The sequence below is a fragment of the Paenibacillus plantiphilus genome, from assembly GCF_927798095.1.
GTDB lineage: Bacteria > Bacillota > Bacilli > Paenibacillales > Paenibacillaceae > Paenibacillus_Z > Paenibacillus_Z plantiphilus.
In genome coordinates this window covers 1-51,439 of record NZ_CAKMMF010000035.1, presented here as the reverse complement: position 1 = coordinate 51,439, position 51,439 = coordinate 1, and the positions used below count along the sequence as shown (strand labels likewise).

Below are 51,439 nucleotides of genomic sequence, written 5' to 3'. Positions count from 1 at the left end.
CCCCTAAACCAGGGGTTCTTCGACATGCTAAGCAACTCACGAAGCCAGCCACATAAGGTAAAAAAGCAGCAGTCAGCTCTCGAAAACACATCACCATGTGCTCCACCTCGCCAAATTACCCGTATTTACCCATTTCCCATCGCCTCTTTCACAAAGGAAGTAGAATCTCCCTCATTTGTAAACAGTTAATCGACAGTCTCTATTTCAATCTTACAGCGATTACCGATGAGGAGTTTACGACGTTTTGTTAACTTTAAGAGGATTTTTCAGCCTTACAGCGCGCCACGCTCCACTTTTTCGTGCTGTAAAACGATATTTTAATCTTACAGCGATTGCCGATGAGGAGTTTACGATGTTTTGTTAACTTTAAGAGGATTTTTCAGCCTTACAGCGCGCCACGCTCCACTTTTTCGTGCTGTAAAACGATATTTCAATCTTACAGCGATTACCGATGAGGAGTTTACGACGTTTTGTTAACTTTAAGAGGATTTTTCAGCCTTACAGCGCGCCTCGCTCCATTTTTTCGTGCTGTAAAACGATATTTCAATCTTACAGCGATTACCGATGAGGAGTTTACGACGTTTTGTTAACTTTAAGAGGATTTTTCAGCCTTACAGTGTGCCTCGCTCCACTTTTTCATGCTGTAACGCGGTATTCTATCTTACAGGGAATGTCTAGATAAACTTATTAAACAGCCTGATTTTATAGGTGTTTGAGCAGGCTTCCTCTTGACCTTACCCGCACGAGCTTTAATTGAGGAAGATGGGTAATGATAAGATAATGCATAGGCTGTTGGGGTTTTTGTTTACCACCTTTGTGTAACAAATCCCATTTTCCAATCGTTTATAGTATTGTGAAATCATTTTAATTGTTTCGAGGTTACTCTATACATTTTCTCGTTACAAAAATTTGCACGTATTATGCAAAGGGGCAGCTAAAAAATATGAAAAAATTCGCGTGTGTAATGAGTGTGGTGCTCTTATTTGCTTTTATGTTAACTGCATGCACTAATGAGGCTCAAACCGTAAATCATGACTTGGATTTAAAAAACAACGATGAGTCAAAGCAGGCTGCTGCTCCTTATTTCATCGATGTGGAAATGGCTAAAGAACAGTTAAAAAGCGCTATATGGGGTTCTCACGGCTGGCAAATATGGCATCCAAATCAATCAGATTATATTTACGCATCATTTGGTCGTCACTTGTTAAGATACAATATTTCTAATAATGATATTGATAGGGCAATAACCTTGCAATTTGAAGTGCAAGATTTCATTGATCAAAAATTGCAGCTTTCATTGGATGGCAAGCATGGCCTTGTTGCTGACACGTACTATATTGATTTTGAAAACAAGGATGTATCACTGTTATCAGAAGCTGACACCATGGCAAAAAAAGAAAATATAACATTTGATGGCGACAATCACAATCTGGACGTACTAGCTTATTCAATCGAGTATAAGGCTGTAGAAAACCAATTTATTGCGTCCAAAGATCAGGAAACTCCGGGTCATGAAATGACGTCATTGCGTGGCGCTGATCTGAATGGGGAACGTTCCTTTGTCGGCATTGATTCAAAAATAGTCGGATCTCTTATTCCAAATAGTGAGGACGGTTTTGAATTAGGTTATTATAAGTTCGTGATAATTGATGTGGAAAAGGATGAGATCTTACAAGAGTATCCTATAAATATTAAATTAAATAGTGATTAGTGTAGGCGGCTCAATCTCATATTGCAGAACGGTAAGCCACGTAAACGTGGCGGAAAAGCCAAATATCGTGGCATTAGTAATGCCCAAGTATGTGTACTCGTTGCCCGTAACCGTCAGAAAATGACTCTGCGTACTTTGGCGTGGACGTATTCGGACCGCAAAATTGGATGAAGCGGTTGGTGGTCATTTGGGTTGGACCGCTTTAATGGTGTTATTCACTGAATTAGGAGGTTGTGAAATGGCGTTTCCAACACATATTGTATCAGCAGGCGGAATTGTAGAAGATGGAAATGGAAATATTCTATTAGTAAAAGCCCATGACGATGGTTGGGTATATCCTGGTGGGATAACTGAAGTTGGAGAGAACCTGATTGATGGCGTGATTCGTGAAATCAAAGAGGAAAGTGGAATAGACGCTACTGTTAGCCAATTAATTAGTGTTGTTTCGAATACAGCCGCACATAAGTGGTATGACGGTGTGACTGATGTACCTACGAAGGTCATGTTTGATTTCATGTGCAAAGCTGTGGGTGGAGAGTTAGCTGCTTCTGATGAAACGAGCGAGTGTAGGTGGGTTCCAAAGGAAAATGTTTTGGATTTTATTACTTTACCCGCAATCCGCATGCGATATGAAGCTTATTTGAACTTTAACGGCTCTGTGAATTATGTTGAATATATCACTGCGACAACGTTAGAATGTAATGTCAAGATTCACAGGTTTGTTTAGTTGTACAAGGGGTGAAAACTGCTAAAGGCGAACCCGTTTATATTAACCGCGTTGATCCAGCTTTTTCTGGCCCAGCTCTAGATGTGAATAAATAAAATAGTAGCTATACCATTTTGTTAACGGCCTCCAAATGAGAACAAAAAGAACGCAGCAGGGCAATTTACCCAAGCATGCGTTCTTTTTATTGTTTATCTGCTCAATTTAGAACAGATTAATTTCTTTCGCATTGTTCAAGTCAGGAAGGCTGGCGAGCTCGGTGAGCACTTCTTTTGGCGTTCCTTTATCGACGGAAAGCACCATAATCGCAGCACCGCCAATAATTTTACGTCCAACCTGCATGGTCGCGATATTCACGTCATTGTTGCCGAGAAGTGTTCCGACACGGCCAATGATACCTGGCTTGTCATTATGCGAGACAAGGATCAGATTGCCCTCAGGAGAAACATCGACCGGGAACTTGTCGATTTGCACGACACGCGGACCATAACCGGACAGCAGCGTACCCGCTACCAAACGCTCTTCCTTCTTGGAACGAAGCGTTACTGTCACGAGGTTCGTAAAGTCGCGCGAAACTTGTGACTTTTGAATGACAATGTTCACATTGCGTTCCTTGGCAAGATGGAGCGAGTTCACGACATTGACCTGCTCGGAGCCGAGATGATGGGACAGCACGCCGCGCACAACATAACGAGTAAGCGGTTGAGTGTCTACATCGGCCAATTCACCGGAGTAGCTAACCGTTATCTCTTCTACAGCACCTTCTGCCAATTGCGCTGCAAAGTTGCCGAGCTTCTCTCCAAGAGGGAAGTAAGGCTGCAGAATGTTCAACAGGTTAGCAGGGATTGGCGGCATGTTAACCGCATTGATGAACGGTTTGCCACGCAGGATGTTCAACACCTGCTCCGATACGTCAATCGCAACATTCTCTTGTGCTTCAACAGTGGAAGCGCCAAGGTGAGGCGTTACGATGACCTGCGGAAGCTTCAGGAAAGGATGATCGGCTGCCGGTGGCTCCACTTCGAATACGTCGAAAGCAGCGCCGGCTACGATTCCTTGCTCGATTGCTTCGACAAGTGCGAGCTCATCGATAATGCCGCCGCGCGCACAGTTGACGATCCGCATGCCTTTCTTCATCACTTCGAACTGCTTGCTGGAAATCATATGGCGAGTCTCAGGCGTAAGCGGTGTATGAACCGTCATAAAGTCCGCATTGCGAACGATATCATCGACGGAGGATAGACGAATGCCCAGCGCTTCCGCACGATCTTCGGTCAAGAATGGGTCATAGCCCCAAATTTCCATACCGAACGCTTTGGCACGCTTGGCTACCTCGCTGCCGATCCGGCCCATGCCCATAACGCCGAGCACTTTATTGCGAAGCTCTACGCCAAGGAACGATTTGCGATCCCACACGCCGCTTACAGTCTTCTGATAGGCTTGGGGAATGTGGCGGGCTACTGCCATAATCATGGCGAAGGTGTGCTCGCAGGTCGTAATCGTGTTGCCGTCAGGCGCATTGATAACAATAATACCACGCTGTGTTGCTGCGTTCAGGTCGATGTTGTCGACACCTACGCCAGCACGTCCAACAACTTTCAGTTGCTTGCCTGCTTCCATAATGCGCGGAGTTACGCGCGTCTGGCTGCGAACGAGAAGAGCGTCATAATCGCCGATAATGGCGACAAGCTCGTCCTCGCTAAGTCCAGGCTTCTTGTCGATGGTTACATCCTCAGCGTCTGCAAGCTTCTGAATGCCGAGATCGCTGATTGGATCTGAGACTAGTACTTTAAACATGTCGAATTGCCTCCTACAAGCATATGTAAAAAAAGTAGAAACGCACATCATGTCACGTCTCCAAGTAGAAACTCAATTTCAAAGCATGCATCCCCTCACAACTGAGACACATTAGACTTTACTATTTTATAGCAAGGATGCAGACAAAAGCAATGCCGAAACTTGCTCATTTGTGAAAATTTCGTTATGATCAACCGCAAGAAGTTAAGGTATTAGCAGATGTATGGGGGGAGATTGCTTGAATAATTGGAGCGATTTGGAGCCGGAATTATTCGTCGAGCTGTTGCGTTCAGGCCAGCTGGATGCTGAACAGATCATCGATGTGCGCGAAGAAGCGGAATGGGAATATTACCATCTGGAGCAATCGTCGCTCATACCGATGAATACGATTCCTGACCGACTTCATGAGCTGGCAGCGGATAAAACGCTGTATATTGTTTGCGCTCACGGCGTGCGCAGTGCGGCGGTCTGCCATTTTTTGCAGCAAAAAGGCTATGACAGCCTCCGCAACGTTGCAGGTGGAATGGCCGCCATAGCCTCTCTTTATGATGGTTTCCAGTACGATTAGTACTGGAAACTATTATTCTTTCTCGGGGAAGAAGAACGGCAGCTGCGGCAATAGGTCTTTCGTATACAGCTGAGCCTTGCTTCCGCTGAAATCGCCGGAGCGAACAGCCTCCGTATTAATAAGCAGATCGACGATTGCATCGACCGTTTTCATTTTCATTTTGCTGGCTTGGCCTGATAAAATAAATTCATCCACGCGAGTTGTCAGATCCTGCGGATAGAAGGATGCAAGCTGCTTGCGGACATTCAACTGCTCAGCCATCAGCTTGTTCTTGATAACAAGCGGCAGTGCCTTCCAAGCAGCGATCTCAAGCACATCAGGATTGGCGTAATTGCTCGGAATGTTAGGATTGACGCTCGAAGCCCATTTCAACATGGCATCATAATAGTTTTGCTGGCCGGCCATCGTGTGCTTTACGCCTTCTAGATAATAAGCATCCTGCTTCAAGGCAGCGAGCAGTTCTGCAGCAGACAGCTCTTTGGCGGATACTGCGCCGCGGTCTGCCGCTTCCTGGAACATCTTGAGACCTTTCAGGAATTGCAGCTGAGCCTCTTCAAGCAGCGGCGATGTTTTGGGAACGGAGGCATGCTCCGCTTCCTTATACTTCTGCTTGGCCAGACTGGATAATTCCTTCAGAGCAGAGGAAGAATCGACAAGCTGCTGCGAGGACATTTTATGTAAGCTTGCAAACCATTCGTTTTGAAATTCACGATAAGGCAAAAATACGGTATGATAGAAAGAAACGAGGTCTTGCTGCTGATAAGCGGTTACAACGCCTTCCTTAGTAGAGCTCAGATGCTTCGTTTGCTCGATGAATTTCGATTCCGTTTTGTCTGAACCGATTTGAACGCCGTAGAAAAAGGCTCCGACAGCAACAACAAGCATGAATAGAAAGCCAAAGCTAAAGAGCAATTCAGTACGTGTCAGTCGTTTCTCCATGTTAAATCTCCTCGTTCCATTTGTCGTCATTATAATAAGGACGGATGTCGCATAAAGCAGAATTGCGTCATCTTGTTCATCGATATGAATCAATTGTCCTATTAGTATAGGGTAAAATTCTCAAAAATGAAATATGAACCTTCATGATAGGCGGTAAACTATGAAAAAATTCGACATACGCAAAATTCGGTTCAAAAAAGTAACAATTGACCAAATCGATGACCGTCTATTACTCATTAATTTGTATGCCACGCAAGCCATTACATTTATTATCGGCTTCATCTGGATTTTATTTCAGCACAGAAACCCATTTTTATTATTCAAGCTTCCTGAGGGGGCTTCCTTCATTCTATGGGGAGCCGGATTGGCGGCGCTTGTCATTGTTGTGGATTTGCTAATATCCCGCTTCGTGCCTGATGAAGTCAGCGATGACGGGGGTGTGAACGACCGTATTTTCCGCAGCCGTCCTGTCTGGCATATCGTTGTCATGTCCTTTGTTATAGCGGTGTGCGAGGAGACCTTGTTTCGTGGAGCGATCCAGCATAATATTGGGCCATATTGGACCAGCATCTTGTTTGCGACCATCCATGTCCGCTACTTGAGGCACTGGATACCGACAGGCCTTGTGTTCTCGATCAGCTATGCGCTTGGGTGGATCTATACAGAGACAGGTACGCTATGGGCACCGATAATCGCCCACTTTCTAATCGATATGATCATGGGATTGTTGATTCGTTTTCGGAGGGAACAATGAGTAGAATGGATAAATTTGGCAGTCGATCCAGAACGCTGAGGCGCGATTCCAAACGTGAGGCTGCTGCCGAGATGCAGGCTGAGGAGGGGGCAATCCCTTCAAGAAGGAAGACTCATCCTTCTAATAAAGGAAAGATGACGGCATGGTTCTATCGTGTGTTGACTGTCTTGTTCATCCTGCTCCTGGGCGGCTTGCTGCTGTGGGGCAGGCATAACTCAGGGGAATTGCAAATGCCTTAAAACAATTACGGAGTCATGCTGCTCAATGCGGCATAGCGGGGAGCTGAGAGCTGATCATGATTGTTGTTGCTGTAGGTATTACGATAATAACGGCCGCTGTTGCCATTCTGATTCTGCACATGATTCGCCATTCCTATCATTATCAATTGGATCGGCAAGAAATTGTTTTGCATCGTCTGCCGCCTGCATTCGACGGAACGAAGCTGCTGTTCATCTCGGATATACATAGACGGACGATTCCAGACACTATTATCCAGCAATGCAGGGAAGAAGGAAGAGTAGACCTTGTTCTGATCGGTGGAGATCTTCGTGAGCGGAAGGTTCCTCTCTCGCGTTGCAGAGACAATATTCGCAAGCTGGCATCGATAGCTCCCGTGTATATGGTATACGGCAATCATGATTATGATGAGGACATTAGGCCATTCGAAGTGCTGCTTCAGGAGGAAAGAGTGCGAGTGCTAGTCAACGAGGCCGTTGTAATGGAACAGCGGGACGGCAGCCGATTCAGGCTAGCAGGCGTTGATGATCCGCGAACAGGCCGGGCACAGCTGGAGCAAGCGCTAAGCGAGCATGAGGCAGAAGAGGAGCTGTTCACGCTGCTGCTGGCACATGACCCCATCATTCTCAGAAAGTTCAAGCCGGATACAGCGGTTGATCTTATTCTGACAGGCCATACGCACGGCGGACAGATCGTGCTGCCGATGTACGGGCCGCTGCTCAAGACCGCTTCGGTCAGGTCATTCAGCAGAGGCTGGTATATCGATACGAATGAAAGAACAACCGGAGCAGCGTCGCCCCGGTTGTTCGTCAGCTGCGGATTCGGCACCTCCAAAATTCCAATGCGCTTGAAGGTTCCGGCCGAGCTTCATCTCTTTACTTTGCGTTCCGAGCCTCATCAAGGCCAAGGTCAATCGTCGCCGGGTCAATAAAGGAATAGCCTTTCTCCTCCAGCTTGGCAAGCAGGGTGTCCAGCGCTTTATCTGTCCATGGAAGCTCATGCATCAGAATGTTGGCCCCTGGATGCAACTGCTCCATCACATTGCTAATGACCTTGTCAGGCTTATCCTTCGTGCTCTTGTCCCAATCCAGCGAGCCGTTCGACCAGGTCATGAACAGCATGCCGTGTTCTCGCGCAATCTGCTTCACCTTATCGCCTCCTGAGCCGAAGGGTGGACGGAAAAACACAGGCGAGTTGCCGATTGTTTCCTTGACAATGGTTTGAACGTCTCCAAGCTGCTTCTCAATTTCCTCTTTCGTTTGTTTCTTCAAGTCAATATGATCCCAGGAATGATTGCCGATTGTTTGACCGCGATCAGCAATTTTTTTGAGCAGCTCGGGATGCTGCTTCACCCGATATCCGTTCACAAAGAAAATTGCCTTGGCTTTATGCTTATCCAGCGTATCCAGCATGGAGTCGATCATTTCAGCCTCCTTGGGCCCATCGTCGAAGGTAAGCAGAACAACCTTATCCGAAGTCTCCTTGTCAATTGGCTCGAATCGGTAAGCGGCATTCATGCGGTACAGCTTTTCCTTCGCTTCTGTTTGAGCTGGCTCGTCATCCTTTGCTGGCGGGTCTTCTTCCGGCTGTGCAGTTGGCTCATCCTCGCTGCCTGCTGCTTCAGTTGGCGGCGTCTCGGGTGATGTCTGCCCATCGGGCTGCGACGATTCCTGTGACGGATCAGGGGTATTCCCAGTCCCGGAATTGCTTGTTTCCTTCTGAGTTGTACTGCAGCCGACCATTAAGAGAAGTGCGAGGAGAAGGGTTGTAATCGTTCTGGCAGTCCGTGTGGCAAGCATCATTGTCCTCCTGCTGAAATCGAATAGTCTACATCTGAAATTGTCTTTATTGTATCATATTTCGGAAGGGCACATGCCATGCATGGCAGCTGCTTTCCTTATTTTATAGTGGGATGACGCGTAGCAGCAAGGGCAAAACTAATCGCGGAACCCATTAGAAATAAGGAGGATGGCATATGAGATGGACGGGTTTTTTGCTGGGCAGTCTGGCTGGCGCTATGGCTGCGGCCTATGTCGCTAAGAAGCGGCCGGGAATGTTCGCCTGGGCGACAGCAGCTTGCGCCAACATGGCATCAGGCTTGAAGGGTCGTACTATTGAAGCGGTAATCAACACGACAGCAGGAAAAAATAATTCAAAGCATTCCGCACCGAAAACCAATGGAACCGCTCCTGAGAATTCGGCTGCGGCTTGGGGACAGATTGAAATGCTGATGAATAGCGATCCGGCAGTCAAGAAGGAAGCGGAGCGCATTGCAGCAGAAGGCAGTAAAACGCATTAATAAAATGAATCGTTTGACCGTTTCGTTGCGTATTGAAGCAAACGGCTCAAACGATTCTTTTTTTCACTCCACACTAGTGCATTCAAAGGACAGACATGATAACATAGTTACATAGCACGATTTAATCACCATTTTGCTGCTGCTTCATACACTGTAATAACAGAAACTGCCAGGATGGTGCGCTTTCAGAACAGTGCTTTGCTCCATATCAACGAAGCAGATGCCCTCGAAAAGGAGGATCCTATCATGAAAATCGAACGACTCAATCAAGACAAAATACGAATATTTCTGACGTTCGACGACCTGCTGGAGCGTGGGATCCAGAAGGACGATATGTGGCGCGAAATTCCGAAAGTGCATGAGCTATTCAGCGAGATGATGGATCAGGCCTATAATGAACTGGGCTTCGATGCGAGCGGTCCGCTTGCAGTTGAGGTGTTTGCCCTTCCTGCTCAAGGTATGGTTGTCATTGTCACAAGAGGCAAGGTGAATGGAAAGCACGAGGAACGGGCTTTAGAGGATGAAGACAACGATGAAGACGTCTATGAGCTTGAGGTGACTCTTGAACAAAGCGATGTCGTATTATATGCGTTTCGCGATATTGAGGATGTCATTTCCGTCAGCAAGATGCTGCAGGCAGCTGAGCTGACAGACGATGGACGCTTATATGCCTACAACGGCAAATATATGCTGGCATTTGAACCGGTTGGATTGGAGCTGCCGCGGTATCATGCTATTATCGCCCTTCTCGCTGAGTTTGGAGAGGCGACGTCAGTAACGACCGCTATTCTTGAAGAATACGGCAAGGTCATCGTTCCAGCCAAAGCTGTTCAGGAAATTTGCACTCATTTTTAAAATAAACATTTATAAGGGAGCGTCAGCTGCGGTATCATAGCCGTATGCAGATGCTCTTTGTTTGTCTTGCTTATGGCAATTGGGGGAGCTTTCGCATAGTTGGACAGCATCACGTTCATATTAGTACAAAAAAAGGTGGGGACGAGCTCAGTGACGGAGACCAACAATAACGATGTGCTGATATCGACACAAATTGTAATAGAGGAAGCGCTCAGAAAGCTGGGCTACGGCGATGATATGATTGAGCTGCTGAAGGAGCCCATTCGTATTCTGACGGTAAGAATACCGGTTCGAATGGATGATGGGAAGACCCGCGTGTTTGTTGGCTATCGCGCACAGCACAATGATGCGGTAGGTCCAACCAAGGGCGGGGTCCGATTCCATCCCGGGGTGAATTTGGATGAGGTCAAAGCATTGTCCATCTGGATGACATTGAAATGCGGAATAGCAGATTTGCCGTACGGCGGAGGCAAAGGCGGCATTATCTGCGATCCCCGTCAAATGTCGTTCTACGAACTGGAACGGCTAAGCCGGGGCTATGTAAGGGCAATTAGCCAGCTTGTAGGTCCGGCCAAAGATATCCCTGCTCCCGATGTGATGACGAACTCCCAGATTATGGCTTGGATGATGGATGAGTACAGCCGTATTCGCGAGTTTGACTCTCCAGGATTTATTACAGGAAAGCCTATTGTGCTTGGCGGTTCATTAGGCCGCGAGAGCGCGACAGCGCGCGGTGTTGCGCTCATGATCGATGAAGCGCTCAAGATGAAGAACATCCCGCTGGCAAGCGCCCGCGTCGTCATTCAGGGCTTCGGAAATGCAGGCAGCTACCTCGCCAAGTTCATGCATGAGGCAGGGGCTAAAGTTATTGCTATTTCCGATGTGAACGGCGCGTTGTATAATGAGAATGGGCTGGATATTGAATATTTGCTTGACCGCAGAGATTCATTCGGTACTGTTACCAACTTGTTCAAGAATACAATCTCCAATGATGAGCTACTGACGCTCGATTGCGATATACTAGTACCAGCAGCTATTGAGAATCAGATCACGATTGACAATGCTGACCGGATCCGCGCCAAAATCGTCGTTGAGGCCGCTAATGGTCCCACAACGCTGGAAGCGACACGCATATTGACAGATCGCGGCATCCTGCTGGTGCCGGATGTTCTGGCAAGCAGCGGGGGCGTTATCGTCTCCTACTTTGAGTGGGTGCAGAACAATCAGGGCTATTATTGGTCGGAAGAGGAAGTAGATACGAAGCTTAAGGATATGATGGTCCGCGGCTTCAAACAGGTCTACGAGCTGCACACTACGCGCAAGGTGAACATGCGGCTTGCCGCCTATATGGTTGGTGTAAGGAAGGTAGCGGAAGCATCGCGGCTGCGCGGCTGGGTGTAGCTTCCGGTACAGGTATAGGTTCGCCCTTTAGGATCAAGGGCAGTTGAATCAGAGGAGGTGGCGAGAGAAACGATGCTGATTCTTTCCATTTTAACCGCAGCGATTGCTCCTGGAGTAGCACTGCTTACTTATTTTTATCTCAAAGACAGATACGACACGGAGCCGGTTCATATGGTTGTGCGTGTGTTTCTGCTCGGCGTGCTGATCGTTCTGCCTATTATGGTCATACAACGCGGTCTCCTCCTCTGGTGGGGAGATCAGCCCATCGTATTCGCCTTTGTCATTTCTTCCGGTGTAGAGGAAATCATAAAGTGGTTCGTTCTTTATCATATCATCTATAATCATACGGAGTTCGACGAGCCCTATGATGGCATTGTATATGCGGTTGCGATCTCGCTTGGTTTTGCGACAGTTGAGAATGTTCTGTATGCCATATATCAGCCGGCTTCATTCGGTTCGCTGCTTGGCCGGGCGCTGCTTCCGGTGTCTGGACATGCATTGTTTGGCGTCACCATGGGCTATTATTTGGGCAAAGCCAAATTCGCTTCGGCTGCATCGCGAACCCGCTTGTTCCTGTTGATGTCATTGTCCATTCCGCTGCTGGAGCATGGCGTTTATGACTGGATTATCGGGTCGGGCACGACGTACTGGATATGGTTCATGATCCCGCTCATGATTTATTTATGGGTCAAAGGATTGAGGAAGATGAACCGCGCCAACGCAAGATCTCCGTTTCGTATGCTGCTGCGCGAGGAAGAGGTTAATCTCTAACGCTTCTGCCTATAATAGAGGTAAAGCAAGTTTTGCTACGCAAAACTTTTAGGAGGAACCATGAGTTTGTCGCGTGTAAAGGTAGCTATACGATGCAACATCTGCGGTGAGAAATTCGTTCTTCGCGGTCGTCGGGAGAAGGGTAAGATTGATACGGGCTTCAAGCAGTGTCTCTGCAACAATACGCTGGATTTCGAAATTCAGGAGGTTGCGCTTTAGCGGAGATTCACAATTACAAACAAAACATGCATAAAGCTCCTTTCGGCAAACCAAACTAACACCAGGTTTTGCACACGAAAGGAGCTTTTGCCTTATGTACCGTCGATTAAGTGCCGTATTGTTTCCAGTCATGACACTGTTTTTTATCGGATCGATCTATTGGGGCTATCAAGAGCATCAGGATAAAAACTCCATATTGATCAAAGCCGAGAATCAATACCAGCGCGCATTCCATGATCTGAGCTATCATGTCGAGCAGCTTCATCGCGAGCTGGGTAATACGTTGGCTGTTAATTCAACCTCGCAGGGCTTCCATCGCAAAGGTTTGGTCAATGTATGGCGATTGACCAGCGAGGCGCAGAATGAGATTAACCAGCTGCCGCTTACGCTTCTGCCATTCAGCAAAACCGAGGAGTTTCTATCGCGGATCGCCAACTTCTCGTATAAGACTTCCGTTCGTGATCTGACGAAGAATCCGTTATCTCCAGACGAATACAAGACGCTCAAAACACTATATGCCAGCTCCAAGGAAATTGCGAAGGATCTATATGCTGTTCAGGATAAGGTGCTCGCCAAAAACCTGCGCTGGATGGACGTGGAGATTGCGCTGGCATCGGAGAATTCTACGCTGGACAACTCAATCATCGACGGCTTCAAGACTGTAGACAAGAAGGTGGGCGAATATCCAGAGATCAACTGGGGACCTTCGGTCAGCAGCATGTATCAGAAGCGAACAATCAAGATGCTTGGCGGCGGCAAAAAGACAGCCGAAGAGATTAAGAAGACTGCGGCACATTTTCTCAGCTTGAAGGATACGAGTGGAATTAAAGTGGTGGAGAACGGAAAGGGAACAGAGTACGCTTCCTTCTCCGTAACGGCGAAGGGTCCAAATACGGACAAACCGGTCCAAATGGACTTTACGCAGCAGGGCGGCCAATTAATTTCGTTCATGAATCCGCGTGACGTCGGTAAAGCGACACTGAAGGTGGGCGAAGCGGAGCGCAAAGGGATCGAGTTTCTAGAGCGTCACGGCTATAAAGGAATGGAAGCAGTCAATTACAGTGAATTCTCCAATATTGCCGTCTTCACTTGTGTGGCATCGCAGAATGGGGTGCTCATCTACCCAGAGAAGCTCATTGTCAAGGTAGCGCTGGATAATGGCGAAGCTGTGGGACTGCAGGCCAACGATTATGTGTATGAGCACCATAAGCGCAATATCCCGAAGCCTAAGCTTGATGCCGCACAGGCGCGCAAGTCGTTGAATCCTGATTTCAAGACATTCTCTCAGAGGATGGCTCTGATCAAGAGTGACGCTGGCAATGAAGTGCTGTGCCATGAATTTACAGGCCGAATCAATGGCGGCAAGTATCGCATATATATTAATGCCGAAACCGGACTTGAAGAGTCCATCGAACAACTGTCGGCATAATAATGGGATGAAGGACGAGCTGCTGTTGGCTCGTCCTTTTCTCATAGAACCTCTCCCCAAATTTCGACATGCTGTGCTATAATCTAGAAAATGGGAGGGACTAAAGACTATGTTGCCGAAAGTGAAGCATTTCTTATTCTTGCAGGTGGCCTCATCCGATGAGGAAGAAGCGGCAATGGAATATAAATCAAGAGTGGAAGATGAGCATGAGGACGAGCTGCTGATCGATGTTCCCATAATCGAAGGAACTGGGAAATACAAACGACTGTTTCTCGGTGACGAGCTTTCCATTTATTTCGTATCCGGAGATGGCGTCAAGCATTATTTCAACTCCCATGTGCTTGGATTTAAGGATGATGTTGTGAAGCTGATTCGCATCCGCAAGCCCCAGCTTGACGCAATTACGAGTGTGCAGCGCCGTTCCTTTCTTCGTGTGGCGGCAGAGCTTGAAATAGCGATTAGAATGTCGTCGCATGTCCGTTTCATCGGGATGACTGATGATGTAGGGGGCGGGGGGATTTCGTTCCTGTGCGACAAACGTTGGCCGCTAAAAACGAGTCAAGAGCTGGATTGCTGGCTGCTGATTCCTTATCGAAATGGCACAGTAGAGCATGCGCAGTTCAAAGCCGAGATTGTGCGTGTCAAAGATATGGAAACCGGCCGCAATCAGGTGATGGCCAAATTTGCCAGCATCTCGGATAGCGAGCGTCAGAAAATCATCCGTTTCTGCTTTGAGCGGCAGCTTGACTATCGTAAAAAATAGGCTGTCACTGAAAGTACAAAATTTCATTCCTGGAAGGACATGAATAACACAGCCATTCATGGAAAAACTAACCCCATCCTGTATTGGAGAAAGGGATGTTTCTATGAAGAAGCGCCACTGGACAGGACGTGGCCGGCATTCAACGATGAGCTCCGCGAAGCGGCTGATTGAATGGTCTGACGACGTGACGAATATATTGAAAAAAATTGTAATTATGCTTCTGCTTGCCATTATGTTAAGCCAGCTTGCGCTTCAAATACCTGTCGTGAGAAATTGGGTTACAGGTGTTGATCGGCTAGAGGGAGTCCCCTTCTAGCCTGTTTGCGTTCTTTGCATCTCCCATGGTGCTGTGGTATAATTTTTTTATACACGCAGGCAGAGCCTGCTTTTTTCTTGAAGATTATTCAGGGCTGGGTGTCGAAGGCAGCAATCAAGGAGGTTTGTCACCGTTGAGCAAGGATGGGGGACAGGGCATCGATCGTATGAACGTGGCGATTGACGGACCTGCCGGCGCGGGAAAGAGTACTGTGGCCCGCAAAGTCGCCGAGCAACTCGGCTATATTTACATCGATACCGGAGCTATGTATCGGGCTGTTACTTTAGCAGCGAATCGGGCAGGTATTGCAAGCGGCGATTCGGAAGGGCTGAGAACGCTCGTTGCCAGGCTGCATATTCGGCTAAAGCAAGGCGAGCAGGGACAGATCGTACTATTGGATGAAGAGGACGTGACGGAGGCGATTCGCACGCGGGAGGTCACGCTTCGGGTGTCCGAGGTTGCTTCTCATGAGCCAGTCCGAATTCGTCTGGTCGAGCTGCAGAGGCTATTGGCTGCCGGCAAAGGAATCGTCATGGACGGGCGCGATATCGGCTCGCATGTGCTTCCAGATGCCGAACTGAAGATATACTTGACTGCAAGTGTCGGAATTCGCGCCCTGCGCCGGTTCAAGGAGCTCAAGCATGATGGCAGCATCACCTTGGAGCAGCTTGAACAGGAAATTGCCGAGCGTGATGAGAGTGACGAGAAGCGTGAGGTTTCTCCGCTTATATGTGCACAGGATGCCGTCGTCATAGACAGTTCTGAGCTAACAATCGATCAAGTTGTCGCACTTATTGTAGACTTGAGCCGAACCAAAATGGCGGAGGCGAAGTAAACTATGTTATATAAAGTTTGCCGCGGCCTGCTCCGTTTTCTATACGCCATATTTTTTCGTTTCGAGGCGCATGGCCTGGAGAACATTCCGGCGACAGGGCCAGTGGTGCTGGCTTCCAATCATATCAGCTTTTTCGACCCGCCTACAGTTGGCATCAAGCTGGACCGAATGGTTCATTTTATGGCAAAGGCAGAGCTGTTCAGAATTCCGCTCTTCGGTCCTCTGATCCGAGGTGTCGGCGCATTCCCGGTTAAGCGCGGAGGCGTCAGCAAGGATGCGATCAGATCTGCGATCACTTTGCTCGAAGCGGGCGGAGTCATGGGGATTTTTCCTGAAGGGACACGCAACGCGGGGGATGCAATGGGCAAGAAGGGTGCGGCGATGATAGCGCTGAGAAGCAAATCAACCGTTGTGCCTTGTGCGATAATCGGCAAGTACGGCTTGTTTCGCAAGATGAGAATTTATTATGGCAAACCGATAGAAATGTCTGCATTTATACAGGACTCTTCTTCCGATGTATTGGATAGGTTGACGCAAACCATCATGGGCAGTATCCGTGAATTGGTTGAACAAAGAAAATAAGTGTTGTTTTAGGCGGTGCGCTGCAATTCATGATTCAAATTGTGGTCTGCACGTTTAAATAAAGTTGGGGTATGAATTGAGGAGGTATTTTAAAATGTCAGAAGAAACAAACGTTCAAGAGTCCGCTCCTGCGGAAACAATTAGCCAGGAGGCTATGGATAATTTCGTCACCTTGAAAAAAGGGGACACAGTGAAAGGCACGATCGTCAAAATTGAGGATAACCAAGCTTATGTAAGCCTTGGATATAAATATGACGGCGTTATTCCACTTCGCGAGCTCTCCTCGGTTCAGCTTGAAAATGCTGCCGATGCTGTAACGATCGGTCAAGAAGTGGAATTGAAGGTTGTCAGCATTGACGATGAGAAGGAGAAGCTTGTTCTCTCGAAAAAAGTTATCGATGGCGAGCGCGCATGGGATGTGCTGCAAGCACGCTTCGACAGCGGTGAAGTATTCGAAGTTGCAGTGGCCGACGTTGTCAAAGGCGGTCTTGTAGCTGATATTGGCGTTCGCGGCTTCATTCCCGCTTCTATGGTTGAGCGTCACTTTGTAGAAGATTTCAGCGATTACAAGGGTCGCACGCTTCGCGTCAAAGTGAAGGAGATCGATCGCGAGAACAACAAAGTGATCCTGTCCCAGAAGGAAGTGCTGGATCAGGAATTCGAACAGAACAAACAGCAGATCATTGGCGATTTGCAGGTTGGCCAAGAGCTGGAAGGTACGGTTCAACGGTTGACTCCATTCGGAGCTTTCGTTGATATCGGCGGCATTGACGGCCTTGTTCACGTATCCGAGCTCTCATGGCAGCATGTTGCTCATCCGAAGGATATCGTAACCGAAGGTCAAGCAGTGCGCGTTAAAGTGCTGAAGGTTGATCCGGCTGCTGGCAAGATCAGCTTGAGCATGAAAGCTGCAGAGCCAGGTCCTTGGGATAATGCAGGCTCGAAATTCAATACAGGCGACATCGTAACAGGTACGGTTCGTCGTATCGTTAACTTTGGCGTCTTCGTTGAGATCGCGCCTGGCGTAGAAGGACTCGTTCATATCTCTCAATTGGCGCACCGTCATGTGGCAACTCCGCATGAGGTCGTACAAGAGGGTCAAGAGGTTAAAGCGAAAGTGCTTGACTTCAACCCTGCGGAGAAGCGTGTCAGCCTGAGCATCAAAGAAACGGAAGAAGCGCCAGAGCAAGCTCCAAGACCGGAGAGAGCGCCTCGTCAACAAAAGATTGAAGCAATCGACAATCCGAATGTAAGCTTGAGCAACCAAAGCATGAGCTACTCGCTTGCAGAACGTTTTGGCGACAAACTGAGTAAACTGAAGTAGACCGTTCATTACGGTTACTGAAAGCCGTCTATCTTGCAGCTATCTGCTTGAGGGGCGGCTTTTTTGCGTGCGGATTATGCGGGCTGTATGAGGGGTGTCCATTGAAGCACATAATAGGGTCATCGAGAGGTGATGGTGTTGAACGATGGATTTATGACGATATGGCTGCTTACGATCGGAATGATTCTGTATGCGACAGGATGGGAGCGGCAAGCGTCAGAGGGCATATCTTCGCGAATGCTCGCCATACTTATCGGAGGGCTGTTGCTGTTGCAGACATTGGAGCTGCCTGTAGGGGCGGGGCTGACAGTGAAGGGAAGTGTGGTGCTGTTTCTCGCAATCGTCATCGTTTCGGTTGTGATGGACAATCCGGGCATGCAATTGGTGTTCGTACTCGCCAGCTCCCTATTCGCTGGCCTGGTCTGGATGTGGATACGTTTCATGTATGCGGTCGATCCGGTATTTATCGTGCTGGCTCCGGGCTGGGACGGCGCTTTGGCGGCCGGCATTCTGGCCGGTGCTATGGTTGAGCGGTTCCGCTCTCAGCTGCTCACAATCGTCTTGGCTTCTGTCATGGCAGTCATCGTTGAACTAGTTCGCAGTTTCAGCCACGCGGAGCCCTTTACGCTGGGCGCCTTAGCTTGGTGGGACGGGTTGGCCGTTGCGTTCGCGGCTGGCAGAATAACCGCAGGCCTGAAGGGCTATTTGAGAAGGCTGGGGGAATGGCTGGTCAGACAACTCAAACGAGCCGAGCATTAAGAGAGGGGCAGAGCATCATGATGGACCTGATCAGATGGGGACAGCCGCAAAATGCGCTGGTTGGCATACTGCTTGGATTGGCGTTCGGTATTATCGCCAGATTACTGATGCTTCGTACCGATTATCGGCAGTATCCGACTTACCCGCATGGCAGGATTATACATATATCGCTAGGTGTAATCGCTGCAGCTTTGGGAGCGGTCGCTGTACCTGCGCTGTTCAAGAAGGATTATACGGCCATCACCTTTCTGACACTGGCGGCACAGCAATTCCGTGATGTGCGCAAGATGGAGCGGGAAACACTGTCCAAAATCGATAGTATGGAGCTAGTTCCGCGCGGGACAACCTATATAGAAGGCATTGCGATGGTGTTCGAGGGCCGTAATTATCTCGTTATTTTGACTGCTCTCGTGACCAGTCTGACCTCCGCTGGCTTAGGGTTGATCGGAGGCATTATTGCAGGCTGTCTGACACTCATTCTTGTATTTAAATTGAAGTCCGGCAAAATGCTGTCGCATATAGCGGAGGCTGCCGTTGCGCAAGTCCGCATCGATGGGCCGGATTTGTTCGTTGGCGATATTTATATGATGAACGTAGGTCTGTCATCGAATCAGGAGCTGGTTGCCGAGCGTGGCATTGGCGTCATACTGACCCCTTTCAACGCTAACGGGAAGGCGACACTGAGCAATCTTGGACAGCGGCAGGCGATCCTGTTCGATTTGGCGACGATACTGGGTGTGTATCGCGATGACGGAGAGCCTGCCCTTGTGCCGATGGCCAAGCTTGATATGAAGGACGGGCGGCTCGGTATATTCGTCCTTCCTCAGGAATTGGATGCGGAGAAAGCCAGGGTGGTTGTACAGCGTGTGCCTATATTGGAGTCTGCGGTTCGAATGCCGACAGAAGCAAGCGTAAATAAGGAAGAGGGACGGTCAAATGGCTAAAATCGTAGCAATTGTGACAATCAAGGGGGATTCTGTCGGAGGAGGAGCCCCGATTTTTGTTGAACCGGATAAGGAAAGACGGGAATCGACAGCGTTTTTACTCGAAAAGATTTTGGATGCGAGCGCGCATGATTTGAAGAATGGAACTTTCATTTTGGTTGATCGCCATTAACAATGAAAAGTTAGCCATTCCCGTTGTTTTTTGCTATGATGTAAGGCGTGAGTATTTTCAGAGATGCATTATCCATGCTTTTGTACGCTCATGGTGATCAATAAAACGGCTGTGCCGTATATGTTCGAGGAGTGAAACTATGTCTAGACCCATCATCGCCATTGTAGGGCGACCGAATGTGGGGAAGTCTACGATCTTTAATCGCATCATAGGCGATCGGTTAGCGATTGTGGAAGACAAGCCGGGTATTACGCGGGACCGGATCTACGGTACCGGGGAGTGGAATGGACGCGCCTTCAGTATCGTCGATACTGGAGGGATTGAAATTGATGGCGAAGACGAGATCATGAAGTCGGTTCGGATGCAAGCCGAGCTGGCGATTGAGGAAGCGGATGTTATCATTTTCATGGTGGATGCCAAAACCGGATTGACCCATGCGGATGACGAGGTAGCACAGATGCTGCTGCGCTCGCGCAAGCCGATTGTAGTAGCTGTCAATAAAGTGGATAACTTTAGCCGACAGGACGATGTTTATGAGTTTTACAGCCTTGGCTTCGGCGATCCTGTTCCGATATCGGGTTCTCACGGAATCGGTATTGGCGATCTGCTGGATGCTGCGGTTGAAAGACTGCCTGAGCTCGTTGAGGAGCATTATGACGAAGACGTTATTCGTGTGGCGCTGATCGGAAGACCGAATGTAGGAAAGTCCTCGCTTGTAAATGCGCTTCTCGGTGAGGAGCGGGTTATTGTAAGTGATGTGGCGGGAACGACCAGAGATGCGATTGATACGCCCTTTGAGCGAGACGGCCAGAAGTTTGTGCTGATCGATACAGCTGGCATGCGCAAGCGCGGCAAGGTATATGAATCGACTGAGAAGTACAGCGTCATGCGGGCTTTGAAAGCGATCGAGCGGGCGGATGTTGTATTGGTGCTGATTAACGGCGAAGAGGGCATTATTGAGCAGGACAAGCATATTGCCGGATATGCGCATGAAGCGGGCAAGGCGTCGATCTTCGTTGTCAACAAATGGGATACCATTGAGAAGGATGACAAGACGATGCAGCATTTTGAGCAAAATATTCGCGATCACTTCCTGTTCATGACCTATGCGCCAGTCGTATTCCTGTCAGCCAAGACGAAATCGCGTCTGCACAAGCTGCTGCCTGTCGTTTGCCGGGTTTCCGAGCAGCATGCGCTGCGTATTCAGACGCATATTCTGAATGATATTATTTCCGATGCGATTGCCATCAATCCGCCTCCGACCGATAAGGGCAGAAGGCTGCGCATCAACTATGTGACGCAGGTGGCGGTCAAGCCGCCGACGATTGTTCTGTTTGCGAACGATCCGGACATGATGCATTTCTCTTATGAGCGCTATTTGGAGAACAAAATTCGGGCAGCCTTTGATTTTGCAGGGACGCCGATCCGCATCTTCACACGGAAGAAATCCGATGAGGATTAGGTTTACCGTTCTAATTTAATATCCAGCGGCGTAAATGTAAATCGTCCAAGAAGGAAACAGTTCTTAGTGCGCATCGCCTTGCAAAAATGTTATAGAGCAGTAGATCATCCTATATGCTAAAAGTATACAAATCCTATACAAAAAACATACAAACGGATGGTCAGAGGTATACAAAAGGTTGAGCTTTACGATTTGCGCACCGGAGGTCCACAATAGATATAAGAATGTGTCCGGAGGGCGGGAGTCCTTGGAATTGTCTTAGGCTGCCCTGGGAAGTTGCCCAGACGGTACTGGAATTCGAGGGATGTTAAAGGAGAGAAGAAAGTTGCTTACAGTCATCGGAGTTGCGATTAGTTATTTATTAGGCTCGATTTCATTCAGCATTCTAATTGCCAAATGGTTCAAGGGGATTGATATTCGCAGCTATGGCAGCGGCAATGCAGGTGCGACAAATACGCTGAGGGTGCTTGGCAAGGGACCAGGGGCTGCGGTATTCTTGCTCGATATCGTAAAAGGGATTGCAGCTGTCGTTCTCGGCTATCTGCTGTCAGATGGACAGTGGACAGCTGTTCTCTGCGGTCTTGCGGCAATTGTCGGTCATAACTGGCCGATCTGGTTCGGGTTCAAGGGCGGCAAAGGAATTGCGACTACGGTGGGAGTGATGTGCAGTTTGGCATTATTGCCGACGCTTATTGCGGGTCTTATTGCGGTTGCGGCTATTGCAGCTACCCGTTATGTATCGCTCGGCTCCCTGCTGTTTGCTCTGGCGACTCCTGTGTTGATTCTAGTCTGGCAGAAGCCGTATGCGTTCTTCTGGGCCAGCCTGCTTCTTTGTATCTTTGCTTTCGTGCGTCACCGCAGTAACATTGTTAAGCTGTTACAAGGGAACGAGAATAAGCTTGGTGCGAGAAGAAGGTAAGGGGGAGCATAGATGAAGAACAAGAAAGCAGCCGTTCTCGTTGCCGGCAGCTGGGGAACAGCGCTGGCTGCTGTACTGGCTGACAATGAATATGACGTTACATTGTGGACGCGGAGCGGACATCAGGCAGATGAAATCAATCGAGAGCATCGCAATCATAAATTTCTCGCTGACGCCGTCTTGCCCGATACGATCGCTGCTTCAACGAATATGGAAGAGGCTGTAACAGGAGCAGAGCTTGTGCTGTTCGCAGCTCCTTCATCCGCCATGCGCGATGTTGCCAGGCAAGCAGCTCCCTATATCGGGGAATCTGCGTTATGCGTTCATGCGACGAAGGGTTTTGAATCCGGCAGTCTGAAGCGGATGACAACCGTGCTCTCGGAGGAGCTGGGCGGAGATCCGGGTCGTCTTGTCGTGCTCTCAGGGCCCAGTCATGCCGAGGAGGTTGTGCGCCGGCAGCCGACGACGATTGTCGTCGCTTCAGCATCGCAGGAAGCGGCTGAGCAGGCGCAGGATGCTTTTATTACGCCTCATTTTCGCGTCTATACGAATCCGGATGTCGTCGGCGTTGAGGTTGCTGGCGCAATCAAAAATATTATTGCACTTGGCGCAGGCTTAAGCGACGGTCTTGGTTTCGGCGACAATGCGAAGGCAGCGCTGCTGACACGGGGCTTGGCAGAGATCAGTCGTCTAGGAATGGCAATGGGCGCCAACCCGCTTACCTTCGCTGGGCTTGCGGGTGTTGGCGATCTTGTTGTGACGTGCACAAGCAAGCATAGCCGCAACTGGCGTGCTGGTTCTATGCTTGCGGAAGGCTTGGCGCTTGAGGTCGTGCTGGAGAGGATGGGCATGGTCGTAGAAGGCGTGCGAACGACACAGGCAGCGCATGAGCTTTCCGCGCAATTTGGCGTTGTCATGCCGATTACGGAGCAGCTGTATAATGTTCTGTTCCAGTCTCAATCGCCCCGCAGCGCGGTAGAGAACCTAATGGGACGGGGACGTACGCACGAAATGGAAGAAGTCGCAGCCGACTGGGGCCTACACCATTAATGATTTCCCCTCATATGATGCTGTAAGCACCATGGCTTGTGCTATGGAGCGGCATTAGCGCAGAACATTGCTGGCAGACTCCCTCCCTATAAGGAGAGCTGACTGATCTCTGCGCATTAACGCTTCTAGGAGGGGAAATATGAACGGCAAAGGCAATATTTCCAAGGATGTACTCGGTGCCGTGAGCAAGAAGACCGGCAAGAAGATAACGGAGAACGCTGTCAAGAAGCTCGCCAGCGGCGTAACCGAGACGACCATGCAGGACGAGGATGAGCTGCGCAAGCTGATCAAGCAGGTGTCGGCTATGGCGAAGGTTCCGGTATCGGAGCAGACGGTGAATGATATCGTTGGCGCGGTTAAGAAAAGCGGCATGAATACGAATAACATGGAAATGCTGATGAAGCTGATGCTCAAGAAGTAAGTATGAGGATATCGAGTGAAGGATCTCCCAGCCATTATTGAGCTGAGATTTCCTGCGCCTGATGTCCTTTTTTTACATAGAACCTCGCCTATGTTGCGAAACTAGCCGATGCAGCTGCAATAATGGTATAATAGATCGAATATTTGTCGTATGGGGTGGATGAAGACATAATGGATGCAATGACGAAAATGTGGATATCTCTTATCGGAATCGGACTAATGGCACTGGCTGCATTTCTTATCTCATTTGCACGCTACAAGACGAAGGGCGTTGTGAAATTTGTTCTTTCGCTGCTTGCATTTATGTTTCTGATTGTCGGCGGCATTCTAGGATTTATGTCCATCGCGTAATTCAGAGCTGGGATGCGAGAACCAAGGAAAGGCGGGGGCAGCTGAATATGTTAGAGCTGACAAGCAAGACGAAGACGATCCAGGTGGAAGCAGAGGACGGCCAATCTCTTCTGGACTTAGCGATGAAGCATAATCTGGACTGGGCTTTCTCCTGTACACGAGGAACCTGTGCAAGATGCCGCTGTTTAATCGAAGAGGGCGCTGAATTTCTGGAAGAGATTACGGATGCTGAATGGGATCGCATGGAGCCTGAGGAGTTCGATCAGGGCTACAGACTGGGCTGCCAGGCTATTGTAAAGGCGGATGCAGGAACGATCAAGGCAATCAATCAGCCTTATTTTTAATTAAAAGGAAGTGGTCCGATGGACCGAAGGGATGCCTTCATAGATGCGCTTGCAACAGTTGCGGACGCTGCATCTGCAACGGGTGTCCGTTGGTTAGTGGGCGGCAGTGCAGGCTTGCAGCTTCGCGGCTTGCAGCTGGACCAGCCACCGCGTGATCTGGATATTTATGCGGATGACGGGGATGCCGTCAAGCTGGATTCGGCGCTGCGACGGTATGCTAGTGATATGCAGCAGGAGAGCTTCAGTCCCATCTACCGATCGTTATTGAGCCACTATAATATCGAGGGTGTGCAAGTTGAACTGGTCGGTGGATTTATCATTTCCAGCGGCGATGATCGTTATGAGGTCGAGGTAAGCGAGGTGCTTGCGCCCCTGGAGCTTGAGGCGGTCTGCAATGAGCGGAAGATCGGCATCGTGCCGTTGGCGCATGAAATGTGGTTTAACTATTTGCGCCGCCGTCAGGACCGGGTGGCCTTGATTGCGGAGACTGTGCGGGCAGAGAAAGAAAGGCATCTGGAGGGATTTCAGGTTATTGAAGGGCGCAATCGTCTCTCCAAGGCTTCGGTAAAGCAGGTTCATGAGCTAATAGACGCACGGGAAACGAGGGAATTGGAATGAATGCCGAAATTACGTTTCTACCCTCTGGCCGCAAGGCTGTCGTGCGTGCAGGCACTTCTGTTCTGGATGCTGCCCGCAGGGCAGGTGTTCCGATTCGTACGAGATGCGACGGCAAGGCTGCTTGTCTCATGTGCAAGGTGACGACTAGCGGAGAGGGGCTGTCTCCGCCCAATGAGAATGAGCGGCGAAAGCTCGCCGGGCTTGATGAGTCGGGAATGAGGCTTGCATGCCAGACGAAGGTGACAGGCAGGGCGGTAGTAGAAATACCGGAGGACCCGCTTCGGGCGGCTGTCAGACAGCAATTGATGAGGCAGGCGGAAGAAGATAAGCTGTGGTAGAAGAGTAGATGAACCGCTTGCCTTGCTGGATCATACCGAAGGAGGATTTGTGGCAATGGCAGGATTGAAAAGATCGGCAGCAGCGGTAATGATCGTCTTGATGATGAGTCTGCTGGCGGGCTGCTTATACCCGGAAGAGCAGAAGGCGCAGAATCAGAGGCCGCCTAAGGACGTATTGATAAATGTACAGTCAGTCGTGGACCAGTACCAGAAGGATACCGGCCTGCTGCCGATTCAGAACAGTGAAGCGGACACGCCGATCTACGAAAAGCATATCATTGATTTCCCTAAGCTGCAGCGGATGAACTATTTATCTGACATTCCTGCGGCTGCTTACGAGAGTGGCGGAAACTATTACTTTCTCATCCTTAACGAGGATACTGATCCCGTCGTTAAGCTGATGAGTATCGTGAATTTTCAACAGATCAATGATGTCCAGAGCGCGGTGAAGCAGTATGCTGATTCGCATAACGGAGAACAACCGGCCGGTGAAGCGGCTTATCCGGATTTCTGGCGAATTGATTATGGAAAGCTCAATAAGAAGGACCCGGATATTATCAGCATGTTCTCAGGTCAAATCTTATCCACGATGATGGATGCCAAGGGCAATGTTTATCTGGATTACGGTGCTGATATTATGAGTGCTGTCAATGGTCTTGGGGCCGATGCGAAGCTGGAGGCCGAGCAGGATTTGCGCTCGCTGCTCGTTAATGGTTCCGACTTCGTACCGGTGAAATCTGTGATCTATCGGCTCGTGAATGGGGAGCCGCAGGCTTTTCTGGAATAAGAGCCGAAGCTCCCCTTGAATAAGGAGGCTTGCAGAAGCATGCTAATAGATGGAAGCACAGGTTTGTTAATAGGTACAAGCAGAAGCTGCTCCGCGAAGTGGGTACAACCACTTGCGGGGCAGTTTTATTTTTATAGGAATAGGAAAAGGAATTCTCTCATATATCTCAATCTTGGAAGGGCGAAATCGGATGGATGAGCAGCAATTGAAAGATTTCCTGTGGAGAGTGTCATATTCGGGGCAGCAGCGCAATAAGCTATTACTAGTCCAAATTCATGTACGAGTTGCGCACGCTGTTCTGCTCTTGAAGGAGTGGTCTGCGGCGAACCCTGACGACTAAACAGCAGGAGGAAACAAGGCAGTAACGGTACGTCCATGTACTGGCGAATTTCGATTGGGAGGGGATATTCAGTGGAGAAAGTGGACATTTTCAAGGACATAGCCGAACGTACCGGTGGGGATATTTACCTCGGCGTTGTCGGTGCGGTCCGCACAGGCAAATCAACCTTCATCAAACGGTTCATGGAGACGGTTGTTCTGCCGAGCATTACAAATGACGCCGATCGGGTGAGAGCCATTGATGAGCTGCCGCAAAGCGCGGCAGGCAAAACCATTATGACAACAGAGCCGAAGTTCGTGCCGAATCAAGCGGTGCAGCTGCGTGTTGCAGAAGGATTGGATGTTAATATCCGGTTAGTCGATTGTGTGGGCTATGCGGTTGATGGAGCTAAAGGCTATGAGGATGAGAATGGTCCTCGCATGATTACGACCCCTTGGTTCGAGGAGCCGATCCCGTTCCAGGAAGCAGCAGAGATCGGCACGCGCAAAGTCATTCAGGAGCATTCGACGCTGGGCGTTGTCGTTACAACGGACGGCACGATTGCCGAAATTCCGCGCAGCTCTTATGTCGAGGCTGAAGAGCGCGTCATCGATGAGCTGAAGGAAGTAGGCAAGCCGTTCGTGCTCATCGTCAACTCAACACGTCCGCGCAGTGAAGAGGCGCTTCAGCTTCGCAGCGAGCTGCAGGCCAAATATGACATTCCAGTCATGACGCTTAGCGTGGCTACGATGGGCGAGGAGGACGTCATGTCCGTCCTGCGCGAGGTGCTCTATGAGTTCCCCGTACATGAGGTGAACGTCAATCTTCCAAGCTGGGTGATGGTGCTGAACGATCAGCACTGGCTGCGCAGCAATTATGAGAATTCCGTGCGTGATACGGTGAGAGATATTCGGCGTCTTCGCGATGTCGACCGTGTTGTCGCTCAGTTCATGGAATATGAGTTCATTGCCCGTGCTGGACTAAGCGGGATGAATATGGGGCAAGGGGTTGCAGAGATTGACCTGTACGCTCCTGATGAGCTGTACGATCAGATTCTGATGGAAGTCGTCGGTGTTGAAATTCGCGGCAAGGATCATCTGCTGCAGCTGATGCAGGAGTTCTCGCATGCGAAGCGGGAGTACGACAGATTCGCAGAGGCGCTGGAGATGGTGAAGACAACGGGCTATGGCATTGCGGCCCCATCGCTCGCAGAGATGGCGCTTGACGAGCCGGAGCTAATTCGTCAAGGCTCACGATTCGGCGTGCGTCTCAAAGCGACTGCGCCATCGATCCATATGATCCGAGTGGATGTGGAGTCAGAGTTCGCGCCGATTATCGGGACTGAGAAGCAGAGCGAGGAGCTGGTCCGCTACTTGATGCAGGATTTCGAGAACGATCCGATCAAAATATGGGAGTCGGATATTTTCGGAAGGTCGCTGCATTCCATCGTACGCGAGGGCATTCAAGGCAAAATCGCAATGATGCCGGACAACGCGCGCTACAAGCTTCAGGAGACGCTCGGACGCATCATCAACGAAGGCTCCGGCGGCTTGATCGCGATCATATTATAGGTGAAAAAGAGAGACGCGCCGATGGCGCGTCTCTCTTTTTAGGGCTGCTGAGAAAGCTTGCATAGCGTGCAGAGTTATGGTGGGGAAAGGGGCGCATACCCGGCTTGATAGGCTTAGGCTGTTGCTTTCCGCTCTTTGGAGCATGAAAGCCCGGCAGCGCGCAACCTGAATTGTCCGTCGCACCATACTCCGGTTTCTTTCCTGCCTGAACACGGAATAACTGGTTACTGGCCAATAAGGACAGAGCAGTGGATAAAAGTAAAAGTGGCACATTCCACACATTCCACACATTCCACTTATAGGACGTTTGTTCGACAAAATCGACAAAATCGACGAAGCCGATAAAACCGATAAAACCGACAAAACCGACAAAACCGACAAAACCGACAAAACCGACGAAACCGACGAAACCGACGAAGCCGACGAAGCCGACGAAGCCGACGAAGCCGACGAAGCCGACGAAACCTGCTTACAGCTCCACGCTAGCCAATCCAGACGCCCCCAAGCAACAGTTAGCCGATAAATCCGATTAACTTCACCTAGTGCCTCAGACCCCATCCTTCTGTAAGCAAAAAAAAGCTGACAGTACTCCGAGCGCCCGACCGACACTCTATACTGTACACTGGAATTTGCTACTGAATTTGCTACTTAACGTCCCAAAACTAGCCCACCTGGTCGCTCTTGATGCAGCATTAAAGCGGAAAAACCTGCTTACAGCGCAACAAACAAAAATCAGGGGTGGCTGTAAGCAGGAAAAATCGTCTTAACGTCCCGGGATAGCCCGTCAAATCACGTCAGCTGCGACTTTAACGCGGAAAAACCTGCTTACAGCGGCACAAAACAAATCACATGTGGCTGTAAGCGGGAAAAATCGTCTTAACGTCCCGGGATAGCCTGTCAAATCACGCCCGCTACGACTTTAACGCGGAAAAACCTGCTTACAGCGGCACAAAATAAATCACGGGTGGCTGTAAGCAGGGAAAATCGTCTTAACGTCCCGGGATAGCCCGTCAAATCACGTCCGCTGCGACTTTAACGCGAAAAAAACTGCTTACAGCGGCACAAAATAAATCACAGGTGGCTGTAAGCAGGAAAAATCGTCTTAAAGCTCCAAACCTCGCACCGCGGGCAGCTCCCAGCGCACTGCGGGCAGCTCCCAGCGCGCGGTGTTTCGCTGGATATCCCAGCTAGCCGCATCCGATGCAGCTGTAAAGCGGGAAAACCAGGAAAAGCCTGCTTGCAGCGGAAGCTGCAGCAGCGGTGCTTGCCGTCTACATTTAGTGTCATTTGTGGTTGATGACTATGAAATCTTGCCCAGCAGCCTGGGGAGCATTTCCAGAAGCTTTTCTCTGATGAGCGCGTCCGCGTAGTTCCACTCTGACGCTTGCACGATATAGACATGTCCGTTGCGAACGGCGGGGAGGCTGCTCCATTGCGGGCTGCTCATCATTTGCTCCATCGCCTGCCTCGATTCCGGATGCTCCGGTACGAGCATGAAGATCCGATCCCCTGCGTACGAGGACAGGGCTGACTCCTGAATTTCGATAAATCCATGGCCTGCATTCAGAATATCACGGATTTTATCGGCAGGCTGAAAGCCGAAGGGATGGTAGAGAGCGGAGGAGAGCCCCGTCGTTCCCATTACGAATAGACGCCTGCCATGCTCGTAAATAAATACGGAGGCTGTCTCTCCCGGCACTATGTAACTGCGGCGAAGCTGCTGCCACATGTAGGTTGCCTTGGCGTTGTATCTGTCCAGCCAGCGCTTGGCTTCAAGCTTCCTGCCAAGCAATTCGCCAAGCGTATGCAGGCGCTGCTCCAGTGGAGCAAAGGAGTTGAACGTGACAGTGGGTGCGATATGGGCGATACGCTTGTACGCCGCTTCATCCGCATTGGCAAAGATGATCAAATCGGGATTAAGCGCCGATGTCAGCTCCATATTGACCGGCTTGTCGTCACCGCCACGCTTCCTGTCCCGAGACCGATATGCGGGATCGCCGCTTAAGAAGCCAACCTCGCCGATCGGCTCGACACCCAGAGCGATCAGGTCGCCGAAGGTTTCGCCATGGCATATGATCCGCTTGGGCTGCACAGGAATATCGACCTGATGGCCTGTCCAGTCATGAATGCGGATGCTGCTTTGCTTAATGCGGGCATATTGGCCGGGGGTTAAGCCGGTCGTCTGGCGAAAGCGTCTGTTGAAGTAGTATTCATCCGCAAAGCCGACCTGGCTGGCGATCTCGCGCAGTTGAAAGCTGGAGCCGGCAAGAAGCTCCTTGGAGCGGTTAATCCTCAGCTCGTTCAAATAGTTGAGCGGCTTCTTGCCGGTCAATTCTCGAAAGACCGTGCTGTACTGCCAATAAGGGACATTGGCTAATTGCGCCAGCTGCTTGACCGTAATATTTTCCATATAATTGCTCTGCATATATTGGACGGTGCTTTCGACAGATTGGGTCACATGAAGCGCATGTCCGGATTGATAATTTTGTTCGATAAGAAATCCAAGCAGCTCTTGAAAGCGCATATGCTGATGGAACCACTTAATATCGCAGTCTACCTGCCTGTTAGCGTGTAGATCCTCCACGAGTCGAAGCAGACGGGAGAAGGGATAGGCGGTTATCTCATGACGGTCATCCAATATGCTGCCGGTAAAGGTGCCAGGTCCCGCATCGGATGTTCGAATGACGGTAAACGCAATCTGATAATATTCGATTGTGCTGCCACCGCCATAATCATGAATAATTTCTATATAATCGCCAGGAGAGAGCAAATAGCATTGGTCGGCCGATAATTGAAAGCTTTGATCATTGATCGACACCAGTCCGGCGCCGCTTGTGAACACGATGAGAAGATGTGATTCTGCCCTGCGCTGCTCTAATCTGCAGCCGCTTGGCTGCGTAATCCGTTTTATATCCGACAGATGAAAGAGCAAGGTGCGAAGTTTGGCTGCAGTCGGGTTATGATGGGACACGGTAAGAGTCACCTTTCTATTCGTTTATAATGAGAATGATTATCATAATTAATTGTATATAAAAAAACGAAGCTTTTCAACGGTTAGCTGAAAAAGCTTCGCTTTGGGCGCGTTTATTTCATTGGCAGGGAGGAGGGCTACGGCTGGAGCATCCTTGGAAGTTCCTCCAGCAGCCATTCTCTTGTCGCTGCGTCACTGCCCGATTTTAAAATATCGAGGGTGTAGACATGATTGTTTTTGACAGCAGGAAGGTTCTTCCAGATGCTGCTTTTGAAAAGCTCTTCAGTCGATTGCTGAGCTTCCTCATTAACGGCGTTCAGAATGAAAATCCGGTCGCCGGCAAATTCCTCCAACGTTTCTATCGATATTTGCTCGAACCCTTTTTTCGCATCGAGAACTTTTTGTATTGCGGGTGTCGGCTTCAAGCCGTCCGGGTGGTAGAGCACTTGAGAAAGTCCGGTGGCAGCCATTACAAACAAGCGGTCGCCGGGGTAATAAGTGAAGACCGATGCCGTCTCGCCCGGCTTCAATTCGCTTGCAAACAGCTTCTTCCACATTTCGTCAATCCCGGCATTGTAGTTGTCAATCCAATCTGCGGCTTGCTGCTTCGTTCCAAGCAGATCTCCGAGCAGGGTCATTCGATCCTCAAGCGGTGCGAAAGTATCGAACATAAGCGTTGGCGCAATCTTGGACAGCTGCTCATAGTCCTTCTCTTCCGTGCTGCCCGTGATGATGACATCCGGCTGCAGCTCAAGCGCCTTTTCAAGATTGATTGGAAATCCCACATCGGCAATGTCCTTCAACTGATCCTGAAATACACTGCCCTCTACCCAGCTGTGCGGCGTGCCGATAACGGGAGCATCCAACACGATCAAATCGCCCAATGTCTCCCCAGCGTAGATGATTCGTTTAGGTGCGGCGGGCAGCTCAATCTGATGTCCTTTATAATCGGTGTAGCTCCGCGTGCCGGTCGGCGCAGTTTCCGTTGTATCAGCTGCTTTATTAGACGGGGCGGGGGTGTTGCCGCTGGCCTCGCCGTTATTGCTTTCATTGCCGCCGCATGCTGCCAGCAGCGCTCCTAATAATGCGGTCATACATAATGCTGCGAGCATCTTTCTAAATCCATTCATCGAAAATCTCCCCTTCAACCTTTTTGTGATGATAATAATTCTCAGTCCACAGGTTTCATAGTAATAGACGGCTTGGCAATGCTCAATGGACAAAATGAAATGGCGCAATTGACTTTGTACAAAAAATAAATCATGTTTGTCCATTGCTTTTTGAACAACATTTAAATTATTATTTGATAATGAGAATCAGTATCATATCAAAGGTGGCGCTTATGAGTCAACATGTTTATCCATTGAATGATGGAACAGAAGAGAAAGCGTTCAAATTGCGGACGCGCCCATGGGCTGCGACATTCCTTTTAGTCGGGGGTCTTGCAGCCTTGGTGCTGGGGCTGGGGATATCCGTGTCGCTTGGCGCCAAGGACATTGAGCTGTATACGGTATGGCAAGCGATATTCAATTTTAATCCTTATAATACGGAGCATCAGATTATTCAAGAGCTTAGATTGCCAAGGGTGCTGGGCGGGGCCATGGTCGGAGCCTCCTTCGCGGTAGCTGGGGCGTTAATGCAAGGGATGACCCGGAATCCGCTGGCTGACTCCGGGCTTTTCGGGCTGAATGCGGGCGCCGGATTTATGCTGTCGCTTTGCTTCGCCTTTTTTCCGGGCCTTCCTTACATGTATCTTATTATGTATTCATTCCTTGGGGCGGCGCTGAGTGCTGCGCTTGTATTCGGTATTGGCTCGCTTGCGAGGGGAGGGCTGACCCCATTGCGGCTTGTGCTGGCGGGGGCGGCGCTGAGCGCTTTGCTGGGCGCGCTGAGCGAAGGGATTTCATTATATTTTCGCACGGGACAGGATCTGGCCTTCTGGTATGCAGGGGGCGTTGCCGGCACGAAATGGCTTCAGCTAAAAATTATGTTTCCATGGGTTGCCGTTGCTATATTAGGCGCGATTGTACTCTCCAGATCGGTTACGATGCTCAGTCTGGGCGATGATATCGCTGCCGGGCTCGGACAGCGGACGAAGCTGGTGAAGTTTGCCTGTGCGGTTATCGTGCTTATTCTGGCCGGCTCAGCGGTGTCTGTAGTTGGGGCTGTCGGCTTTGTCGGCCTTATCATTCCGCATCTGACCCGTTATTTGGTCGGCGTCGATTACCGCTGGATTATTCCCTGCTCCGCGGTGCTCGGCAGCCTGCTGGTCGTCTTGGCCGATCTGGCTGCGAGAATGATAAATCCGCCGCAGGAAATACCGATCGGCGCCCTTATAGCGCTAATTGGAGTGCCGTTCTTCCTCTACCTTGCACGGAAAGAAAGGAGGTCGCTGTAAGCATGGGCGATTTATCCTATACAGCATACGAGCGCCGAATGAGGAAGCGCGGAGTTGTGGTGCTCTCCATATTGGGCGCGCTTATTGTTGCGACCTTCATCATCAGCATCAATACAGGCTATGTCCGTCTTGGCCCGCTGGAGCTGCTGCAAACTTTATTCGGCGGCGGCACGGCCAAGCAGGATCTTATTCTGTTCCAATTCCGGCTGCCGCGTATCGTTATTTCCGTGCTAGTCGGCGCTGGCTTGGCAGTATCAGGCTGCGTGATGCAGGGGGTTTCGCGCAATGCGCTGGCTGATCCGGGCATTCTCGGCATCAATGCCGGCGCGGGCCTGATGGTCATGCTGTTCATTGCCTTTTACCCGACGACGGCTGCGGCTCCTGTATTTCTGCTTCCGGTGTTGGCGCTGCTCGGTGCAGGCTTGACCGCCCTTCTCATCTATACACTGTCATACAAGCGCCATGAAGGTCTGTCGCCGACGCGCTTGCTGCTGACCGGTATTGCGGTTGCGGCAGGAATCAGCGCGGCGACAATCGTCATTACGCTCAGCCTTACGCCTGAGAAATATCAGTTCGTCGCGGTCTGGATGGCTGGCAGCATATGGGGCTCGAACTGGAGGTTCGTACTTGCGCTGCTGCCATGGATTGTTATTCTGCTGCCGTTCGTATTCATCAAGGCCCGTGTATTAAATGTGCTTAATCTGGGGGATTCAACGGCGACAGGTCTTGGAGCATCCGTGCCTAGAGAGCAGCTTCTCCTGCTGGCCGCTGCCGTCGGCCTCGCCGCTTCCTGTGTCGCGGTAAGCGGCGGCATCGGCTTCGTCGGTCTGATCGGCCCGCATCTGGCGCGGCGCCTTGTCGGACCGAAGCATCAACTGCTGCTTCCCACTGCGGCGCTGACCGGCTCGCTACTGGTCATTATTAGCGATACGCTTGGCCGCTGGATCATACAGCCGTCAGAAATTCCTGCCGGCATCATCGTTGCGGTTCTCGGCGCGCCATATTTTCTGTATCTGCTGGCCAGATCCCGAGCATAAGCGGAATTTTGCGGACGAGATGGGCGGGATATTCAATACATCAAGAGAGAAGGGTGACTCATGCTTCGACGTTTTTTGGCCTACTACCGGCCCTATAAAGGGCTGTTTATCCTTGATTTCACCTGTGCTATTTTTGCGGCGCTGCTGGAGCTTGCTTTTCCGCTTGCGGTTAACCGAGTTGTAGACGATCTGCTGCCGAGCGGGGAATGGAGCTGGATTCTGTACGGCTGCCTCGCACTTCTAGGCATCTATATTATTAGTGCCGGCTTGCATTATGTTGTCACCTACTGGGGGCATATGCTGGGCATCAATATCGAAACAGACATGCGCAAAAAGCTGTTTGACCGTGTGCAAAAGCTGTCATTCCGTTTCTTCGACAACAATAAGACAGGCCATCTGGTATCGCGAATGACCAATGATTTGATGGATATCGGGGAGATTGCCCACCACGGGCCGGAGGATCTGTTCATTGCCTTGATGACGCTTGCCGGAGCATTCGGCATCATGCTGGGCATCAACTGGCAGCTGGCGGTAATGACGTTCATAATTGTTCCGCTTATGATATACTTATCCCTTTATTTCAGCCGCAAAATGTCGCGTGCCTTCAACCGGATGTTCTCCGATATTGCGGATTATAATGCGCGTGTAGAGAACAATGTAAGCGGCATTCGCGTCGTTCAGGCATTTGCAAACGAAAAGCATGAGATGAAGCTGTTCAAAAACAATAACGAACGCTTCCGCGTGACGAAGCTGATTGCTTATCGGATTATGGCGTGGAACTCTTCCATCAGCTTTGTTCTGATGAAGCTTGTGTCCCTGTTTGTGCTTGTTTGCGGTACTTGGTTTGTTATTGAAGACCAGATGACATACGGGGAGTTCATCGCATTCGTCATGCTGTCCAACGTATTCCTCGGCCCAATCAAGCAGATCAACTCCGTTATAGAGACGTATCCTAAGGGGATTGCCGGATTTAGACGTTATCTGGAGCTGCTGGAAACCGAGCCGGATATTGACGATGCTCCCGATGCGCAGGATGTTGCCGATTTGAAGGGGGATATCCGCTTTGAAGGGGTGAGCTTCGGCTATGAGAACAAGGAGCAGGTGCTGCAGGATGTCGATCTGTCCATAAAGGCGGGAGAGACCGTGGCGCTGGTTGGCCCTTCAGGAGCGGGAAAAACGACGCTGTGCAGCCTGCTTCCCCGGTTCTACGATATTGAAGCCGGGTCCATTACGATAGACGGCATCGACATCGGCAGGATGAAGCTGGAATCGCTGCGTTCTCACATCGGAATCGTGCAGCAGGATATATTTCTGTTTGACGGGACGATCAGAGACAACATCGTATACGGCAAGCTGGGCGCTTCGGAGGATGAGATTTGGGAGGCTGCGAGACGGGCACAGCTGGAGGAGCTTATATTGTCGCAGCCTGACGGGATGGATACGCTGATCGGCGAGCGGGGCGTCAAGCTGTCCGGGGGGCAGAAGCAAAGAATGTCCATTGCGCGCATGTTTCTGAAAAATCCGCCGATCCTTATTCTGGATGAAGCGACCTCGGCGCTCGATACAGAGACGGAAGCGGCCATTCAGCAATCGCTCACCGAGCTGTCGCGAGGGCGCACGACGCTAGTCATCGCACATCGTCTGGCGACGATTAAAAATGCGGACCGGATTGTCGTAGTTGCAGATCAGGGGATTGCCGAGCAAGGAAATCATGATCAGCTGCTAAAAGCCGAAGGAGCCTACAGCCGCTTGCATCGCGCGCAGTTTGGAGCATAAAGGCAGGTATAAATATTGAATGATAATTAAAGCATGGTTTCCATTTGTTGATAATGGGAGCCGTGCTTTTTTGTTATTCATGCATGAGGAATTCTGCATTAAAAGTTGAACAAGAGAAAGAACAACAGAGCGAAGCAGGGCAAGAAGGTTTTAAAGGGACGAGGGTAGATGATCTATTCATAGGTATGTAAATTTTTCATACATAAACTGAAAGATTAAAGTTTTACATATTTTAAAGGCGCATTAGCATTAAGAAGGTATAAAGAGATATAATGATAAATAGATAGATATTATGTGATTTAAGCGCTTAAATGAAGGTTGCTATAATCTTTGGGATTCCGTTATGATAGCGCTGTAATAACGTTTCAGTTGTGAAAAAGTGTGTAAAATTTACACATCTAAATCAGTTCTTAATGGGGTATGCTGTATTTTACATGTTGCTGCTGCTGCTGGGGCAGACAAGAGAGGGAGGTGAAGCGATGAAAAAAATAGTTATCGATACAGACATCGGAGACGATATTGATGACGCCTTGGCGATTGCGCTGACGTTGAATTCACCAGAGCTAGAGCTGATCGGGCTTACAACCGTCTATAAAAATACGCGAATCCGCACGAAGCTGGCGCTGCAGCTGCTTCAGGCGTACGGCAGGCTGGACATTCCGGTAGCGACAGGCATCGGGGCTCCGCTTGTAAACAAGGTGGATACGGATAGTATTCCTTGCCAGTGGGCGGATGAATATGAAGCGATCGATTTCAACTGCAGTCAGCATGCCGTCGATTTTCTGATCGAGCAGGCGGCCAAGCATCCCGACATGACGATTGTAGCGATCGGGCCATTGACCAATATCGCAAATGCTGTTATGAAAGCGCCCGACATTATGAAGAGCGTGGACATCGTCATGATGGCGGGTATGTATTCCACCCACTATCCTGAATGGAACGTTGTCTGCGATCCTGAAGCGGCGCGAATAGTGTTTGATGCCGGGCTGAAGCTGTCGATGGTCGGCTTGGACGTTACCCTGCAGTGCAGGCTGAGTCATGAGGATGTCGCTACTATAAAAAATGCGGCGAAAAGCGAGATTCATTTTCTGTCCCGGCTGCTGACGTTATGGATGGATTCCTCCAAGCATCTTCCGATTCTGCATGATCCGCTGACCGTTGCCTATCTCAGCCATCCGGACCTGCTTGTGATGAAGCGGAAGCGTATAGTGGTGGAATACAAAGGAGAATATACCAGAGGAATGACAGTGGAACAGCAGGATGTTTTCTTTAACCGTCCTGTAGATACGAATGTGAACGTCGCTGTCGGTGTTGACCATAAGCGCTTTATAGAAATGTTCATGCAAAGATTGTTCCGATAAAACTACATCAGGAAGGTTGTTGCACATGAAACGCAGGACGAAATGGATGATTCCGCTCCTTACTATGATGCTTGCCGTGTCGGCAGGCTGTTCTAGCAGCTCCAACGGCAATACCAATCAAGAGGGTCAGGGAACGACAGACGATAATACGAAAAAGGTTACAATTGAGCTGTTCAACCAGAAATCCGAGATCAAAGATAATTTGAACCAGATTATTAAAGACTTTAATGTTGAGAATCCGAACATTGAGGTGAAGCAGGTACAGGTTCCGGATTCCCGCAAAGTGCTTTACGCAAGAATGGCGAGCAATGACATGCCGGATATTATGTCTATATTCCCGAATGAGTCGGATTTCAGAACGCAAGCCAAATCGGGTTATTTCATGGATTTGACGGGCAGCGATATTCTGGCCAACATCAATCCGACCTTCCTGGACGATGTGAAATACGAAGGCAAGGATTACAGTGTGCCTTTGACGATGAACGCTTACGGGATTTACTACAATGCTACGCAATTCGAGAAGCTGGGCCTGAAGGTTCCGACTACTTGGGCGGAGCTGGAGCAGACTGCAGCGGCAATCAAGGAGAAGGACCTGATTCCGTTCGCAACAAGCTTCAAGGCGCAATGGTCGGTCGGACACTTGACCGAGACGCTGATGGTTAACGGCTCCGGCTTGGACCCTGTCAATCAATTCTTCGCGGACACTTCCGCTAAAGCTGGAGACAGTGCTGTATTCCAGAAGCTGACAGCGCAAATGGAATTTATCCGCGACAATAGCCAGCCGGACGCTCCGGGCCATGATTATGCCGATGCGGTCAATCTGTTTGCTACCGGCGAGGCGCTTATGCTGCCGCAAGGAATATGGGCTGTGCCTATGATCCAGCAGGCCGGCATGCAGGATGAGTACAAGATGTTCCCGGTGCCGAATGATGACGGCAAAGGAATCGTAGTCGGCGGTATCGATTATGCGCTGGCGATCGCAGCGAAGTCCAAGCATCCGGAGGAAGCGAAGAAATTCGTGAAATTTATGACCGAGCAAAAAACGGCGCAATATTTGGCAGACAACGAGAAGTCTCCTTCCACGATTAACGGCGTGAAGGCGGATGCTCCGCAAACGGAGGATGTTACCAAGCTGTTGACGGAAGAGGGCCGCTACTATCCTTGGCCGCACTTTAATTGGCAAGCGGGTCAGGACTCCAACTGGGGCGCTGAAACGTCCGCTTATATGATCATCAAGGATAAGAAAGCGTTCGAATCCAGCATTAACAACGAATTTGGAAAATAATAGACCGGCGCTGCAAGGAGCGGGGGAGGCAAGCTTCTCTCCTGCTTCTTTATTTAATAGCCAAGCGGCAGTATTGATGGTTGCCGTACTTCTTCGAGGGGGATCGTAATGAAAACGATCGATAAGTATTCCCATTTTTTATTCACGCTTCCCGCGCTGCTGCTGTACAGTCTGTTCTTCATCTACCCTATGATAAACGGCTTCTTGTACAGTCTGACGGATTGGGACGGATTAAGCACGGACAAGCAGTTTGTAGGTTTTACCAACTATTGGAAGCTAGTGCAGGATGACCGGATTGTTGACAGTCTGGGCTTTACGTTCAAATATGCGCTGGCGCTCGTTATCGCGACCGTGATTTTGGCGCTCGTCATCGCCCTGCTGCTGAACCGTATCCGCCGGTTTCAATCGTTTTTCCGCACCTCGTACTTCTTTCCTGCCGTACTCAGCATGATTACGGTCGGGCTTATCTGGAATCAGCTGTTCGCCCATGCCATTCCTGACATTGGCAAAGCAATCGGCTCCGAGATGCTGTCGCGCAATCTGCTCTCCGATCCGAACTGGGTGTTCTACGGCATACTGTTCGTAAGTCTGTGGCAGGGCTTGGCGATTCCGATTCTGCTGTTTCTGGCTGCGCTGCAAAGCGTGCCCAAGGATTTGCTTGAGGCGGCCAGTCTGGATGGAGCGAGTCTGTTCCAGCGATTTCGATCCGTTGTGATGCCGTTCTTGATCCCGGTGCTGAACATGATCGTTATTTTGACGGCCAAGAGCGGCTTGACCGCATTCGACTACATTGTAGCGATGACGGGAGGCGGACCGGGCAGGATGACGGAGTCGGTCGGACTGCTTGTGTACAATTTCGCGTTTCAGGAGTTTAAATTCAGCTATGCCAGCGCACTCGCGATGGTCATCTTCGTCATAATCGGCATTATCTCCATCGTACAAATCCGCTCTTTAAGCAGATATGAGGTGAATGCGTAACATGGCCAATGACAAAAAGCTATCGGGCCTTAGTATGGCGCTGCTGACGGCGGGGCTTGTTATCGTATTCCTGCCTCTCTATTTGACTTTAATTACAGCTTTCAAGACGAGCAAGGAAAGCGCAAGAGATTTCTTTTCTTTTCCTTCTGAATTGTATTGGGGCAATTTTCTGGAAGTGGTCGGAAGCAACAATTTTGTGCAATTCTTTATGAACTCGATTGTCATTACGGCGGTTTCCATAGTTTTGATTACTTTGATTGTCCCTCTGACTGCGTATGCAATCAGCCGGAATATGAATAAATGGTATTACAAAACATTGTTCGTTCTGTTTATTGTCGGGATTATTATCCCCTTTCAAGTCATTATGCTCCCCGTTACGAAGCTGATGACGCAGCTTGATCTGTTGAATCGGCCGGGGTTAATTTTGCTCTATGTCACTTATGCGCTGACGCAGGGCGTATTCCTGTACGTAGGTTATATCAAAACCTCGATACCGAAGGAGCTGGAGGAAGCAGCTTATGTTGACGGCTGCTCCAAGTTCAGAACGTACCGGTCGATTATTTTTCCGCTGCTTAATCCATTGACGGCTACGATCATTATTATTAACGCCTTCTGGATCTGGAACGATTTTCTGCTGCCGCTGTTGATTCTGAATAAATCCGAGGCGATGTGGACGCTGCCTTTGTTCCAATATAACTTCAAATCGCAGTATACGTTTAATTACAATTTGGCGTTTGCCTCCTTTGTGCTGACCATCGTTCCGATCATGCTCGTATTTATGGTATTCCAGAAGCAGATCATTGCAGGGCTCACAGGCGGAGCGGTAAAAAGCTGATAACGGGATGTGATCATGATATGTTTCCAGAGCAATATATGGAGAAACTGTACGGCGGCTGGCTCGGCAAAGTGATCGGCGTCGTGCATGGGGCGAATATCGAGGGCTGGTCTTATGAAAGAATCGAGCAGACCTTCGGGGAAATTGAGGACTACCCGTTTCTGTTCAAGCATTTTGCGGCGGACGATGATATTAACGGACCTGTCTTTTTCATGCGGGTGCTGGATGATTTCGAAACGGAACGGATTACCGAGCGCGAAATGGCGCATACGCTGCGCAACTATACTGGCGAAGGACATGGCTTCTTCTGGTGGGGCGGCTATGGCGTATCGACCGAGCATACCGCTTATCTCAATCTGAAGAACGGCGTGCCTGCGCCATTGTCCGGCTCGATAGAGCAGAACGGGCGAACGGTCGCCGAGCAGATCGGGGGCCAAATTTTCTCCGACTGCTGGGGGCTGGTCAGTCCCGGCGATCCGAAGCAGGCGGCCCGGCTTGCCGGATTGATGTCAAGCGTCACCCATGACGGCGACGGCATCAGAGGCGGGCAGTTCATAGCGGCCTGCATCGCCTCCGCATTCGTTCGTCAGCGAGTGGAGGACATTATCGAAGACGGGCTGTCCGTCATTGACGCCGATAGCGGCTATGCCAGAATGGCGCGCGATGTGATCGCCTATTACAAGGAGCAGCCTTCCGACTGGCGCCAAGCGTTTCAGTATGTGAAGGAGCATTACGGCTACCAGCATTATGAAGGGGTGTGCCATATTATCCCGAATGCGGCCGTCATCGTGCTGTCTCTTCTGTACGGCGGCGGGGATTTCAGCCGGACGATCAATATTTGCAACATGTGCGGCTGGGATACCGATTGCAACGTCGGCAATGTCGGCACGATTATCGGCGTGCTGAACGGACCGGAAGGGATCGCGAACAAATGGAAGCGGCCGATTAACGATTTCGTCGCCTGCTCCGGCATTATCGGCAGCCTTAATTTGCAGACGATTCCGCAAATTACAATGGACACAGCGAGAATGGCGAGCAAGCTGAACGGCTGGGTCATAGGCGAATGGGTGGATGTGCTGCAGGATTCCTCAACTCATTACCTGCACTTCGAGCTGCCGGGATCGACGCATGCGCTGGAATGGACAAGCCCGCGCAACGGGGTCATTCTGCTGAACAATACGGACCGCGATTCATACAGAGGCAAACGTTCCCTAGAGCTGACGGCGCCAGCGGTATTTACAGGCACAACGTTCGACGTGTTTTTCCTAACCTACGGCGCGCCCGAAGATTTCGACGACAGCCGGTATGATCCGGATTTCTCGCCAACCGTATATCCCGGTCAAACGGTCGAAGCCTATCTCAAGCTGGACCCGTCGGTCGGCCCGGGGCTTCATGTCCGCTTGTTCGCGGAGGATCGGCTTACCGGAGAGCGGCTCTACGGTCCGCACACAGTGCTGACCGAGGAATGGCAGCAGGTGGTGTTCGATATTCCTGAAGCGCATAATGTCACGGTCGGCAAGATCGGTATGGAGTATACCGTAAGCGGGGACGCCAGCCTGCGTGAGAAATCCTTCTCCCTGAAATGGTTTATCGATGAGTGGAAGGTGTATGGACCTGTGAACTATGGGATCGATTTTGCATCGCAGCATCTTGAGAAGTGGAACGCAATTCATCAAACCGTATCCCAGCTAACATACCTTCGCGGCATATGGAAGCTGGAGGAGGGGCGTCTGGCAGGCGGCCATGGCTATGAGACAGCGGAATGCTATACCGGCTCGCATCATTGGTCGGATTACCGCGTGGGGGCTGTGCTGGAGCCGGAAAAGGGTGACAATCACCGCATTCTGTTCCGCGTGCAGGGAGCATTGAGGGGATATGCTCTTGGCCTGGCGCCGAATGATATGCTATGTTTATATAAGAATAGTGACGGCTATCAAATTATGTATAATCATCCATTCCAGTGGCAGCACGGCTTCGAGTATAAGCTGGAGGCGGCTGTGCAGGGCAATCGGATAGCTGTCTCGGTGAACGGACGTCCTATGTTCCGATATGAGGACGAGAATGAACCCTATCTGACCGGCTGCATAGGCTTCGGCAACGACGGAGGCAGCCGCACGGCCTACGCTTCCTATGAAGTAGCGCCCGTCATCTGAGCAGGGGAATCGAACGAATGGCGGTGTTGGCGGTTGGCAACGATTAAAGAGGTGGCGGAAGCAGCCGGTGTTTCTATAGCAACGGTATCACGAATGATCAACCAGAACGGATATGTCAGCAATGAGGCGGAGAAACGGATTGCTGCTGCCATGGAGCAGCTTGCATATGAATCGCCCTTAGCCCGAAGGCTGGCAGGCCAGAATATGCCTGCTATTGCGCTGATGCTTCCCGATATTACGAACCCTTTTTTCGCCGAGCTGGCCCGAGCGGTTGAGGATACTTGCCAGCAGCAGGGCTGCGTCGTCTTTTTTTGCAATTCCGATCATCAAGATTTTAAGGAAAAAAGCTATCTGGAGGTTCTTCGCAAACGGCATATTGACGGTGTTATATTCGCCTCCAATTATTTGCCGCAGGAGGAACTGAACAAGCTGGAGCAGCACCGCATACCCGTCGTGGTGCTGGATCGTTCGTCCGATACACAGAAATGCTCGCTAATCCGCTCCAATAACTATGAAGGCGCGCAAATGGCGGTCAAGCATTTGATGGATACAGGCTGCAGGAAGATTGCTCATATTTACGGTCCGCAGGAAATTGCTACTGCCAAAGAGCGGATGAACGGCTACGAGGATTATGTGAAATCATTTCCCTGGTATACGCCTTCGTTAATGGCGCCCGGCATGTTCCTGATGGAAGGCGGCATACAGGCTGTCGATACGCTGCTGCACCGTCATCCGGATATTGACGGCATCTTTGCGGGCAATGATTTGATGGCAATCGGCGTGCTTAAAGCGCTGCATCGCAAAGGGGTTCGAGTTCCGGATGACATCTCGGTGTGCGGGTTCGACGGCATCAAGCTCGGAGAGATCATTGAGCCTGAGCTGACAACTATCGCCCAGCCGATCTATGAGATGGGGAAGTGTGCGGCCAATATTTTGATTAAGCAGATCAAATCGAAGAACGACAAGGCACTTCTGGAAATCATCGAAATGAATGTATCACTTCATATAAGGGATTCAACACGAAAGGATAGTGAAGAGCAATGATGGGAACCGAAATCCCCAACATTGTCGTTATCGGCAGCATTAATATGGATATTGTGGTGGAGACCCCGCTCGTTCCTGACAAGGGACAGACACTGCTGGGGAATGCCATGACGCTTTTGCCGGGGGGCAAAGGAGCCAATCAGGCAGTGGCGGCTTCACGGCTGGCCACGCATACGACCTTGATTGGAGCTGTAGGCCAGGACAGCTTCGGGGAACAAATCATGCAGAACCTGGACGGACACTCCATAACCCGTGCCATTGCTTCGCTGGCGGATGAAAGCACAGGCATTGCATCTATCTGGGTGCATGATCGGGATAACCGTATTATCGTCGTGCCTGGGGCAAACGGCAAAATATCGTGGGAGGATATTGAGAGTCAGAAATCGTTTATCGATCACGCGAATGTAGTGCTGCTTCAGCTGGAAATCCCGCTCGAAACGGTAGTGAAGTCCATCGCTTATGCACATCGTTGCGGCAAGAAGGTCATTTTGAATCCAGCGCCCGCGCTGCCGCTTCCGGATGAAGTCTATCCGATGCTGTTCTCGCTGACCCCGAATTTGCATGAGCTGTCAGTGATGGCGGATATGCCGGAAGTGCTGGATGAAGGCAACCCGGATGCTCTGCAGCGGGCGATGCGGAAGCTGATCGATAAGGGACTTGCTTCGCTTACAGTTACATTGGGAGCGGAGGGAGCTATATATATGGATGCTTCAGGGAACACCTTTCATGTGCCGGGCAAAAAAATGACGGTGCTGGATACAACAGGCGCCGGGGACTGCTTCAATGCGGCATTTGCCGTAGCTGTCGCTAAGGGCCAGCCCATGAAGCGGGCTGTTGAATACGCGGTAGCAGCCTCCGCGCTGGCCGTAACCAAATTCGGCGCCCAGAACGGAATGCCGGAATCCGATGAGGTCGAATGGTTTCTTCAATCCACCTCAGCTTAGTGTGCGTAATATGAACGACAGAACAAGGAGCCTCCAACACTGCTATTTGTGTTGTCAGGGCTCCTTATTGCCCGTTGTCTGTCATTCTTACGGTCATTGTGCTCGTGCTCGTCCACCTCTTCCCTGCATTCTGTTCGCAGCGAGAGTCGGTACAGGGTACAGGGCAGGTAGATGCCGGAGCATCGCTTCTTATGGAATCGGTCATGATATCGTCAACTGAAGCGTGCGGGTGCTTGCTCTGGCGGTCACTTTTATCCATTTGAACCGTAAAAAACAATAAAAACCAAGGCGGGGCACGGAAAACTTCCGAAGCCTCTTGTAATTCTATATTCACTGTATTACTATAAATCTGTCATGTTCAGCATGAAGGAGTTGCACAGTTATCCAAATTCTGCCCATAGAGCGGCAAACACTTGTTGTCATGATGAGGTGGCAATATCGTTTGCACAGAGCCTGCAGGTATAAATTCTCAGGTTTCGGTAAAACAGAATGATAATGATGTGCTCATGAGATGCTGTCAGGGGAGGTGAAAGAAATGAACAAAACGGAACTGATTGCGAAAGTGGCCGAATTGACTGACCTTTCCAAGAAAGACGCTTCGAAAGCGGTTGATGCCGTTTTTGATGCCGTATCCGATGCGCTGCAAAGCGGTGATAAAGTACAACTGGTCGGATTCGGGAATTTCGAGGTGAAGAGCCGCGAAGCTCGTAAAGGACGCAATCCGCAAACGGGTCAAGAGATCGATATTCCAGCGAGCAAGATCCCTACGTTTAAAGCGGGTAAATCGCTGAAAGACCTTTGCTCCAAATAAGTCACGGCATATGCCGCTGATAACGTCCGGATGCTTCTCGCATTCGGGCGTTTTTCATCACAATCTGTTATTGACATCGCTAATAAAATCCAGTAGACTGGTTTTTGCGGTTCGAACCGAACCATATCGGGTGTTAGCTCAGCTTGGTAGAGCGCTACCTTGGGGTGGTAGAGGTCGCCAGTTCAAATCCGGTACACCCGACCAATATATAGCCAGCGCAAACTGCCGTCCTGAGCGATCCGTTCGGGAGGCAGTTTTTTCATTACAAAGATAGCGAAGGAGGATGATTATCATGAAGGACGCTCAGAATGAATACATCGTAGTCAAAGCCAAATCGCAGGGTGTGCAAGTAATCGGTCTGACTCGCGGACAAGATACCAAGTTTCACCACACAGAGAAGCTCGACAAGGGCGAGGTGCTCATTGCTCAATTCACCGATCATACTTCAGCAATCAAGATTCGGGGCAAAGCTACTGTAATGACGAAGCACGGTGTCATCGATACGGAAGATTAATGGACCGAAAGCAGGCATAGCCTGCTTTTTTTATATATACACTGTTTAGAAGTAGGACATTCTTCTTGCGGAGGGGATACACGTTGTCCATTTGGCGCAGAATTTCCCTTGCTTCAACAGTGACGTTAATCATTACACTTGCCATATCGATACTGCCTGGCATCCATGGCCGTGAGTCAGCGGACAATAGCGATCAGGCCGTCTTTCGTGCAGCGCCGCTGAAGGGGCTCAGCTCGGGCAATCTGGTAGACAGTATTATTAGTCTGCAGCTTCAGTTGAAACCTGCCAGGGTGGATTGGAAGGGGGCTGTGCTCTCGGTAGACCTGTCTGTCGAGTCGGAGGACGATGGTCCTGAAGTTTGGGCCAATGACATGCAGCGTCTGCTGCGCATGGCATTCATTCAGGCCAGCAACGTGAAGCGCGTGCTGATTCGTTATATGGAGCCTCTGCAGGATGATTCGATACACGGGCCTGATAGAGAGAATCGGCCATCGAAAATGCGAATGCTGGCAGCAGCAGATGTGAGATATACCGACGCCTGGCTGATGACAGAGCTGGACAATCTGAATACAAGCAGCCCCTTCACAGATTCTGTCTGGAAAGGGCGATTGCGGCTATTATTCTCAGATATCGGCAGCAGTAGATTGCAATGAGCTGTGTAGCGAAACGAATAACATAGTGCTATAATAATTTAGATTGTAGAACAGCAAGACTTTCGCTGATCCGTCCGGAGGCTTGACCAATGAAATCTTATAGAATTCCTGAAATTGCTAAGAAGTACGTGGAATACGATATGATACAAACGTACACAGAGCTGCCGGCCTTTCCTGATTCGAGGATTCGGCTGCTTTTCGCTTTTCTGGCCCATCAGCGCATGCCGCAATCTACGATAGAGCTATTCTCTCTTGTCGCCTCGCTTGTGCAGCTGGGAATGGATACCCATGACCTGGTTGATCTGGAATCCGGTCATGTGTCGGAACGCGAGATGCGTTCGCGGCAGCTCAAGGTACTGGCGGGCGATTATTTCAGCAGCCGCTTCTATCAGCTGCTGTCGCAGGCCGGACAAGTGGATATGATCCGTCGTCTCAGCCAAGGCGTTTGCGAAGTGAACAGGCTCAAGATGAATTTGTATATCCGCATGGGGCAGCTCAACCTGTCAGCAGAAGACTATGTGCATCAATGCACCCAGCTCAGGACGGAATTGTTCCATGCCTTCTCAGGCATACTGGACGATGGAGTGGTGCGCTTATGGTCAGATCTTCTGGAAATTGTTGGAAGATGCGAGGTTATTATGGACGAGCTGAACCGCTGCGATGAACCGGAGCGATTTCATGGCAGCTGGGGGTTTTGGCATGTTTTTCAGGCTGGTACAGATGAAGAACGGCGCAAGCTTGCCCGGCAAAGTGATGAGCCGGCGTTTATTGAGGGGCTGCTGGTCAAATACGATATTCGCAGTCGACTTGCTGAGATGCTGCATAACACTGCCGGGCATATTCAGTCGATTGCTGCAAAGCTTGAATCCAGGAAGCTCGCTGATGAGCTTCGGCAAATCGGAGACGCATTTATAAATCCGATAATTCCCAAGGCTTCGGTACTTAATGAGAGAAGGTGACATCCATGCAGCAAGCTAAATCCAAAGAGCAGTTCGTTCACGAAGTATTCGAGAGCATTGCTCCCAAATACGACATGATGAACAGCTTACTCAGCATGCGCAGACATAAGGCTTGGCGTAAATTTGCGATGAACAAGATGGAGGTCAAACCTGGCTCAACAGCCATCGATATTTGCTGCGGCACATGCGATTGGACAATTGCGCTTGCGCGTGCCAGCGGCAAAGGCAAGATGGTCGGGCTGGATTTCAGTCAGAATATGCTCAACTACGGCAAGCTCAAAATTGAGAAGGAAGGGCTGGATGAGCAAGTAACGCTAGTCCAGGGCAATGCAATGGCGCTGCCTTATGAGGACAATTCCTTCGATTATGCGACGATTGGCTTTGCGCTTCGCAATGTGCCGGACCTGCGGCAGGTGCTGCAGGAGATGGAGAGAGTGGTCAAGCCGGGCGGTCTTATCGTTTGCCTGGAGCTGTCCAAGCCGATGTGGCAGCCGTTCAAGGCGATCTATTACTTTTACTTTCAGCGTATTTTGCCGCTGCTGGGCAAGTTGTTCGCCAAGCGTCATGAGCAATACAAGTGGCTTCCCGAATCGCTGAAAACATTTCCGGACTTGAACCAGCTGGCGGAAATTTACCGTGAGATCGGACTGCGCAATGTTCGCGCTTATCCGCTGACAGGCGGCATCGCCGCCTTGCATATAGGAACGAAGGGAACGGACGGAGCATGATTCGCAAAATTGGCATAATTCTCGAAATGATCAAGTTTGAGCATACGATATTTGCACTTCCATTTGCTTTTATGGGTGCGCTGCTGGGCGCTGTTGTGATGGAGAAGCGACTGCCTGATTGGAGCGAGATTGGTTGGATCATTCTCGCCATGATCGGCGCCAGAAGCGCGGCGATGGGTCTTAACCGAGTGATAGACAGCGCGATCGACAGGAAGAACCCGCGCACCGAGAAACGGGCAATTCCGGCTGGACTGCTCCGCGTAGGAGAAGTGCTGCTGTTCATTGCTGTATCCTTCGTGCTGCTGTTCCTGGCCTCATCAAGGCTGGACCCGATCTGTATGAAGCTGATGCCGATTGCTGTCGTTCTGCTCGTGCTGTACTCGTATACGAAGCGATTCACTTGGCTGTGCCATGTATTTCTAGGTCTGACGATTGGCCTTGCTCCGCTTGGCGGCTGGGTTGCCGTTACAGGCTCTTTTGATCTCACCGCATGGCTGCTGTATGGAGCTGTTGCACTATGGATTGCAGGCTTTGATATCATTTATGCCTGCCAGGATTTCGAATTCGACCGCAAGGAAGGCGTACATTCGATACCGGCCCGATTTGGCCTTACGGGTGCGCTATGGATCGCGCGCTGCTTCCATATCATTACGGCAGTCGGGTTTCTGACGCTGTTCTGGATGACTGATCTGAGCTGGGGTTACTTAATTGGCACGGCTGCAGCGGCTATCATTCTATTTTACGAGCATTGGCTGGTTAAGAAGGCGGATATGACGCGCATACAGACGGCTTTCTTTACGATGAACGGCGTTCTTAGCATGGTGATCTTTGCAAGCACGCTGCTGGATCTGCTGGTGCTTCGCCAATGGTAGCGGCGGTGGGCGTTCCGGCACGCAAGCGTTGGATTGTAGGAATTACTGGAGCGAGCGGCTCCATATATGGGACAAGGCTTATTCATGTCCTGCTAGGCATGGATATCGATGTGCATCTGATCATAACAGAAGCGGGCTGGCGCGTGCTGAAAGAAGAGCTTGGCTGGACAGCCTCCCGAAGGCAGGATGCGCTTGAAGCGGAGTTCAGGGATGCTTTGACTTCGGGAAGACTTGTTTTTCATCCCAATGCGGATATAGGGGCATCGATTGCCAGCGGCTCGTTCCGTGTGGAAGGGATGATTATTATGCCCTGCTCCATGGGAACGCTTGCTTCGGTATCGAGGGGGATATCCGATGATTTGATGACCCGTGCTGCGGATGTTATGCTAAAAGAAGGGCGCAAGCTGGTGCTGGTGCCGCGCGAGACGCCGCTTCACGCCATTCATCTGGAGAATATGCTGACGCTTGCAAGGCTTGGGGTGAAGCTGGTTCCGGCGATGCCAGCCTTCTACTATGGACCGCAGTCGTTAGATGATATTGTTAATTTTCTTGTAGGGAAAGTGTTGGATCAATTGCCGCTGGATCATGATTTGTACAGAAGATGGGGAGATGAGCAGGATGGGGCTACACCGCCCGATCACCATCGGACGAATTGATTACGCTAACGTTTGGCCGATTTTTCATTATGCGAAGCAGATGCTGCCTGACAGCCGATATATAATTGACAAAAGAGTGCCTTCAGCGCTTAACGGGGCCATACAGCGTGGAGAAGTCGATATTACAGCGATGTCCTCCTTCGCATACGCGCAGCATGCCGATGATTATTTGCTGCTGCCTGACTTGTCCGTCAGCGCCAAGGGCCGAGTAAATTCCATCCTATTGTTTATGAGAGAGCCGATAGAACGCGTGCTGAAGGGCAGGATTGCGCTCACAGCCACATCGGCAACCTCGGTTCATTTATTGCAAATTATTATGTCGCTTTACTATGGGGCGTCTCCATCCTATGTGACGATGGAGCCGGACCTTGATTCCATGCTTCAGCATGCGGATGCTGCGCTGCTGATCGGCGATCCGGCTATTCAAGCCTCCTGGCAAGAACAGGGACTGACGGTACTGGATCTTGGCGAGCTGTGGCGCAAGTGGACGGGCTGTGGCATGACATTCGCGCTGCTCGCTGTGCGCAAGGCGACGGCGGCAGAACGGCCGGAGGAAGTCGCGGCGGTGCTGCATGCACTGTCCGAGAGCAAACGAAGGAGCTTGCTGAATCCGCAGCCGCTTATTGATCAGGCTTGCAGACAGCTTGGAGGCGAGCGCGCATATTGGAGCCGATACTTTCAAGAGCTTTCCTATGATTTTGGCGCGGAAGAGCAAGCTGGCTTGCAGCTATATTTTAATTATGCGCAGCAGCTGCGACTGCTTCCCCACGAGGTTCGCATGCAATTTTTTATAGACGATACTGCCATACGGGTGAACGAATGAAACTACTCGATTTATATGCGAAAATGAAAGGTGATCTGGATGCCATCGAGCGTGAGCTGGCACATAGTGTCACTTCAGATCATGCTCTCCTCAGCGAAACGTCGACTCATTTGCTGAAAGCAGGAGGAAAACGGATACGTCCTGTTTTTGTGCTGCTTGCCGGCAAATTCGGCGATTATCGTCTCGATGTTCTGGAGCGTATTGCTGTACCGTTGGAACTCATTCATATGTCCTCTCTGGTCCATGATGATGTTATTGATAATGCACAGACCCGTCGCGGCCAGCTTACTGTGAAGTCCAAGTGGGACAATCGGATTGCGATGTTTACCGGCGATTATATTTTTGGCAAAGCGCTAACTGTCGTTGCTGAGCTGAATAATCCGCATATTCATCAAATCTTGTCCAAAGCGATGGTCCAAATGTGTGTCGGGGAAATCGAGCAGATACGTGATTTCTTCAATACGGAGCAGTCGGTGCGCAACTATTTGCGGCGGATTCGCCGCAAGACCGCGCTGTTGATCGCGATCAGCTGCCAGCTTGGGGCTGTTGCAGCCGGGGCAGAGCGCGGCATAGCGAATGCATTGTACCGGTTCGGATACAATGTGGGGATGGCTTATCAGATAGGGGATGATCTGCTCGATTTGCTGGGCACGGAGAAGCAGATCGGCAAGCCTCCCGGCTCTGATATTCGTCAAGGGAATATCACATTGCCTGTTCTGATGGCCCTTCAAGAACCTGAGATCCGAGATGCACTACTCGCCGAAATAATTAAAATTCGGGAGTCGGATGGAGCAGGGGATATGAAAGCGGTGTTGAACATAATACGTAAGAGCAAAGGCATCAACAGCTCGCAGGACTTGGCCAACCGCTTTATTGCCAAGGCGATTGCTGCACTTGATCAGCTCCCAGGCATTCCAGCGAAAAAGAACTTGTCCGATATTGCCCGGTTTGTGGCGAAGAGGAATTATTAAGCTGAGGGGATGAAGGGAGGGCGCTGCGTGGGTGGGTCATTCTTTCGATCGCTGCGCTGCGTGGGCGGATCGTTCTTCCGATCGCTGTTGTT

At 50.3% G+C, this 51,439-nt stretch carries 55 protein-coding genes, 1 tRNA gene and 1 pseudogene; 52 read left to right on the top strand and 5 right to left on the bottom strand.

Features of this window, described 5'->3' with window-relative positions; all coding sequences use genetic code 11:
• Positions 1 to 943: 943 nt before the first annotated feature.
• The 3 genes and pseudogenes from L6H65_RS23215 (at position 944) to L6H65_RS23205 (ending at position 2,438) form a co-directional block, all read left to right on the top strand.
• Positions 944 to 1,711 carry a hypothetical protein gene (locus L6H65_RS23215; RefSeq protein ID WP_236345353.1) on the top strand — a complete coding sequence of 256 codons (768 nt, stop codon included), beginning with the start codon at positions 944 to 946 and terminating at the stop codon, positions 1,709 to 1,711.
• Positions 1,712 to 1,744: 33 nt separating this feature from the next.
• Positions 1,745 to 1,852: pseudogene (locus L6H65_RS26860) on the top strand (IS1595 family transposase); the annotation flags it as partial.
• A 97-nt stretch (positions 1,853 to 1,949) separates the two neighbouring features.
• Entirely contained in the window at positions 1,950 to 2,438 is a 489-nt protein-coding gene (locus tag L6H65_RS23205; RefSeq protein ID WP_236345366.1) for an NUDIX hydrolase, read from the top strand.
• Between the two features lie 201 nt (positions 2,439 to 2,639).
• On the opposite strand, the gene serA is transcribed toward L6H65_RS23205, so the two are convergent.
• Positions 2,640 to 4,232 (bottom strand): phosphoglycerate dehydrogenase, encoded by a 1,593-nt coding sequence (gene serA, locus L6H65_RS23200; protein ID WP_236345350.1) that lies wholly within the window; start codon positions 4,230 to 4,232, stop codon positions 2,640 to 2,642.
• A gap of 238 nt (positions 4,233 to 4,470) precedes the next feature.
• Between serA and L6H65_RS23195 the strand changes: the two genes are divergently transcribed.
• The gene (locus L6H65_RS23195; protein ID WP_236345341.1) at positions 4,471 to 4,800 is read left to right on the top strand and encodes a rhodanese-like domain-containing protein; all 330 of its coding nucleotides are present in this window, start codon (positions 4,471 to 4,473) and stop codon (positions 4,798 to 4,800) included.
• 12 nt (positions 4,801 to 4,812) lie between these two features.
• Here L6H65_RS23195 and L6H65_RS23190 read toward each other — a convergent pair whose 3' ends face one another.
• On the bottom strand, positions 4,813 to 5,739 hold the full coding sequence (locus L6H65_RS23190) for a hypothetical protein (protein WP_236345339.1): 927 nt from the start codon (positions 5,737 to 5,739) through the stop codon (positions 4,813 to 4,815).
• A gap of 160 nt (positions 5,740 to 5,899) precedes the next feature.
• Here L6H65_RS23190 and L6H65_RS23185 point away from each other — a divergent pair, with 160 nt between their 5' ends.
• The 3 genes from L6H65_RS23185 to L6H65_RS23175 are packed head-to-tail and all read left to right on the top strand — an operon-like array spanning position 5,900 to position 7,661.
• Positions 5,900 to 6,493, top strand: coding sequence for a CPBP family intramembrane glutamic endopeptidase (locus tag L6H65_RS23185; protein WP_236345335.1), 594 nt, complete (start codon positions 5,900 to 5,902; stop codon positions 6,491 to 6,493).
• Entirely contained in the window at positions 6,490 to 6,732 is a 243-nt protein-coding gene (locus L6H65_RS23180; RefSeq protein ID WP_236345331.1) for a hypothetical protein, read from the top strand. The genes L6H65_RS23185 and L6H65_RS23180 overlap by 4 nt, the downstream gene beginning before the upstream one ends.
• 56 nt (positions 6,733 to 6,788) lie before the next feature.
• Positions 6,789 to 7,661, top strand: a complete 873-nt coding sequence (locus L6H65_RS23175; RefSeq protein WP_236345328.1) for a metallophosphoesterase — start codon at positions 6,789 to 6,791, stop codon at positions 7,659 to 7,661.
• On the opposite strand, the gene L6H65_RS23170 is transcribed toward L6H65_RS23175, so the two are convergent.
• Positions 7,606 to 8,532 carry a polysaccharide deacetylase family protein gene (locus L6H65_RS23170; RefSeq protein ID WP_236345326.1) on the bottom strand — a complete coding sequence of 309 codons (927 nt, stop codon included), beginning with the start codon at positions 8,530 to 8,532 and terminating at the stop codon, positions 7,606 to 7,608. The two genes, L6H65_RS23175 and L6H65_RS23170, sit on opposite strands and share 56 nt — an antisense overlap.
• A gap of 173 nt (positions 8,533 to 8,705) precedes the next feature.
• On the opposite strand from L6H65_RS23170, the gene L6H65_RS23165 reads away from it, so the two are divergent.
• The 25 genes from L6H65_RS23165 to L6H65_RS23045 all read left to right on the top strand — a co-directional run bounded on the left by L6H65_RS23165 (position 8,706) and on the right by L6H65_RS23045 (position 28,101).
• Complete coding sequence (locus L6H65_RS23165; protein WP_236345321.1) at positions 8,706 to 9,029, top strand: hypothetical protein; 324 nt, start codon at positions 8,706 to 8,708, stop codon at positions 9,027 to 9,029.
• Between the two features lie 246 nt (positions 9,030 to 9,275).
• Entirely contained in the window at positions 9,276 to 9,884 is a 609-nt protein-coding gene (locus tag L6H65_RS23160) for a genetic competence negative regulator (RefSeq protein ID WP_236345318.1), read from the top strand.
• Positions 9,885 to 10,034: 150 nt separating this feature from the next.
• Positions 10,035 to 11,285, top strand: coding sequence for a Glu/Leu/Phe/Val family dehydrogenase (locus L6H65_RS23155; RefSeq protein WP_236345313.1), 1,251 nt, complete (start codon positions 10,035 to 10,037; stop codon positions 11,283 to 11,285).
• Between the two features lie 72 nt (positions 11,286 to 11,357).
• Positions 11,358 to 12,056 (top strand): glutamic-type intramembrane protease PrsW, encoded by a 699-nt coding sequence (prsW, locus tag L6H65_RS23150; RefSeq protein WP_236345312.1) that lies wholly within the window; start codon positions 11,358 to 11,360, stop codon positions 12,054 to 12,056.
• A 66-nt stretch (positions 12,057 to 12,122) separates the two neighbouring features.
• A complete protein-coding gene (locus L6H65_RS23145; protein ID WP_236345368.1) occupies positions 12,123 to 12,275 on the top strand; it encodes a hypothetical protein in 153 nt (50 codons plus the stop codon).
• Between the two features lie 94 nt (positions 12,276 to 12,369).
• Positions 12,370 to 13,704, top strand: a complete 1,335-nt coding sequence (gene ypeB, locus L6H65_RS23140; RefSeq protein WP_236345310.1) for a germination protein YpeB — start codon at positions 12,370 to 12,372, stop codon at positions 13,702 to 13,704.
• A 109-nt stretch (positions 13,705 to 13,813) separates the two neighbouring features.
• A complete protein-coding gene (locus L6H65_RS23135) occupies positions 13,814 to 14,467 on the top strand; it encodes a flagellar brake protein (RefSeq protein WP_236345305.1) in 654 nt (217 codons plus the stop codon).
• Between the two features lie 103 nt (positions 14,468 to 14,570).
• A complete protein-coding gene (locus tag L6H65_RS23130; RefSeq protein ID WP_236345303.1) occupies positions 14,571 to 14,783 on the top strand; it encodes a hypothetical protein in 213 nt (70 codons plus the stop codon).
• A gap of 166 nt (positions 14,784 to 14,949) precedes the next feature.
• Positions 14,950 to 15,618: a (d)CMP kinase gene (gene cmk / locus L6H65_RS23125; protein ID WP_236345363.1), complete on the top strand. Its 669-nt coding sequence runs from the start codon at positions 14,950 to 14,952 to the stop codon at positions 15,616 to 15,618.
• Positions 15,619 to 15,621: 3 nt separating this feature from the next.
• Positions 15,622 to 16,200 carry a lysophospholipid acyltransferase family protein gene (locus L6H65_RS23120; protein ID WP_236345300.1) on the top strand — a complete coding sequence of 193 codons (579 nt, stop codon included), beginning with the start codon at positions 15,622 to 15,624 and terminating at the stop codon, positions 16,198 to 16,200.
• Positions 16,201 to 16,294: 94 nt separating this feature from the next.
• Positions 16,295 to 17,524, top strand: a complete 1,230-nt coding sequence (rpsA, locus tag L6H65_RS23115; RefSeq protein ID WP_236345298.1) for a 30S ribosomal protein S1 — start codon at positions 16,295 to 16,297, stop codon at positions 17,522 to 17,524.
• Between the two features lie 138 nt (positions 17,525 to 17,662).
• Entirely contained in the window at positions 17,663 to 18,283 is a 621-nt protein-coding gene (locus tag L6H65_RS23110) for a YphA family membrane protein (protein WP_236345293.1), read from the top strand.
• A 20-nt stretch (positions 18,284 to 18,303) separates the two neighbouring features.
• Positions 18,304 to 19,227, top strand: coding sequence for a YIEGIA family protein (locus L6H65_RS23105; RefSeq protein WP_236345355.1), 924 nt, complete (start codon positions 18,304 to 18,306; stop codon positions 19,225 to 19,227).
• Positions 19,220 to 19,399: a capping complex subunit for YIEGIA gene (locus tag L6H65_RS23100; protein WP_236345291.1), complete on the top strand. Its 180-nt coding sequence runs from the start codon at positions 19,220 to 19,222 to the stop codon at positions 19,397 to 19,399. Before L6H65_RS23105 ends, L6H65_RS23100 begins: the two co-directional genes overlap by 8 nt.
• A gap of 139 nt (positions 19,400 to 19,538) precedes the next feature.
• Positions 19,539 to 20,861, top strand: a complete 1,323-nt coding sequence (gene der / locus L6H65_RS23095) for a ribosome biogenesis GTPase Der (RefSeq protein ID WP_236345290.1) — start codon at positions 19,539 to 19,541, stop codon at positions 20,859 to 20,861.
• A gap of 325 nt (positions 20,862 to 21,186) precedes the next feature.
• Positions 21,187 to 21,780 (top strand): glycerol-3-phosphate 1-O-acyltransferase PlsY, encoded by a 594-nt coding sequence (plsY, locus tag L6H65_RS23090; protein WP_236345288.1) that lies wholly within the window; start codon positions 21,187 to 21,189, stop codon positions 21,778 to 21,780.
• Positions 21,781 to 21,792: 12 nt separating this feature from the next.
• On the top strand, positions 21,793 to 22,830 hold the full coding sequence (locus L6H65_RS23085) for an NAD(P)H-dependent glycerol-3-phosphate dehydrogenase (RefSeq protein ID WP_236345287.1): 1,038 nt from the start codon (positions 21,793 to 21,795) through the stop codon (positions 22,828 to 22,830).
• Positions 22,831 to 22,969: 139 nt separating this feature from the next.
• Positions 22,970 to 23,251 (top strand): stage VI sporulation protein F, encoded by a 282-nt coding sequence (locus L6H65_RS23080; protein WP_236345284.1) that lies wholly within the window; start codon positions 22,970 to 22,972, stop codon positions 23,249 to 23,251.
• Positions 23,252 to 23,421: 170 nt separating this feature from the next.
• The gene (locus tag L6H65_RS23075; protein WP_236345283.1) at positions 23,422 to 23,601 is read left to right on the top strand and encodes a DUF2768 family protein; all 180 of its coding nucleotides are present in this window, start codon (positions 23,422 to 23,424) and stop codon (positions 23,599 to 23,601) included.
• A 47-nt stretch (positions 23,602 to 23,648) separates the two neighbouring features.
• Entirely contained in the window at positions 23,649 to 23,945 is a 297-nt protein-coding gene (locus tag L6H65_RS23070; RefSeq protein ID WP_236345282.1) for a 2Fe-2S iron-sulfur cluster-binding protein, read from the top strand.
• Between the two features lie 18 nt (positions 23,946 to 23,963).
• Positions 23,964 to 24,563 (top strand): nucleotidyltransferase family protein, encoded by a 600-nt coding sequence (locus tag L6H65_RS23065; RefSeq protein WP_236345281.1) that lies wholly within the window; start codon positions 23,964 to 23,966, stop codon positions 24,561 to 24,563.
• Positions 24,560 to 24,901 (top strand): 2Fe-2S iron-sulfur cluster-binding protein, encoded by a 342-nt coding sequence (locus L6H65_RS23060; RefSeq protein ID WP_236345280.1) that lies wholly within the window; start codon positions 24,560 to 24,562, stop codon positions 24,899 to 24,901. The genes L6H65_RS23065 and L6H65_RS23060 overlap by 4 nt, the downstream gene beginning before the upstream one ends.
• Positions 24,902 to 24,956: 55 nt before the next feature.
• Entirely contained in the window at positions 24,957 to 25,688 is a 732-nt protein-coding gene (locus tag L6H65_RS23055; RefSeq protein WP_236345279.1) for a YphF family lipoprotein, read from the top strand.
• 411 nt (positions 25,689 to 26,099) lie between these two features.
• On the top strand, positions 26,100 to 27,578 hold the full coding sequence (gene spoIVA / locus L6H65_RS23050) for a stage IV sporulation protein A (RefSeq protein WP_236345278.1): 1,479 nt from the start codon (positions 26,100 to 26,102) through the stop codon (positions 27,576 to 27,578).
• A 307-nt stretch (positions 27,579 to 27,885) separates the two neighbouring features.
• Positions 27,886 to 28,101 (top strand): hypothetical protein, encoded by a 216-nt coding sequence (locus L6H65_RS23045; protein WP_236345276.1) that lies wholly within the window; start codon positions 27,886 to 27,888, stop codon positions 28,099 to 28,101.
• A 777-nt stretch (positions 28,102 to 28,878) separates the two neighbouring features.
• Here the strand turns inward: L6H65_RS23045 and L6H65_RS23040 are convergent.
• Positions 28,879 to 30,549 carry an ABC transporter substrate-binding protein gene (locus tag L6H65_RS23040; protein ID WP_236345275.1) on the bottom strand — a complete coding sequence of 557 codons (1,671 nt, stop codon included), beginning with the start codon at positions 30,547 to 30,549 and terminating at the stop codon, positions 28,879 to 28,881.
• Between the two features lie 137 nt (positions 30,550 to 30,686).
• A complete protein-coding gene (locus tag L6H65_RS23035; protein ID WP_236345274.1) occupies positions 30,687 to 31,679 on the bottom strand; it encodes an ABC transporter substrate-binding protein in 993 nt (330 codons plus the stop codon).
• A gap of 212 nt (positions 31,680 to 31,891) precedes the next feature.
• On the opposite strand from L6H65_RS23035, the gene L6H65_RS23030 reads away from it, so the two are divergent.
• The 20 genes from L6H65_RS23030 (at position 31,892) to hepT (ending at position 51,347) form a co-directional block, all read left to right on the top strand.
• Positions 31,892 to 32,947, top strand: coding sequence for a FecCD family ABC transporter permease (locus tag L6H65_RS23030; protein ID WP_236345272.1), 1,056 nt, complete (start codon positions 31,892 to 31,894; stop codon positions 32,945 to 32,947).
• A gap of 2 nt (positions 32,948 to 32,949) precedes the next feature.
• Positions 32,950 to 33,984, top strand: coding sequence for a FecCD family ABC transporter permease (locus L6H65_RS23025; RefSeq protein WP_236345270.1), 1,035 nt, complete (start codon positions 32,950 to 32,952; stop codon positions 33,982 to 33,984).
• A gap of 60 nt (positions 33,985 to 34,044) precedes the next feature.
• Positions 34,045 to 35,760: an ABC transporter ATP-binding protein gene (locus L6H65_RS23020; protein WP_236345268.1), complete on the top strand. Its 1,716-nt coding sequence runs from the start codon at positions 34,045 to 34,047 to the stop codon at positions 35,758 to 35,760.
• Between the two features lie 479 nt (positions 35,761 to 36,239).
• The gene (locus L6H65_RS23015) at positions 36,240 to 37,121 is read left to right on the top strand and encodes a nucleoside hydrolase (protein ID WP_236345266.1); all 882 of its coding nucleotides are present in this window, start codon (positions 36,240 to 36,242) and stop codon (positions 37,119 to 37,121) included.
• 25 nt (positions 37,122 to 37,146) lie between these two features.
• The gene (locus tag L6H65_RS23010; RefSeq protein ID WP_236345264.1) at positions 37,147 to 38,406 is read left to right on the top strand and encodes an ABC transporter substrate-binding protein; all 1,260 of its coding nucleotides are present in this window, start codon (positions 37,147 to 37,149) and stop codon (positions 38,404 to 38,406) included.
• A gap of 108 nt (positions 38,407 to 38,514) precedes the next feature.
• Positions 38,515 to 39,384, top strand: coding sequence for a carbohydrate ABC transporter permease (locus L6H65_RS23005; protein ID WP_236345262.1), 870 nt, complete (start codon positions 38,515 to 38,517; stop codon positions 39,382 to 39,384).
• 1 nt (position 39,385) lies between these two features.
• The gene (locus tag L6H65_RS23000; protein WP_236345260.1) at positions 39,386 to 40,219 is read left to right on the top strand and encodes a carbohydrate ABC transporter permease; all 834 of its coding nucleotides are present in this window, start codon (positions 39,386 to 39,388) and stop codon (positions 40,217 to 40,219) included.
• A gap of 20 nt (positions 40,220 to 40,239) precedes the next feature.
• Positions 40,240 to 42,372, top strand: coding sequence for an ADP-ribosylglycohydrolase family protein (locus L6H65_RS22995; RefSeq protein ID WP_236345258.1), 2,133 nt, complete (start codon positions 40,240 to 40,242; stop codon positions 42,370 to 42,372).
• A gap of 33 nt (positions 42,373 to 42,405) precedes the next feature.
• Positions 42,406 to 43,416, top strand: a complete 1,011-nt coding sequence (locus L6H65_RS22990; protein ID WP_236345257.1) for a LacI family DNA-binding transcriptional regulator — start codon at positions 42,406 to 42,408, stop codon at positions 43,414 to 43,416.
• Complete coding sequence (rbsK, locus tag L6H65_RS22985) at positions 43,413 to 44,360, top strand: ribokinase (RefSeq protein ID WP_236345255.1); 948 nt, start codon at positions 43,413 to 43,415, stop codon at positions 44,358 to 44,360. The genes L6H65_RS22990 and rbsK overlap by 4 nt, the downstream gene beginning before the upstream one ends.
• Positions 44,361 to 44,895: 535 nt before the next feature.
• Positions 44,896 to 45,171 (top strand): non-specific DNA-binding protein Hbs, encoded by a 276-nt coding sequence (gene hbs, locus L6H65_RS22980; RefSeq protein ID WP_219870682.1) that lies wholly within the window; start codon positions 44,896 to 44,898, stop codon positions 45,169 to 45,171.
• Between the two features lie 127 nt (positions 45,172 to 45,298).
• Positions 45,299 to 45,375: transfer RNA gene (locus L6H65_RS22975), tRNA-Pro, on the top strand.
• Between the two features lie 88 nt (positions 45,376 to 45,463).
• A complete protein-coding gene (mtrB, locus tag L6H65_RS22970; protein ID WP_219870681.1) occupies positions 45,464 to 45,685 on the top strand; it encodes a trp RNA-binding attenuation protein MtrB in 222 nt (73 codons plus the stop codon).
• 83 nt (positions 45,686 to 45,768) lie between these two features.
• Positions 45,769 to 46,338: a hypothetical protein gene (locus L6H65_RS22965; protein ID WP_236345254.1), complete on the top strand. Its 570-nt coding sequence runs from the start codon at positions 45,769 to 45,771 to the stop codon at positions 46,336 to 46,338.
• 89 nt (positions 46,339 to 46,427) lie between these two features.
• Complete coding sequence (locus L6H65_RS22960; RefSeq protein WP_236345253.1) at positions 46,428 to 47,297, top strand: heptaprenyl diphosphate synthase component 1; 870 nt, start codon at positions 46,428 to 46,430, stop codon at positions 47,295 to 47,297.
• Between the two features lie 5 nt (positions 47,298 to 47,302).
• A complete protein-coding gene (locus L6H65_RS22955) occupies positions 47,303 to 48,025 on the top strand; it encodes a demethylmenaquinone methyltransferase (RefSeq protein WP_236345251.1) in 723 nt (240 codons plus the stop codon).
• On the top strand, positions 48,022 to 48,897 hold the full coding sequence (locus L6H65_RS22950) for a UbiA-like polyprenyltransferase (protein ID WP_236345249.1): 876 nt from the start codon (positions 48,022 to 48,024) through the stop codon (positions 48,895 to 48,897). Before L6H65_RS22955 ends, L6H65_RS22950 begins: the two co-directional genes overlap by 4 nt.
• On the top strand, positions 48,891 to 49,553 hold the full coding sequence (locus tag L6H65_RS22945) for a UbiX family flavin prenyltransferase (protein ID WP_236345247.1): 663 nt from the start codon (positions 48,891 to 48,893) through the stop codon (positions 49,551 to 49,553). Before L6H65_RS22950 ends, L6H65_RS22945 begins: the two co-directional genes overlap by 7 nt.
• Positions 49,516 to 50,376 carry a menaquinone biosynthetic enzyme MqnA/MqnD family protein gene (locus L6H65_RS22940; protein ID WP_236345246.1) on the top strand — a complete coding sequence of 287 codons (861 nt, stop codon included), beginning with the start codon at positions 49,516 to 49,518 and terminating at the stop codon, positions 50,374 to 50,376. Before L6H65_RS22945 ends, L6H65_RS22940 begins: the two co-directional genes overlap by 38 nt.
• Positions 50,373 to 51,347: a heptaprenyl diphosphate synthase component II gene (gene hepT / locus L6H65_RS22935; protein ID WP_236345245.1), complete on the top strand. Its 975-nt coding sequence runs from the start codon at positions 50,373 to 50,375 to the stop codon at positions 51,345 to 51,347. The genes L6H65_RS22940 and hepT overlap by 4 nt, the downstream gene beginning before the upstream one ends.
• Positions 51,348 to 51,439: the final 92 nt, after the last annotated feature.

Bases quoted from the DNA above. Each gene is read 5' to 3' on its own strand.
- L6H65_RS23215 (WP_236345353.1), top strand. From the start codon at position 944: ATGAAAAAATTCGCGTGTGTAATGAGTGTGGTGCTCTTATTTGCTTTT.
- L6H65_RS23205 (WP_236345366.1), top strand. From the start codon at position 1,950: ATGGCGTTTCCAACACATATTGTATCAGCAGGCGGAATTGTAGAAGAT.
- serA (WP_236345350.1), bottom strand. From the start codon at position 4,232: ATGTTTAAAGTACTAGTCTCAGATCCAATCAGCGATCTCGGCATTCAG.
- L6H65_RS23190 (WP_236345339.1), bottom strand. From the start codon at position 5,739: ATGGAGAAACGACTGACACGTACTGAATTGCTCTTTAGCTTTGGCTTT.
- L6H65_RS23185 (WP_236345335.1), top strand. From the start codon at position 5,900: ATGAAAAAATTCGACATACGCAAAATTCGGTTCAAAAAAGTAACAATT.
- L6H65_RS23180 (WP_236345331.1), top strand. From the start codon at position 6,490: ATGAGTAGAATGGATAAATTTGGCAGTCGATCCAGAACGCTGAGGCGC.
- L6H65_RS23175 (WP_236345328.1), top strand. From the start codon at position 6,789: ATGATTGTTGTTGCTGTAGGTATTACGATAATAACGGCCGCTGTTGCC.
- L6H65_RS23170 (WP_236345326.1), bottom strand. From the start codon at position 8,532: ATGATGCTTGCCACACGGACTGCCAGAACGATTACAACCCTTCTCCTC.
- L6H65_RS23165 (WP_236345321.1), top strand. From the start codon at position 8,706: ATGAGATGGACGGGTTTTTTGCTGGGCAGTCTGGCTGGCGCTATGGCT.
- L6H65_RS23160 (WP_236345318.1), top strand. From the start codon at position 9,276: ATGAAAATCGAACGACTCAATCAAGACAAAATACGAATATTTCTGACG.
- prsW (WP_236345312.1), top strand. From the start codon at position 11,358: ATGCTGATTCTTTCCATTTTAACCGCAGCGATTGCTCCTGGAGTAGCA.
- ypeB (WP_236345310.1), top strand. From the start codon at position 12,370: ATGTACCGTCGATTAAGTGCCGTATTGTTTCCAGTCATGACACTGTTT.
- L6H65_RS23135 (WP_236345305.1), top strand. From the start codon at position 13,814: ATGTTGCCGAAAGTGAAGCATTTCTTATTCTTGCAGGTGGCCTCATCC.
- L6H65_RS23130 (WP_236345303.1), top strand. From the start codon at position 14,571: ATGAAGAAGCGCCACTGGACAGGACGTGGCCGGCATTCAACGATGAGC.
- cmk (WP_236345363.1), top strand. From the start codon at position 14,950: ATGAACGTGGCGATTGACGGACCTGCCGGCGCGGGAAAGAGTACTGTG.
- L6H65_RS23120 (WP_236345300.1), top strand. From the start codon at position 15,622: ATGTTATATAAAGTTTGCCGCGGCCTGCTCCGTTTTCTATACGCCATA.
- rpsA (WP_236345298.1), top strand. From the start codon at position 16,295: ATGTCAGAAGAAACAAACGTTCAAGAGTCCGCTCCTGCGGAAACAATT.
- L6H65_RS23105 (WP_236345355.1), top strand. From the start codon at position 18,304: ATGGACCTGATCAGATGGGGACAGCCGCAAAATGCGCTGGTTGGCATA.
- L6H65_RS23100 (WP_236345291.1), top strand. From the start codon at position 19,220: ATGGCTAAAATCGTAGCAATTGTGACAATCAAGGGGGATTCTGTCGGA.
- der (WP_236345290.1), top strand. From the start codon at position 19,539: ATGTCTAGACCCATCATCGCCATTGTAGGGCGACCGAATGTGGGGAAG.
- L6H65_RS23085 (WP_236345287.1), top strand. From the start codon at position 21,793: ATGAAGAACAAGAAAGCAGCCGTTCTCGTTGCCGGCAGCTGGGGAACA.
- L6H65_RS23080 (WP_236345284.1), top strand. From the start codon at position 22,970: ATGAACGGCAAAGGCAATATTTCCAAGGATGTACTCGGTGCCGTGAGC.
- L6H65_RS23075 (WP_236345283.1), top strand. From the start codon at position 23,422: ATGGATGCAATGACGAAAATGTGGATATCTCTTATCGGAATCGGACTA.
- L6H65_RS23070 (WP_236345282.1), top strand. From the start codon at position 23,649: ATGTTAGAGCTGACAAGCAAGACGAAGACGATCCAGGTGGAAGCAGAG.
- L6H65_RS23065 (WP_236345281.1), top strand. From the start codon at position 23,964: ATGGACCGAAGGGATGCCTTCATAGATGCGCTTGCAACAGTTGCGGAC.
- L6H65_RS23060 (WP_236345280.1), top strand. From the start codon at position 24,560: ATGAATGCCGAAATTACGTTTCTACCCTCTGGCCGCAAGGCTGTCGTG.
- L6H65_RS23055 (WP_236345279.1), top strand. From the start codon at position 24,957: ATGGCAGGATTGAAAAGATCGGCAGCAGCGGTAATGATCGTCTTGATG.
- L6H65_RS23035 (WP_236345274.1), bottom strand. From the start codon at position 31,679: ATGAATGGATTTAGAAAGATGCTCGCAGCATTATGTATGACCGCATTA.
- L6H65_RS23030 (WP_236345272.1), top strand. From the start codon at position 31,892: ATGAGTCAACATGTTTATCCATTGAATGATGGAACAGAAGAGAAAGCG.
- L6H65_RS23025 (WP_236345270.1), top strand. From the start codon at position 32,950: ATGGGCGATTTATCCTATACAGCATACGAGCGCCGAATGAGGAAGCGC.
- L6H65_RS23020 (WP_236345268.1), top strand. From the start codon at position 34,045: ATGCTTCGACGTTTTTTGGCCTACTACCGGCCCTATAAAGGGCTGTTT.
- L6H65_RS23015 (WP_236345266.1), top strand. From the start codon at position 36,240: ATGAAAAAAATAGTTATCGATACAGACATCGGAGACGATATTGATGAC.
- L6H65_RS23010 (WP_236345264.1), top strand. From the start codon at position 37,147: ATGAAACGCAGGACGAAATGGATGATTCCGCTCCTTACTATGATGCTT.
- L6H65_RS23005 (WP_236345262.1), top strand. From the start codon at position 38,515: ATGAAAACGATCGATAAGTATTCCCATTTTTTATTCACGCTTCCCGCG.
- L6H65_RS23000 (WP_236345260.1), top strand. From the start codon at position 39,386: ATGGCCAATGACAAAAAGCTATCGGGCCTTAGTATGGCGCTGCTGACG.
- L6H65_RS22995 (WP_236345258.1), top strand. From the start codon at position 40,240: ATGTTTCCAGAGCAATATATGGAGAAACTGTACGGCGGCTGGCTCGGC.
- rbsK (WP_236345255.1), top strand. From the start codon at position 43,413: ATGATGGGAACCGAAATCCCCAACATTGTCGTTATCGGCAGCATTAAT.
- hbs (WP_219870682.1), top strand. From the start codon at position 44,896: ATGAACAAAACGGAACTGATTGCGAAAGTGGCCGAATTGACTGACCTT.
- mtrB (WP_219870681.1), top strand. From the start codon at position 45,464: ATGAAGGACGCTCAGAATGAATACATCGTAGTCAAAGCCAAATCGCAG.
- L6H65_RS22960 (WP_236345253.1), top strand. From the start codon at position 46,428: ATGAAATCTTATAGAATTCCTGAAATTGCTAAGAAGTACGTGGAATAC.
- L6H65_RS22955 (WP_236345251.1), top strand. From the start codon at position 47,303: ATGCAGCAAGCTAAATCCAAAGAGCAGTTCGTTCACGAAGTATTCGAG.
- L6H65_RS22950 (WP_236345249.1), top strand. From the start codon at position 48,022: ATGATTCGCAAAATTGGCATAATTCTCGAAATGATCAAGTTTGAGCAT.
- L6H65_RS22945 (WP_236345247.1), top strand. From the start codon at position 48,891: ATGGTAGCGGCGGTGGGCGTTCCGGCACGCAAGCGTTGGATTGTAGGA.
- L6H65_RS22940 (WP_236345246.1), top strand. From the start codon at position 49,516: ATGGGGCTACACCGCCCGATCACCATCGGACGAATTGATTACGCTAAC.
- hepT (WP_236345245.1), top strand. From the start codon at position 50,373: ATGAAACTACTCGATTTATATGCGAAAATGAAAGGTGATCTGGATGCC.